At 42.8% G+C, this 57,671-nt stretch carries 55 protein-coding genes and 1 pseudogene (1 of these 56 cut by a window edge); 34 read left to right on the forward strand and 22 right to left on the reverse strand.

Annotated features, from left to right (window positions below):
- The 5 genes in view from J7I90_RS17750 to J7I90_RS17770 are tightly spaced (at most 6 nt apart) and all read right to left on the reverse strand, a layout consistent with a single transcriptional unit that may run on beyond the window.
- Positions 1-257, reverse strand: partial view of a Na+/H+ antiporter subunit E gene (locus tag J7I90_RS17750; RefSeq protein ID WP_214773101.1) — the 5' portion only. 220 nt of this gene lie to the left of the window's left edge; the window shows 257 of its 477 coding nt (coding positions 1-257); the start codon lies at positions 255-257; its stop codon lies off the left edge, out of view.
- A 6-nt stretch (positions 258-263) separates the two neighbouring features.
- Entirely contained in the window at positions 264-1,745 is a 1,482-nt protein-coding gene (locus J7I90_RS17755; RefSeq protein ID WP_214773102.1) for a Na+/H+ antiporter subunit D, read from the reverse strand.
- The gene (locus tag J7I90_RS17760) at positions 1,738-2,079 is read right to left on the reverse strand and encodes a Na(+)/H(+) antiporter subunit C (RefSeq protein WP_054398868.1); all 342 of its coding nucleotides are present in this window, start codon (positions 2,077-2,079) and stop codon (positions 1,738-1,740) included. Before J7I90_RS17760 ends, J7I90_RS17755 begins: the two co-directional genes overlap by 8 nt.
- The gene (locus tag J7I90_RS17765) at positions 2,079-2,501 is read right to left on the reverse strand and encodes a Na(+)/H(+) antiporter subunit B (RefSeq protein WP_034310256.1); all 423 of its coding nucleotides are present in this window, start codon (positions 2,499-2,501) and stop codon (positions 2,079-2,081) included. Before J7I90_RS17765 ends, J7I90_RS17760 begins: the two co-directional genes overlap by 1 nt.
- Positions 2,498-4,903, reverse strand: coding sequence for a Na+/H+ antiporter subunit A (locus J7I90_RS17770; RefSeq protein ID WP_214773103.1), 2,406 nt, complete (start codon positions 4,901-4,903; stop codon positions 2,498-2,500). Before J7I90_RS17770 ends, J7I90_RS17765 begins: the two co-directional genes overlap by 4 nt.
- A 318-nt stretch (positions 4,904-5,221) precedes the next feature.
- Between J7I90_RS17770 and J7I90_RS17775 the strand changes: the two genes are divergently transcribed.
- The gene (locus J7I90_RS17775) at positions 5,222-5,794 is read left to right on the forward strand and encodes a DUF5366 family protein (protein ID WP_251025354.1); all 573 of its coding nucleotides are present in this window, start codon (positions 5,222-5,224) and stop codon (positions 5,792-5,794) included.
- A gap of 621 nt (positions 5,795-6,415) precedes the next feature.
- Here the strand turns inward: J7I90_RS17775 and J7I90_RS17780 are convergent.
- On the reverse strand, positions 6,416-8,275 hold the full coding sequence (locus J7I90_RS17780) for a transglycosylase domain-containing protein (protein ID WP_214773104.1): 1,860 nt from the start codon (positions 8,273-8,275) through the stop codon (positions 6,416-6,418).
- Between the two features lie 269 nt (positions 8,276-8,544).
- Between J7I90_RS17780 and kapD the strand changes: the two genes are divergently transcribed.
- Positions 8,545-9,168, forward strand: a complete 624-nt coding sequence (kapD, locus tag J7I90_RS17785; RefSeq protein ID WP_034310264.1) for a 3'-5' exonuclease KapD — start codon at positions 8,545-8,547, stop codon at positions 9,166-9,168.
- Between the two features lie 37 nt (positions 9,169-9,205).
- Here the strand turns inward: kapD and kapB are convergent, their stop codons facing one another.
- Entirely contained in the window at positions 9,206-9,592 is a 387-nt protein-coding gene (gene kapB / locus J7I90_RS17790; protein WP_214773105.1) for a kinase-associated lipoprotein KapB, read from the reverse strand.
- 178 nt (positions 9,593-9,770) lie between these two features.
- On the opposite strand from kapB, the gene J7I90_RS17795 reads away from it, so the two are divergent.
- The 4 genes from J7I90_RS17795 to J7I90_RS17810 all read left to right on the forward strand — a co-directional run bounded on the left by J7I90_RS17795 (position 9,771) and on the right by J7I90_RS17810 (position 12,017).
- Positions 9,771-10,361, forward strand: a complete 591-nt coding sequence (locus tag J7I90_RS17795) for a peptidylprolyl isomerase (protein ID WP_034310270.1) — start codon at positions 9,771-9,773, stop codon at positions 10,359-10,361.
- Positions 10,362-10,494: 133 nt separating this feature from the next.
- A complete protein-coding gene (locus J7I90_RS17800; RefSeq protein ID WP_034310272.1) occupies positions 10,495-10,719 on the forward strand; it encodes a hypothetical protein in 225 nt (74 codons plus the stop codon).
- A gap of 166 nt (positions 10,720-10,885) precedes the next feature.
- Entirely contained in the window at positions 10,886-11,362 is a 477-nt protein-coding gene (locus J7I90_RS17805) for a GNAT family N-acetyltransferase (RefSeq protein ID WP_214773106.1), read from the forward strand.
- 40 nt (positions 11,363-11,402) lie between these two features.
- Positions 11,403-12,017, forward strand: a complete 615-nt coding sequence (locus tag J7I90_RS17810) for a PH domain-containing protein (RefSeq protein ID WP_214773107.1) — start codon at positions 11,403-11,405, stop codon at positions 12,015-12,017.
- Between the two features lie 40 nt (positions 12,018-12,057).
- Here J7I90_RS17810 and J7I90_RS17815 read toward each other — a convergent pair whose 3' ends face one another.
- Positions 12,058-12,915: a manganese catalase family protein gene (locus J7I90_RS17815; RefSeq protein WP_053536722.1), complete on the reverse strand. Its 858-nt coding sequence runs from the start codon at positions 12,913-12,915 to the stop codon at positions 12,058-12,060.
- Positions 12,916-13,058: 143 nt separating this feature from the next.
- Here J7I90_RS17815 and J7I90_RS17820 point away from each other — a divergent pair, with 143 nt between their 5' ends.
- Entirely contained in the window at positions 13,059-13,814 is a 756-nt protein-coding gene (locus J7I90_RS17820; RefSeq protein WP_214773108.1) for a TraR/DksA C4-type zinc finger protein, read from the forward strand.
- Between the two features lie 39 nt (positions 13,815-13,853).
- Here J7I90_RS17820 and J7I90_RS17825 read toward each other — a convergent pair whose 3' ends face one another.
- The gene (locus tag J7I90_RS17825; protein WP_214773109.1) at positions 13,854-15,029 is read right to left on the reverse strand and encodes a MalY/PatB family protein; all 1,176 of its coding nucleotides are present in this window, start codon (positions 15,027-15,029) and stop codon (positions 13,854-13,856) included.
- Between the two features lie 103 nt (positions 15,030-15,132).
- Here J7I90_RS17825 and J7I90_RS17830 point away from each other — a divergent pair, with 103 nt between their 5' ends.
- Positions 15,133-15,393, forward strand: a complete 261-nt coding sequence (locus tag J7I90_RS17830; RefSeq protein WP_048882924.1) for a DUF1871 family protein — start codon at positions 15,133-15,135, stop codon at positions 15,391-15,393.
- 237 nt (positions 15,394-15,630) lie between these two features.
- On the opposite strand, the gene J7I90_RS17835 is transcribed toward J7I90_RS17830, so the two are convergent.
- Positions 15,631-16,473 (reverse strand): alpha/beta fold hydrolase, encoded by an 843-nt coding sequence (locus tag J7I90_RS17835; protein WP_214773110.1) that lies wholly within the window; start codon positions 16,471-16,473, stop codon positions 15,631-15,633.
- 304 nt (positions 16,474-16,777) lie between these two features.
- Here J7I90_RS17835 and J7I90_RS17840 point away from each other — a divergent pair, with 304 nt between their 5' ends.
- On the forward strand, positions 16,778-17,278 hold the full coding sequence (locus tag J7I90_RS17840; protein WP_101223605.1) for an Lrp/AsnC family transcriptional regulator: 501 nt from the start codon (positions 16,778-16,780) through the stop codon (positions 17,276-17,278).
- Positions 17,275-18,444 (forward strand): aminotransferase, encoded by a 1,170-nt coding sequence (locus tag J7I90_RS17845; protein ID WP_034310296.1) that lies wholly within the window; start codon positions 17,275-17,277, stop codon positions 18,442-18,444. The genes J7I90_RS17840 and J7I90_RS17845 overlap by 4 nt, the downstream gene beginning before the upstream one ends.
- A gap of 159 nt (positions 18,445-18,603) precedes the next feature.
- Here the strand turns inward: J7I90_RS17845 and J7I90_RS17850 are convergent, their stop codons facing one another.
- Positions 18,604-18,951 (reverse strand): helix-turn-helix domain-containing protein, encoded by a 348-nt coding sequence (locus tag J7I90_RS17850; RefSeq protein ID WP_214773111.1) that lies wholly within the window; start codon positions 18,949-18,951, stop codon positions 18,604-18,606.
- Between the two features lie 139 nt (positions 18,952-19,090).
- Positions 19,091-20,434 carry a sodium-dependent transporter gene (locus J7I90_RS17855; RefSeq protein WP_214773112.1) on the reverse strand — a complete coding sequence of 448 codons (1,344 nt, stop codon included), beginning with the start codon at positions 20,432-20,434 and terminating at the stop codon, positions 19,091-19,093.
- Between the two features lie 344 nt (positions 20,435-20,778).
- Here J7I90_RS17855 and yugI point away from each other — a divergent pair, with 344 nt between their 5' ends.
- Positions 20,779-21,183, forward strand: coding sequence for a S1 domain-containing post-transcriptional regulator GSP13 (gene yugI / locus J7I90_RS17860; RefSeq protein ID WP_034310304.1), 405 nt, complete (start codon positions 20,779-20,781; stop codon positions 21,181-21,183).
- 136 nt (positions 21,184-21,319) lie between these two features.
- Here yugI and J7I90_RS17865 read toward each other — a convergent pair whose 3' ends face one another.
- Positions 21,320-21,553, reverse strand: a complete 234-nt coding sequence (locus tag J7I90_RS17865; protein ID WP_034310308.1) for a DUF378 domain-containing protein — start codon at positions 21,551-21,553, stop codon at positions 21,320-21,322.
- Between the two features lie 187 nt (positions 21,554-21,740).
- On the opposite strand from J7I90_RS17865, the gene J7I90_RS17870 reads away from it, so the two are divergent.
- Both J7I90_RS17870 and J7I90_RS17875 read left to right on the forward strand, forming a co-directional pair.
- Positions 21,741-22,904, forward strand: a complete 1,164-nt coding sequence (locus J7I90_RS17870; protein ID WP_214773113.1) for an iron-containing alcohol dehydrogenase — start codon at positions 21,741-21,743, stop codon at positions 22,902-22,904.
- A 147-nt stretch (positions 22,905-23,051) separates the two neighbouring features.
- Positions 23,052-24,398, forward strand: coding sequence for a glucose-6-phosphate isomerase (locus J7I90_RS17875; RefSeq protein WP_214773114.1), 1,347 nt, complete (start codon positions 23,052-23,054; stop codon positions 24,396-24,398).
- A 703-nt stretch (positions 24,399-25,101) separates the two neighbouring features.
- On the opposite strand, the gene J7I90_RS17880 is transcribed toward J7I90_RS17875, so the two are convergent.
- Complete coding sequence (locus J7I90_RS17880) at positions 25,102-26,382, reverse strand: M20 family metallopeptidase (RefSeq protein ID WP_214773115.1); 1,281 nt, start codon at positions 26,380-26,382, stop codon at positions 25,102-25,104.
- Positions 26,383-26,795: 413 nt separating this feature from the next.
- Between J7I90_RS17880 and J7I90_RS17885 the strand changes: the two genes are divergently transcribed.
- Positions 26,796-27,200, forward strand: coding sequence for a YugN-like family protein (locus J7I90_RS17885; protein ID WP_214773116.1), 405 nt, complete (start codon positions 26,796-26,798; stop codon positions 27,198-27,200).
- Here the strand turns inward: J7I90_RS17885 and J7I90_RS17890 are convergent.
- Positions 27,197-28,288 (reverse strand): potassium channel family protein, encoded by a 1,092-nt coding sequence (locus J7I90_RS17890; protein WP_214773117.1) that lies wholly within the window; start codon positions 28,286-28,288, stop codon positions 27,197-27,199. The two genes, J7I90_RS17885 and J7I90_RS17890, sit on opposite strands and share 4 nt — an antisense overlap.
- A 145-nt stretch (positions 28,289-28,433) precedes the next feature.
- Positions 28,434-29,720 (reverse strand): glycoside hydrolase family 18 protein, encoded by a 1,287-nt coding sequence (locus J7I90_RS17895; RefSeq protein WP_214773118.1) that lies wholly within the window; start codon positions 29,718-29,720, stop codon positions 28,434-28,436.
- Positions 29,721-29,885: 165 nt separating this feature from the next.
- On the opposite strand from J7I90_RS17895, the gene J7I90_RS17900 reads away from it, so the two are divergent.
- Positions 29,886-30,095, forward strand: a complete 210-nt coding sequence (locus J7I90_RS17900; RefSeq protein WP_034310322.1) for an alpha/beta-type small acid-soluble spore protein — start codon at positions 29,886-29,888, stop codon at positions 30,093-30,095.
- Positions 30,096-30,155: 60 nt separating this feature from the next.
- Here J7I90_RS17900 and J7I90_RS17905 read toward each other — a convergent pair whose 3' ends face one another.
- Positions 30,156-30,899 carry a glycerophosphodiester phosphodiesterase gene (locus J7I90_RS17905; RefSeq protein WP_214773119.1) on the reverse strand — a complete coding sequence of 248 codons (744 nt, stop codon included), beginning with the start codon at positions 30,897-30,899 and terminating at the stop codon, positions 30,156-30,158.
- Positions 30,900-31,052: 153 nt separating this feature from the next.
- Between J7I90_RS17905 and J7I90_RS17910 the strand changes: the two genes are divergently transcribed.
- From J7I90_RS17910 to J7I90_RS17925, 4 genes are all read left to right on the forward strand, one after another.
- A complete protein-coding gene (locus tag J7I90_RS17910) occupies positions 31,053-31,880 on the forward strand; it encodes an undecaprenyl-diphosphate phosphatase (protein ID WP_285289444.1) in 828 nt (275 codons plus the stop codon).
- 375 nt (positions 31,881-32,255) lie between these two features.
- Complete coding sequence (locus tag J7I90_RS17915) at positions 32,256-33,578, forward strand: APC family permease (RefSeq protein ID WP_214773120.1); 1,323 nt, start codon at positions 32,256-32,258, stop codon at positions 33,576-33,578.
- A gap of 145 nt (positions 33,579-33,723) precedes the next feature.
- The gene (locus J7I90_RS17920; protein ID WP_214773121.1) at positions 33,724-34,917 is read left to right on the forward strand and encodes an MFS transporter; all 1,194 of its coding nucleotides are present in this window, start codon (positions 33,724-33,726) and stop codon (positions 34,915-34,917) included.
- Positions 34,918-35,016: 99 nt separating this feature from the next.
- The gene (locus J7I90_RS17925) at positions 35,017-35,346 is read left to right on the forward strand and encodes a hypothetical protein (RefSeq protein WP_202315647.1); all 330 of its coding nucleotides are present in this window, start codon (positions 35,017-35,019) and stop codon (positions 35,344-35,346) included.
- Between the two features lie 102 nt (positions 35,347-35,448).
- Here J7I90_RS17925 and J7I90_RS17930 read toward each other — a convergent pair whose 3' ends face one another.
- Complete coding sequence (locus tag J7I90_RS17930; protein WP_158226130.1) at positions 35,449-35,592, reverse strand: hypothetical protein; 144 nt, start codon at positions 35,590-35,592, stop codon at positions 35,449-35,451.
- A 145-nt stretch (positions 35,593-35,737) separates the two neighbouring features.
- On the opposite strand from J7I90_RS17930, the gene J7I90_RS17935 reads away from it, so the two are divergent.
- From J7I90_RS17935 to J7I90_RS17945, 3 genes are all read left to right on the forward strand, one after another.
- The gene (locus tag J7I90_RS17935; RefSeq protein ID WP_214773122.1) at positions 35,738-36,601 is read left to right on the forward strand and encodes an STAS domain-containing protein; all 864 of its coding nucleotides are present in this window, start codon (positions 35,738-35,740) and stop codon (positions 36,599-36,601) included.
- Positions 36,602-36,768: 167 nt separating this feature from the next.
- The gene (locus J7I90_RS17940) at positions 36,769-37,206 is read left to right on the forward strand and encodes a hypothetical protein (protein WP_214773123.1); all 438 of its coding nucleotides are present in this window, start codon (positions 36,769-36,771) and stop codon (positions 37,204-37,206) included.
- 274 nt (positions 37,207-37,480) lie between these two features.
- Positions 37,481-39,850: a penicillin acylase family protein gene (locus J7I90_RS17945; RefSeq protein ID WP_214773124.1), complete on the forward strand. Its 2,370-nt coding sequence runs from the start codon at positions 37,481-37,483 to the stop codon at positions 39,848-39,850.
- A gap of 51 nt (positions 39,851-39,901) precedes the next feature.
- Here the strand turns inward: J7I90_RS17945 and J7I90_RS17950 are convergent, their stop codons facing one another.
- Together J7I90_RS17950 and J7I90_RS17955 are read right to left on the reverse strand one after the other, a co-directional pair.
- The gene (locus tag J7I90_RS17950; protein WP_214773125.1) at positions 39,902-40,120 is read right to left on the reverse strand and encodes a hypothetical protein; all 219 of its coding nucleotides are present in this window, start codon (positions 40,118-40,120) and stop codon (positions 39,902-39,904) included.
- Entirely contained in the window at positions 40,113-40,736 is a 624-nt protein-coding gene (locus J7I90_RS17955; protein WP_127777746.1) for a sigma-70 family RNA polymerase sigma factor, read from the reverse strand. The genes J7I90_RS17950 and J7I90_RS17955 overlap by 8 nt, the downstream gene beginning before the upstream one ends.
- A 156-nt stretch (positions 40,737-40,892) precedes the next feature.
- On the opposite strand from J7I90_RS17955, the gene J7I90_RS17960 reads away from it, so the two are divergent.
- The 5 genes from J7I90_RS17960 (at position 40,893) to J7I90_RS17980 (ending at position 45,317) form a co-directional block, all read left to right on the forward strand.
- On the forward strand, positions 40,893-41,057 hold the full coding sequence (locus J7I90_RS17960) for a YvrJ family protein (RefSeq protein WP_081088496.1): 165 nt from the start codon (positions 40,893-40,895) through the stop codon (positions 41,055-41,057).
- Between the two features lie 409 nt (positions 41,058-41,466).
- Complete coding sequence (locus tag J7I90_RS17965) at positions 41,467-42,285, forward strand: GNAT family N-acetyltransferase (RefSeq protein WP_214773126.1); 819 nt, start codon at positions 41,467-41,469, stop codon at positions 42,283-42,285.
- A 39-nt stretch (positions 42,286-42,324) separates the two neighbouring features.
- Entirely contained in the window at positions 42,325-42,783 is a 459-nt protein-coding gene (locus J7I90_RS17970; RefSeq protein ID WP_214773127.1) for a DinB family protein, read from the forward strand.
- A gap of 211 nt (positions 42,784-42,994) precedes the next feature.
- Positions 42,995-44,080 carry a M24 family metallopeptidase gene (locus J7I90_RS17975; protein WP_214773128.1) on the forward strand — a complete coding sequence of 362 codons (1,086 nt, stop codon included), beginning with the start codon at positions 42,995-42,997 and terminating at the stop codon, positions 44,078-44,080.
- A gap of 16 nt (positions 44,081-44,096) precedes the next feature.
- The gene (locus J7I90_RS17980; protein ID WP_214773129.1) at positions 44,097-45,317 is read left to right on the forward strand and encodes an aminotransferase class V-fold PLP-dependent enzyme; all 1,221 of its coding nucleotides are present in this window, start codon (positions 44,097-44,099) and stop codon (positions 45,315-45,317) included.
- Here the strand turns inward: J7I90_RS17980 and J7I90_RS17985 are convergent.
- Positions 45,291-45,440 carry a hypothetical protein gene (locus J7I90_RS17985; protein WP_214773130.1) on the reverse strand — a complete coding sequence of 50 codons (150 nt, stop codon included), beginning with the start codon at positions 45,438-45,440 and terminating at the stop codon, positions 45,291-45,293. The two genes, J7I90_RS17980 and J7I90_RS17985, sit on opposite strands and share 27 nt — an antisense overlap.
- A 331-nt stretch (positions 45,441-45,771) precedes the next feature.
- On the opposite strand from J7I90_RS17985, the gene J7I90_RS17990 reads away from it, so the two are divergent.
- The 6 genes from J7I90_RS17990 to J7I90_RS18015 all read left to right on the forward strand — a co-directional run bounded on the left by J7I90_RS17990 (position 45,772) and on the right by J7I90_RS18015 (position 56,287).
- Positions 45,772-47,817 carry a hydantoinase/oxoprolinase family protein gene (locus tag J7I90_RS17990; protein WP_214773131.1) on the forward strand — a complete coding sequence of 682 codons (2,046 nt, stop codon included), beginning with the start codon at positions 45,772-45,774 and terminating at the stop codon, positions 47,815-47,817.
- 2 nt (positions 47,818-47,819) lie between these two features.
- Positions 47,820-49,544, forward strand: coding sequence for a hydantoinase B/oxoprolinase family protein (locus J7I90_RS17995; protein ID WP_396020445.1), 1,725 nt, complete (start codon positions 47,820-47,822; stop codon positions 49,542-49,544).
- Between the two features lie 16 nt (positions 49,545-49,560).
- On the forward strand, positions 49,561-50,325 hold the full coding sequence (locus tag J7I90_RS18000) for an IclR family transcriptional regulator (protein WP_214773133.1): 765 nt from the start codon (positions 49,561-49,563) through the stop codon (positions 50,323-50,325).
- 12 nt (positions 50,326-50,337) lie between these two features.
- On the forward strand, positions 50,338-51,924 hold the full coding sequence (locus J7I90_RS18005; protein WP_214773134.1) for an OPT/YSL family transporter: 1,587 nt from the start codon (positions 50,338-50,340) through the stop codon (positions 51,922-51,924).
- A gap of 329 nt (positions 51,925-52,253) precedes the next feature.
- On the forward strand, positions 52,254-56,072 hold the full coding sequence (locus J7I90_RS18010; RefSeq protein WP_251025355.1) for a bifunctional 2',3'-cyclic-nucleotide 2'-phosphodiesterase/3'-nucleotidase: 3,819 nt from the start codon (positions 52,254-52,256) through the stop codon (positions 56,070-56,072).
- Between the two features lie 35 nt (positions 56,073-56,107).
- Positions 56,108-56,287, forward strand: coding sequence for a hypothetical protein (locus J7I90_RS18015; RefSeq protein ID WP_214773135.1), 180 nt, complete (start codon positions 56,108-56,110; stop codon positions 56,285-56,287).
- 66 nt (positions 56,288-56,353) lie between these two features.
- On the opposite strand, the pseudogene J7I90_RS18020 reads toward J7I90_RS18015, so the two are convergent.
- A pseudogene (locus J7I90_RS18020) lies at positions 56,354-56,707 on the reverse strand (TspO/MBR family protein).
- A gap of 71 nt (positions 56,708-56,778) precedes the next feature.
- Between J7I90_RS18020 and J7I90_RS18025 the strand changes: the two are divergent.
- Complete coding sequence (locus tag J7I90_RS18025; protein WP_214773136.1) at positions 56,779-57,642, forward strand: DUF4349 domain-containing protein; 864 nt, start codon at positions 56,779-56,781, stop codon at positions 57,640-57,642.
- The last annotated feature ends 29 nt before the right edge of the window (positions 57,643-57,671 follow it).

Below are 57,671 nucleotides of genomic sequence, written 5' to 3' on the forward strand. Positions count from 1 at the left end.
ATATCCAGTCTCGGTTTAAGCACAGCCTTAAGGACGCTTATGTTGGAAAGTATGAGTTCCCTTGCGAATATGAGCAGCAATAGAACGACGGCATTCACCCTTTTCAAGTAAAAACGATCATTGAAAAAATGACGGAAGACGAACATGATGCCGAGCCCCAATAAATATCCGATGATAAAAGTGCTCCCGTTAAACTCATTTTTTAAAAACATCCAGATAAACGCAAGGAACACATTCAGTAAAATTTGGAATGACATCAGGCACTACTCCTTTAAAACCGCTTTGTTATAGATTTCGGGATTCATTAATGAATCTACAGCTTGTGTAATGTATGGGTAAACCGATTCTGTCCCTATTCCGAATAAAACGGAAATGATGACGAGGAGGACTGCCGGAACCAGCATTTTATTAACCTTTCCATTAGTTAAGGCATAATCAGCTTTTGGAGTTCCCCAAAAGCCATTCATGAATATTTTCATGACGGAATAGAGGACCATCAAGCTTGAAATTAAGACAACGGCCATTCCCAAGTATGCCCCTTTTTCTGCAGCTCCCTGAAGAATAAGGAGCTTGCCGGCAAAACCGCTGAACGGCGGGATTCCCGCCAATGATATGGCCGCTATGAAGAAGGTCCATGCAACGGCAGGGTATTGCTTGATCAAGCCGCCCATGTCCCGTAAATCATCCGATCCGCTGATTTTGATCATGATGCCCACCAGAAGGAAGAGTGCAGCCTTGATCAGCATGTCATGAATGATATAAAGAATGGAACCCGATAAGGCCTGTTCATTCATGACGGAGATGCCGAATATGATAACCCCGACGGCGATGATGATATTGTAAATGATGATTTTTTTTACATCCCAATAAGCTATCGCCCCAATGACACCGATGATGATGGTCAAGATTGCAAGTATCGCAAGGAATGTATGTGTGAAATCCTGGTCATGATAAAACATCAGTGTATAGGTCCGGAAAATGGAATAGATCCCGACCTTCGTCAGCAATGCCCCGAATAGAGCCATCACTGGAATGGGCGGAGCATAATAAGAACCAGGCAGCCATTGGAAAAGCGGGAAAATGGCTCCCTTCAAACCGAAGACGATCAGAAAGCCAATCGCTATCACCGAGATGATTCCAGGCTGGTTGACTTCCGTTATCCTTTGGCTGATGTCAGCCATGTTCAATGTGCCTAGAACTGAATAAAGATACGCCACCATGATGACGAAAAAGGAAGAGGATAGCACATTGACGATGATATACTTCAATGATTCCCTCAGCTGGATTTTCGTACCTCCCAGCACAAGCAGCACGTAGGAAGCCATCAGCATGACTTCGAAGAATACGAATAGATTGAAAAGATCCCCCGTTAGGAAGGCACCGTTTACCCCGATCAGCAAAAATTGAAATACAGGATAGTAATAATGTCTTTCACGTTCTTCCCCTATGGAGTAAAACGAATAAAGCAATATGGCCAATCCAATGATATTCGTAGTCAGTACGAGCAGCGAAGAAAGCATATCTGCGACGATCACGATCCCGAATGGCGCCTCCCAGCTGCCGACGCCTAAAGTCATGATCCCTTGAGAATGGACCGTAAACACTAAATAAAGGGAAATTACAATTCCGATAAAAGAGGAAAAAAGCGATATCCCTCTTTGCAGCTTGATTTTCTTGGAAAAGAATATGAGTAGGATGCCTGTGAAAAGCGGCCATAAAACAGGCATGAAAGTAAGATTATTCATTCGTTTCCGTACCTCTCATTTCTTCCATGTCATCTGTACCGAGTTCCTGGTAGGTCCGATAAGCAAGTACCAGCAGAAATGATGTAACCCCGAAACTGATGACGATCGCCGTCAAGATAAGCGCTTGCGGAAGCGGATCGACATATGATGCAGCTTCATCACTTAACAATGGAACGGAACCGCCTTTCAAACCGCCCATCGTCAAAATCAAAAGGTGGGCGCCGTGACTGAGCAGCCCGGTACCGATTATGATTCTTAAAATGCTTTTGGAAAGCATTAAATAGGTCGCACACATAAATAGTATTCCAATGACAATGGCCATTAAAAGTTCCATTATTCACTCTCCCCTATCGTTTGAATAATGGTCATCGTTACACCAACAACCACAAGATAAACACCCAGATCAAATAGTACCGCGGTATGAAGCGAGATGTGTCCAAGAAGCGGAAGATCAACATATTGATAGACATGTGTCATGAGGGGCACCCCGAATACCAGCCCGCCTGCCACGGTCAGGCTTGATATGAACAGGCCTGAACCGATCATTAACTTATAGTCGATCGGCAAAATGCCGGTGACGGTTTTAATGTCGAAAGCGAGCAACAGCAGGACTATGGCGGCTGAAGTCATTAAACCGCCGACAAACCCGCCGCCCGGCGAATAATGCCCGCCTAAAAAGATGGCTACCGCAAACAGCAGGATAACAAAGGCGGCGACTTTCGTAACCGTTTGGAGAATCAGGTCATTTTGCTTCATGATTTATCTTTCCCCCCTGTCAAACGCAATTTGATCATCGCGAATATTCCGAGCGCAGCGATGGAAAGGACAGTGATTTCAAACATCGTATCAAGTCCGCGGAAGTCAACGAGAATGACATTTACGACGTTTTTCCCGCCTGCTTCCTTATAAGCATTTTCAAGATAGTACCTGGATATGGAATCAAATAGTTTATTGCTATGTGCCGATAAGGCGATCAATGTGACGATGACTCCTACACCAATAGATATCATGGCATTATTCAACTTGAACGTCATCCGTTCTTCCTTTCTGCTTGCCATTAACGGAAGGTGGAAGAAACAGAGCAAAAACAGCGATACCGAAATCGTTTCGATGACTAGTTGAGTCAAGGCTAAATCAGGTGCCCGCAGCAAAACGAAAAATAGGGAAATCGTATAACCGACGGCTCCTAAGATGATTATGGAAGTTAAACGGGATCTTGCAAACAGAATGGCGACGGAGCCAATCACAATGATTCCGGATAATACCAATTCATATATGCCGATCGGGGCAAAACTCCCTGCATCCAATTTAAACGCATCCTTCCAATAGAGCGTAAAGCCTAAGGAAAGAATGAAGAAAAGGAAGATTGAAAGCAGATACGTCCGAATCGAACCTGTCATTAATACTTTTATGACGAAGGAAGCTGAACGTTCGAGCCCTCTTACCCCTTTATCATACAAAGCATTCAGGGAGATGCGTTCAGGAATCCACTGAGTGACTTTCTGCCACTTCGGAAGCGTTTTGTATAATAGAATTCCAAATGCTATGATGCCGATGGTCATCCATACTTCTGGTCCGAATCCATGCCAGAAGGCGATATGGACTCGGAAATCCGGTCCCGCCAAGCTTGGCTGTATGCCGGCTACCGCAGGTTTAATGATGGATGAAGACAGCAAGTTTGGAAAAATACCGAAAACGATGACCAACGAAGCAAGGATGATCGGGGATATCAGCATCCCGACCGGTGCCTCGTGGGGTTTCTTTTCCAAAAGTTGTAACTGAAGTTTACCTGTAAAGGGTTTGAGAACGACAATCATGCTATAAATAAAAGTGAATACACTGGCTACCCATGAAACCACAGGGAACAGGAACCCCCATGTCTCCATATTGAAGATATTCAATTCCAATACATTCACCATGCTGGCCAGGAACATTTCCTTGCTTAAAAAACCATTGAAGGGCGGAAGTCCAGCCATTGAAAAAGCACCTATCACAGCGACAGTGAAAGTGATGGGCATCAACTGCATCAATCCGCCAAGCTTTCTGATATCACGCGTACCGGTTTCATGATCAATGATGCCTGCAACCATGAATAGGCTCCCTTTAAAGGTCGCATGATTAATCAAGTGGAATACTGCTGCAACCGTGGCTGCCAAGTATATATTTTCCCCCAACGTTTCATAGTGGAGTGCCGCAGCACCAAGTCCCAAAAGCGACATGATCAATCCGAGCTGACTGATGGTGGAAAAAGCGAGAATCCCCTTCAAATCAGTCTGCTTGATTGCAGAGAATGAGCCCCAGAACAGGGTGATCAAGCCGGCGATCGAAACGAGCCAGAACCATAATCCTGATTCTGCAAAAACAGGGCTTAATCGGGCAACCAAATAAATACCAGCCTTGACCATTGTGGCGGAATGAAGGTAAGCACTGACCGGAGTAGGGGCTTCCATCGCGTCAGGAAGCCAAATATGGAACGGGAACTGTGCGGATTTAGTGAACGCGCCAAGCAGCACAAGCAAAAGGGCAGGAACGAAGAGCGAGTGGTCCATAAGTTCCCCGCTTTGGGCAATCAATTCACGTATGCTGAATGTGTTCCCCATAATGGAAAGGAGAATGAAGCCTCCAAGCATGCTTAAGCCCCCAAGCACAGTGATCAGCAGCGATTTCTGCGCCCCATAACGTGAACGCTCCCTCTCATTCCAATATCCTATCAATAGAAAAGATGATAAACTCGTGAATTCCCAAAACGAATAAAGGACTATTAGATTATCGGAAAGGACGACACCAAGCATCGCCCCCATGAAAAGCAAAAGGAAGACGTAAAATTGGTTCAGCTTTTCTTTTTCCTTCGATAAATAGAAAATTGAATAAAGAACGACGAGTGAACCAATACCAGTAATGAGCAAGGCAAACAAAAGCCCTAGTCCATCCACATAGAAATCAACATCAATTCCCAGAGAAGGAATCCATGTTGCGCTTTCCATGATGATATCCCCTTGTTTGGTCAAGGAAATGAACCTTGAAAAATAGGTGAAAAGGAGAATCGGTAAAATCAATACAAACCATCCTGTATGTATTTGTCGAAATAGTTTGTACAATATCGGTACAATAATTGCTAATAGAAACGGTGATAATACCGCCCAATGAAGTAAAGACATAAACTCCCCCCCTTTTTTTAAAACGAAGTCAGTCGTCTTATTATGCTTTTTTCGGGCAATCCTAGACGTTAGGAAACTTCGTTGAATATGTATTTTTTTATCGAATCCTTGCCTCGCTTAAAAGTATAACGCAATTTATGTGGGTTTGCATGGCTTTAAAAACGGTGAAGGCCAACTTGAATGATGTTTTATATATAGGTAGAAAAGGAGGGGTAACCACCCTGAAAAATTTATTAAAAAAAGTTTTTCAACGGTGAATGAGTGGAGTACCCATTGTGAAATCGTGGATTATCTTGCATAATATAGGATAAAAGGCGCATGGATGGAGAAATCATGAAAAACACCTATTTATTTAGTTATTTACCAATCATATCAACACTATTATTCAGCCTCTCCTTTTCCATTTATGGGGAAATGCAAATGCTCAAGTTATTTGGAAATTTGGGAATCTACCAAGGGATGCTGGAGTTCTTTTCTGAAGCCGGCATCAAGCTGGCGCTGCTGATCGTATTGCTCCTTTTATTCTTCATGGTTTTTGCTGCATTGAAGCTGATTTCCGATACGATAATGGAGCTGTCTTTATTATTCTTTTCCAAGGATTCGGAGGGGAAAGCCTTGAACAGTGTAAGAAAGGGGTCAGTCATTTATGTGATTGGCGGTGCCTGTTCATTGTTCAGTGTTCAATTCATCTTCGGACTTGGGTCGATCTTTATCGCGACGAATGTCGTGGCTTTAATTTATTTTGTCAATAAGTTGAGCCCGAGCCTGAATTTGTCGAGGCTAGTGGGATTGGTTTTCTTTCCAATCTTCGTTTGGACAGCACTGATTTCAATAGTCGCTTTTGCGGGATTGAAGCTCTATAACAGCGTCATTGCAAGTCTTCCCATATAGCAAAAAAGAAGGTGCCATGCGGCACCTTACAGACTGTAGACAATATAATGAGTTGCCTACAGTTTTTTTGTAAAATTAAATGAACGTTGATTTCCACTCCAGGCACTCGCTTTCCGCGGGCGGTCAGGGAGCCTCCTCGGCGCCAGCGCCTGCGGGGTCTCCCTTCGACGCGCGTTCCCGCAGGAGTCTCGTACCTTACGTTCCAATCAACTTTGTTTTAACATTTAGATGGAACTTCTTTTATCGACAACAGGAAGGTGCCATCAGAATGTAGACAAACTTAATAATAATGGAGTTGCCTTACAGTTATTTTGAGGGAGTGTAAAATTAAATGAACGTAGATTTCCACTTCAGGCTCTCCCTTTCCGCCGGCTGTCTGCCAAGCCTCATCAAAGTAAGCGTCTAGCAGGGGCTTGGCTAGCTGGTTATTGGACAGGCGTGTCGAGAATTTTTTCAATCGATTCAGGTTTCATCCCCTGTCAAACAAATCATGGAGTAGGACCATGTCTTGTTTTAAAATCATGGTAATAATTCCATGATTAAATCGTGCAGGGATTGAGACCATTTCGAACCTCATTTTATTGACAAACTAAGAAGGTGCCACATCGGCACCTTCTTTTTTCACTCGGCAGTCTGGCTGATATCTTTCCAAATCAATAGATGGGGTGAATGTGAATAAATGGATTGTAGATTGGATGGCTTATCCCTTCCAATCCAAACCCCTGTTGTATAGTTTGCTGTCAGACCGACGAACCACATGTCTTTGACATCATTGGTCGTACCGGTTTTACCGCCGACATAGTCTGTAGGAAAGTAGGCTTTGCGGGCTGTCCCGGAAAGGGTTGTTTCATGGAGCAGCTGCCGCATCTTGGCTACGGTTCGTTTGTTCCATATCTCTTTAGAGCGGTCTTTCCATTTATAAAGGACTTTACCTTCTTGGTCGGTGACTTTTGTGATGGCACGCGCTGGCTGATAGTTTCCGTCATGGAAGGAAGTATAGGCATTTGTGAGTTCAAGGGGACTCATGCCATATTCGAATCCGCCTATGGCCGAACTCGTATGGTGGTCTTTTTTGCTCACCTTTTTAAAGTCGAAAGCATCCAGGTACTTGAAACTCGTTTCCATCCCCGTCTTTTCAAAGAGTCTTATGGCAGGTGTGTTATAGGACTGAGCGAAGGCAGTTCTTAGTGTGACCATCCCATAGCTGTCGCCGCTATAATTCTTTGGACAATAGCTATTGCTGCAATAGCTTGCTCCGCTTACGAGCTGATTGATGCCAGCATCCGTTTCTTCTAAATAGGGAGCATAATCGAGAAGCGGCTTAATCGCTGACCCTGGCTGCCTATAGCTTTGGTAAGCCCGGTTGAAAGAATTTTTTTTATAATCTTTTCCCCCAATCAAAGAGACAAGCTCGTGCGTATGATGCTGTATAACCACTAAAGCTCCCTCGATATCATTGACACCGATTTTTGATTGTACAGCAGTCTTTGATTGTGTTTGCAGTTTAGTATCGAGTGCGGTATGGATGGTTACACCGGAGTTTAAAAGCTCTTTGACCTTTTTATCCAGCTCGGCTTCCGCGTTCTTACGTATAGCGACATCAGTGCTTTGCAGAGATTTGTCGAGACCCTCGGAGGATGCCACCAGGTTTTTCAATTCCTGATGAACATATGTTACGTAATCGGGATATAGGTCGACCGGGGTGGACAAGTCTAATTTAATCGTACTTTTGATAAGCCTTTCGTACTCGGCCTGTTCTAAAGCACCATTGGCAACCATTTGTTCCAGCATTCTCTCCTGCCGCTTTTTCGTCGCATCGAAATGTTCAAGGGGATTATAGTATTCCGGATTATTAGGGATTGCGGCAAGGAAGGCAAGTTCCGCCTTGGTTAACTCTCCAGTCGGTTTACTGAAATAATATTGGGAAGCAGCTTCGATTCCATAAGCTCCATTACTGAAATAGATGGCATTCAAATACAGCTCCATGATTTCCGGTTTTGATTTTTTTCGTTCTATCTGATAGGCATAAATGAGTTCGCTGAGTTTTCGGTTATATGTCCTATCATGTGATAGATAAACATTCCTGGCAAGTTGCTGGGTAATGGTGCTGCCGCCTTGTTCGATTGTTTTATTTTGTGAATTGATAAGAAGCGCCCTGCTTATGCCGGAAAGGTCGACTCCTGCATGATCATAAAATTTCTGGTCCTCTGTAACGATGAACAGATTTTCCAGGAAAAGGGGGATGTCTTCAAGTTTTAAGTAAGTCCGTTTCTCACCAGTGGATATTTCACTGATGACCTTTCCATTTGCGGCCTTCATGTAACTATTCTGAGCCAGTTCTATCGATTCAACAGGAATCCGCTCTTCGAGTACATGATAGGGAGATTGCGCTAAGGACCACTCCTGATGGGAAAGGAAAATGAAAAGGATCAATACGGGAACTAAGAGGGAAATCGTGATATAGCCAAGATACGTGCGCATAGTTCAACTTCCTAACTAATATATTTTTAGTATGTCCTTGGAATGAAGGCGTGAAAAAATGGTACTTTTGGTTCATTCATCCATCATAATCCAAAAAAGGTAGACAATAAAGAGTTTTGGGTAAATTAGGTATGACAGTAAGCGCGGTATCCGAATGGTGTGTTGCGATCCAAAGAAAAAAATTTCTAAATCTTCTGTTATAATAATCTCGTGAGAAAATCCATGTTTGTTTATATGTTGATGTCAGGAATATGAAGGGGGTCATAAAAATGGAGGAACAACAGCAATATGTATTCATAGATTTTGAATTTACGATGCCGGAAGGAAAAGCCAATCCAACGGGGTTTTATCCGGAAATCATTGAGGTTGGTTTAGTCACGGTCATTAATGAAACCATTGAGGAACAATTCTCATCTTTTGTTAACCCATTGAAATTTCCAGTTTTAACGGGAAGATGCAAGAAGTTCTTGAACATTACCCAGGATCAGGTGGACCGGGGGATATCATTTGAAGAGCTGGTTGCGTTATTGAAGAAAATAGATGAACAGCACCCGACGACGATTGTTACTTGGGGAAATATGGACATGAAGGTGCTTCGCCAGAATTGTCAGAAGGCAGGATTGGATTTCCCTTTTTCAGGGAAGGAAAATGATCTTTGCCTGGAGTATAAACGCTTTTTCGGGGATCAAAATCAAACGGGACTTTGGAAGGCTGTACAGGCCTATGGCAAAGAAGGGACAGGCAAGCATCACAGGGCGCTGGATGATGCGATTACGACATATAATATCTTTAAGTTAGTGGAGAAAGATAAAAGTTATATGAAAAATCATGAACCGACGACAATTGGCGACCGCATTGATTTATCAAAAGTATTGAATCATTTAGCGTTATAAAAGCCAAATCATATACTACTGATTTGGCTTTTAAGCTTTATTTGAAATAATCCGCCGCTAGATCTTCAAGCAACTGTAAGCTTTTATCATTCCACTCTGTTTGGGCTTCGCTTAAAGTGCCTTTCATTTTCGCAACAGCTTCTCTTAAGGATTCCTTATACTCCGGAATCTCCTCATTGAAAGTCCTTACCATATTCTTTGGTACATTGGTTTGCTCCCGGAATGCAAGAGCACGCCGCTGATGGAACATGGACACTTCCGTTTGCTTCGGGTTATGAAGGTCTCCCTGCATGGGGTGCTTCAAAACAGCCAACACTTTAACAAGATATGCAGCAGGTCTGATATCGGTGACTTCCCCGATGTATTTTCCAGTTTTATATATGGCGGTAACCTTATCGCCGATTTTAAAATCCTGTTCTGACATTTCCCTACCACCTTTCTTTTAACTCCCTTCATGATACATAAGAACAACGATTTTTCACAGCGAATTTGTTCAATTTCGTAAAGATGCTTTTTTTATGAAAATCGTGTAAAGTGTACGAATGAAGATGAAAAATGGTGTTTCATGCCATTTTATTTTAAAAAGAAAGAGGTTATGTACAATGACAAACTTTCCGCAATTAACAAGTGAAGTTTTGGAAAATGAAAAAGCGGTCATCATGCAAACGACGATGGGCGATATTAAAATTAAACTATTTCCTGAACTGGCTCCAAAGACAGTGGAGAATTTCTTGACACATGCTGAAAACGGTTATTACGAAGGAATCATCTTCCACCGTGTCATCAAGGATTTCATGCTTCAAGGCGGAGATCCTACAGGGACTGGAATGGGTGGAGAAAGTATTTGGGGAGCTCCATTTGAGGACGAGTTCTCCATGCAATTATTCAATCTGCGCGGAGCTCTTTCCATGGCTAATGCAGGCCCGGGAACTAACGGCAGCCAATTCTTCGTCGTACAAGCCCAGCATGTGGACAGCAGGATGGGTGAGCAAATGAAGCAAGCCGGTTATCCGGAAGAAATCATCAGTGCTTATATGGAACAAGGAGGCACACCATGGCTGGATCATAAACACTCTGTTTTTGGACAAGTGGTCGAAGGCATGGACGTTGTTGATACGATTGCTAACGTAGAGACAGTTGCGGGAGACAAGCCAGCAGTGGACGTTGTCATTAAAGGGATCACCATTTTATGAATAAAAGAGAAGCGAGGGGCTCAGTGCCTCTCGTTTTTTATGTTTTAGTGGATTAGGCCCACTAGTGGATTGTTCTGGAAATTGATATAATGAGAGAATGCAGTTTAATTCCCTATCAGGAAGGATGTAACGGATGGACTTTCTCAATCATGCTTTACTAGGTTTGTTTCTTTACTTTCCGGAAGACAAGACTGAATATATCTCGGCTGGTATAACTTGCTTCATTTTTTTAGTGGCGGCCGTTTTTACGATGAGGGCAATTATAAGATATTCAAAGAAGGAAGAATTGAAAACGAAGCAATTCGAAGATGAGGTCACCAGAAGGAACCAGCGTATAAAGGATGATACCATTTCCTGATCCCGGAAGGTGCCTGCATCGCGAGCCCCGTTTTTGGATATGATTATCTGAATATGAATGGTATTATGTTTTGTTAGAAGGTCGTAAAGAATTAAATGTTCCCTTCTTAGCATAAGCATTTTATACTAGAAGCATAGAGATAGAAATTTTGGGGGCGTAATTGGTTATGCAAATCGTAGCTAAAAGAATGATTGCGGCAGATACGGTCAAGGATTTTTTCATTCAGCACTGGGAGACGACTCAAGTCGTTTTTTCAAGAGGCTTGTTTCATTATGCGGAACTTGAGGGTGTTGGGGTGGTGGACGAGAATGGAAAAATCACGGGGTTGGGAACATACAAATTATCCGACCATGTATGTCAGATCATCTCTTTGAACAGTGAGCATGAGAATCAAGGTGTGGGCTCATCATTGCTTTATGTGATGGAAAATATCGCTAAGGAAAAAAATTGCCATACTATTAAAGCGATTACAACGAACGATAATCTACAGGCATTGAAGTTTTTTCAAAAGCGTGGTTATGTCATTTCGGAAATCGTTAAAAATGCCGTGGAAGAATCACGGAAAATCAAGCCGGAAATACCATTTTACAGTTTTGATGGAATTCCGATCCGAGATGAGATCATACTGGAGAAATGCTTATAATAAGGTGAAATTCACCTGGATATTGATAGGGGGAATAGTTATGTTTAAGAAAATGGCGGCTGATGCCCTTGGTCTTAGTGATATTGGAAGTGTGATTAGTCCTGCAGATTTTGATAAGGTGGATGCAGATGATTATATCATGCATGAAGATGGGGAAAAAATTTATTTCCTGATTAAATCGAAAACCGATGAGTACTGTTTCACGAATCAAGCGTTCATACATTTGGACGGCACAAGTGCGATTAGCAAAAAGCGAACACTTACAAGATATAGCTACAGCCAGTATACGATTTCCAATGCCACGCTTGAAACAGCAGGGACAGTGGATTTGGATGCGGAAATTAAATTTTCGATCGGTGCAAAGACTTTCTCCATTGATGTGCATAAGAAATTCATTGAAGAATTAAAGGATTTGTTCAAATCACTCGTGAAAATATCGGAAATTTGCCATGAGAATGAGTTTGCCCTTCAATATGCCCAGCAAAGCGTAAACCTTGCTTCTTCCACCTTGAACCAGGTTCGAACTGATGGAAGCCAAATGGCTGCAAGTTTCAAGGAAATTAATTCGGCCGCTTTCGAATGGTTGATGGACAGCCGGAAAAAGTACCATGTGAAAGATTTTGGCTTTGTTTTTGAGAAATATATCAATAATTAAAAAAGAAGGCGAACACAGAATGATGTGTCCGCCTTCTTTTTTAATTATTCAAATCACTCAATCCAGGGCTATGTTCATTAGGCATATCCGGCATTTCAGGCACAGGGAATCCTTTTGGCGGCTCGGTAACAGCAAGGTTTCCGCCATTTCGGCTCGGGGTCTCGCCTTGGAAAATCTGACTGATACGTGTTTGGTCCATCCTGAAATTGAATTGGGCATTATGGTAGCCTAAATCCACATATTTGCGGCATTCAGGATATTTGTTCAAGTCATAATTAGGTACAGGGAAGATTTTTCCCCAGTCGACCCCAAGCGTTTCCAGTGCCTTGGCAAATGCATTTTGGTGGGAATTGTCGCGAACCATTAAAAATGCCAGTGTTTCGCGCATTGTTTTATTGGAACTCATTTCATAAATCCTGGACTTTTGCAGGACTCCCGTAGATTCAAGCATGACATTGTTCAAAAGGTTGGCCACAAGATTACCGTGATCATAAACCCATGATCCGTTCCATGGATTGCCGCCAGCATCGACGGGCAGGGATGCTTTCGCACCGACGATGAAATGGTGGGGGTTTGCACCGCCTTTGATGACTTCATCCAATGGGGCGCCATCGATACCGGAATCTCCAGGCATATCCCCGCCAGCACCATTCAGCAGCTGATTGATGGTTGATTGGACAAGTTCGACGTGGCTCAGTTCCTCTAAGAAAACCCCGCGAATTAAATCACGATATTGTTTAGCTTTGCCGCGGAAGTTGGCGCTTTGGAAAGAATATTGCATCATTGTCCGCATTTCCCCGAATTGCCCTCCAAGCGTTTCCTGAAGCACTTTTGCTGCATTTGGATCAGGCTTATCGGGAACGATCATATTGATTAAGTCTTCTTTATAGAAATACAAATGGAAGCACTCCTTAAAATTAATATTTCTAAGTTAGCTTCTGTTATCTGAATTAAATTATTCCTAAGGTAAAAAGTACCTTTATGGAATGACGGGAAGAGAGAAATACTAGAGGGAAGAACGATTTTGAAAGGATGTTGCACATGCTATCCAATCAGCAGCTAAAAGAATTTCAACAGCAATTGCAGCAAACGAAGCAAGAGTTGGAAGAGCGATTAAATGATTCAGGCAACCACGATTTAAGAAGAAGCCTGGAGGATTCGACTGGTGAGTTATCGAGTTACGATAATCATCCCGGAGATGAAGGAACCGAGTTATATGAACGGGAAAAGGATTTGGCCCTTTCCGAGCATGATCGGGATGAAATAAGGGATATTGAACGAGCGCTTTCTGCCATCGAGGCAGGTGAGTATGGAAAATGCGAGGTTTGTTCAAAGGAAATACCTCTTGAACGTTTGAAAGCAATCCCTACTACGACTTATTGTGTCGAACATACCCCCTCACAGGAAACTTCGGACAATAGGCCGGTGGAAGAGGAAGTGCTGGGACCCCCATTCGGGAGGTTTGATTATGATGACCGGCATGAATCGGTCGCGTACGATGCGGAAGATTCTTGGCAGGATGTTGCCAGTTATGGAACATCTGAAACGCCTTCCGATTTCGTAAATCCGCCAAACGATTACGAAGATATGTATGTCGAGTCCGAAGAAAATGTCGGCTATGTGGAAAATTATGAAAATTTCGTTGGTGTGGATATATACGGTAAAGAGGTAAAGGTTTATCCGAACTCCCAATATGAAGAATTGAAGGAAGAACTTTTTGAAGAAAATATTCAAACCCCGTTTGGGGATTTGCCCCGATATGAGCATGATCCTTATGTGGATGAAGAAAAAGATTGAAAAAGAAGAACCAGGATTCTAAGCCTGGTTCTTTTTTATTTAAGAAAAAGCCAATTTCAACCGGTTTAGCCCATCCATCAGGACGCTGCGTGAACAACCGAGATTCATGCGGACGAAACCTTCTCCGCCAGGTCCGTATTTAGAACCAGGCTCCAATGCCAGCTTCCCTTGATGGATCAGTCGATCCTTTATTTCCTTGTCGTTCAATCCAAGGTCACGGCAGTCAATCCATAAAAGGTAAGAGGCTTCCGGATGCATGACATGCAGTGAAGGAATTTCGGCTGCAATGAATTCCTCTGCCACTTTTATATTCTCCTCAATGTAGCCAATCATGTCTTCAAGCCATTCCAAGCCCTCCCGATACGCGGCTTCCATTGCTGTTAAGGCAAAGATGTTAAGGCCATGGAAGGCCAGTTTCGTTTGCGCCATTTGCAATTGCTTCTGCAATCTTTCATTACTGGTGATCAGGAATGAAGCCTGAAGTCCGGCAATATTGAAAGTTTTGCTTGGCGCCATCAAAGTAACGGTCCTATCCGCTAATTTTTCTGAAAGCGAGCCGATCGGATAATGCTTGGATGTTGTATGGAATAAGTCGGCATGTATCTCATCACTGACGATGACTACATCATATTTTTCACATAGCTCCCCGATCCGCAGGAGTTCGTCCTTTGTCCAAACGCGTCCGCCAGGGTTATGCGGACTGCAAAAAAGGAATAGTTTCACTCCGCTTTTCAGCTTGTCCTCAAAATCGCTGAAATCAATCTCGAAGCGGTCCTTTTCTATGATAAGGCGACTATTGACCACTTCCCGGTCATTATTTTTGATCATATCAAAAAATGGGGTATAGACGGGAGATTGTAACAGTATTTTATCACCCGGGTTCGTGAATGCCTGGATCGTTGTACCGATTGCGGAAACGACACCGGAGCTGAATGAAATCCACTTCTTATCGATTTGCCAGGAGTGCCGGTCTTTAAGCCAGCTTTGAATTTCAGTGAAAACTGTTTCAGAAGGGACGGTATAGCCGAAAATTGGATGATTCAAGCGTTCCATCAATGCCTTTTGAATGCCCTCAGGAGATGGGAAGTCCATATCGGCAACCCACATTGGCAGAACATCCTCGCGCCCATATAAGGATGTGAGGAAGTTTTTATCCCATTTTGCAGACCCTGAATTTTCCCTGTTGATTTGTTCTTCAAAAATTGATTTGTTCAAAATATACACCACCGAATAAAAATTTGTCGTTTTCGCGAAAAGCCTGTTGTTATGATACTATGATATCATGTTCTTTGAAAATATTGAGCAGGTGATAAATTAGATGGATACACAGCAAATGAATTTAGCATTGGTTGCCGTTTTACAAGAATGGGACCCTTTCAAGATAGGTTGGGATCTATATGAGCCGGAAATTGCAGATACGGTCGTAGCAATCCGGGATATAGATGACCCGAAGGAGCTGGCGGAAAAAATAAAATCCATTTACGAGTTCGCATTCGATGAGTCCATTCAGATGGAAAAGTGCCTGGACGTTGCACGAAAGCTGCTCATCATAAAAAATGATGCCAGCTGTTCGATATAAAGGTGAAAAAGGTGTACCCGGAAATCAGGGGCACCTTTTTTACGTTGTTTTCTTTGCTCTAATACTCAAAGTTTGTTCAGTTAACTGATGGTTTGCGCAGAATACTCGTGAGTTTTGGCGATTTATTGGTGAATTGTGCTTTTACTCGTGAGTTTGTGCAGTATACTCGTGAGTTTCAGTGATTTACCCGTGAGTTTCGCCCATTTACTCATGAATTTCACCCATTTACTCGTGAGTTTACGTTGGGGTGGCTACTCCGATAAACCCCTTAATTAGTTGATACACTTCTTCAGGTTTCTCCTCTGGAAGAAGGTGCCCGGAATCCTCAATGACAACAAGCTCTGAATTAGGCAGGTCTTCATGGAGCCTTTCGCCGATATTCAATGGCACCACTCGATCATGTCTTCCCCAAATAAGCAGGCATGGTGTATGAATATCACTAAGGTCCTCCTTCAGCAAATCGATTTCCTTATCTCGAAGCATCCTTCCCAATGCCCGGAAAATATCATGCTTCTTTATGAATGGCCCTAGATATCCCTGCCGCATTTCATCGTCAATCATCGCCGGGTCATGGACGACATTTTTCAAGTTCTTTTCGATACCCGATTTTTGCAGATACCGTTTTATCCCGTATGAAAAGAAAGGCAGGTAACTGACCATCTTCATTTTTTCCGAATAGCCGGGCTGATAGCCTGAGCCGGCAAGTAGAATGGCATGGTCGACAAGAGCAGGATATGACTTGATGAGCTGCAGGGATATCTGCCCGCCCATGGAATGGCCGATGATATTGAATTTCCTGATGCCTTTTCCCTCCAGGAACATAACGACGGATTTAGCGATGTTTCGGAATGAATATGTATATCGATAATCTTTTCCGCTTTGCCCGAATGGCGGGAGGTCTATGGAGATCACATTATATTCCTTGATTAAATGGGGGACTAATTTACGGAAACTGAAGCTCGATGACAAAAATCCGTGAAGCAGGACAAGGGTGGGGAGAGAATCATCGATTCGGTCATATTCAAAATAGATTTCGATATTCCCTACCCGTTCGAGACCTTTGATTGTATGCCTTTCCATATAAGCTCCTCCTCCGTTTTGTTCCATAATAAAAAACCCATGTTACCCTGAATATTCCAAAAAAGGTCCTATAATACTGTTGCATAACAGTAATTGTAATAATAACGATGAAAAAACACAATTACTATAACAGGTATTCAACCAATTTTGATATAATAGTGTAAGTTTATCCTGACAGCATAGGACTTATTAAATTATATTGTCATATAGGTTTTTTAAAAAGTCTAATAAGGTAATTCGTGAGACTATCTGCCAGCCAAACCATCACAGCTAAATTAGTGAATTCCAAAAGGGGGGTTTTCCAATGCACTTGAATGAAGAGGAATTGGAAGTCTTGAGAATCATTGAAAATAACAGCCGGATTGATCTGAAGGATTTGGCTAAAATGACCGATCAGTCAGAATCGGACATTGAAATAACATTGAAGAAATTGGAAGATATGCGGGTCATTGTACGTTACTTAACAGTCATTAACTGGGCTAAAGTGGATGAATACCATGGTGTCACAGCGATGATCGATGTAAAGGTCACTCCAAAACGCGGCGTCGGTTTCGATGATGTTGCAAAAAGGATTTACAAATTCAAGGAAGTCGAGTCCGTATATTTAATGTCTGGGGCTTATGATCTTTCAGTCATTGTCGAAGGGCGTTCGATGAACGAAGTGGCAAGCTTCGTTTCGGAAAAACTTTCGACACTGGATTCCGTCATTTCTACGACGACTCACTTCATAATGAAAAAATACAAGCATGATGGCACCATTTTCGATCAAACTGAAGAAGATAAGCGGATAGTGGTGTCACCATGATTAAAACGAGTTATGTTTCAAAAACGATTGCAGAGCTTAAGCCATCAGGCATCCGCCGCTTTTTCGACTTGGCAGCCAATTTGGAAGGGGTCGTCTCGCTTGGTGTAGGTGAACCGGATTTCGTTACATCTTGGGCGGTAAGGGAAGCGGCGATCAACTCCCTGGAGGAAGGATATACCTCATATACGGCCAATGCCGGATTATTTGAATTAAGGTCGGAAATCAGCCGGTATATGGAGAAACAGTTCCATGTTTCGTATAGACCGGATGATCAAATCATTGTCACGGTCGGAGCAAGCCAGGCCCTCGATATTGCCCTGAGGACCATCTTGAATCCAGGTGAAGAAGTCATTGTCGTCGAACCTTGTTTCGTGGCCTATGCACCGCTTGTGACAATGGCAGGGGGAATACCGGTCACGGTCCAAACATCCAAGGAAGAAGACTTTAAGTTGACCCCCCAACAACTCGAAGCGGCGATCACGCCTAAAACGAAGGCCGTTTTAATCTGTTCACCGAATAACCCGACGGGAACCCAGCTTGGGCAGGAAGAATTAGTGATGCTTGCTGACATCGTTAAAAAGCATGACTTGCTGGTGATTTCCGATGAAATCTATGCCGAACTTGCTTATGATGAGGAATTCACTTCTTTTGCTGCCGTTGACGGCATGCTTGAGCGGACGATTGTCATCAATGGGTTTTCGAAAGGATTTGCGATGACTGGGTGGCGTCTTGGATTCGTTTGTGCACCTAAGGAAATTTCCGAAGCGATGCTTAAGCTTCACCAATATGCGATGATGTGCGCGCCGACCGTTGCGCAGCATGCTGCATTGGAAGCTTTAAAGAACGGTATGCAGGATGTGGAAGAAATGCGTCGGAGTTATCGGAGAAGACGAAATTATATCGTGAAATCATTTAACGATATGGGGCTGGATTGCCATAATCCCGGCGGCGCTTTTTATGCTTTTCCATCAATCGAAAGAACGGGGATGACTTCGATGGAATTTGCTGAAAAACTTCTGACGGAAGAACTTGTTGCCGTTGTACCGGGAGATGTGTTCGGGGAAAGCGGTGAAGGTCATATTCGCTGTTCTTATGCATCCTCCATGGAACAGCTTCAGGAGGCCCTCAGAAGAATGGAACGTTTCATGAAGAATCATTGCCAATAAAAGCAAAAAAATAGGGATCCGGCCATTAGCAGCCGGATCCCTTTCCATAGGGGGAATTAGAAAAAAGAGTTAATCTAATGGATTAACATAGAAAGTGTTAATCATAGTATATCCAGTACCCAGAAAAAAAATACATATACTACGACCCATTTTTTTGAATTAAGCTTGTGTATTATATAAAGTATGCATAACTTTCAGAATTTGTTCTTCGCTAAAGTCCTTGGCTGTTCTTAGAATGAGCTCAGCTTTTTTGGTTCCGATTTCTTCAATCAATTTTTTTATGTCCTCGTCGATACCAGCGGCGTTACCGCTCTCCTTCAGGAATTCTGAAGCCGGAATGTCAAGAACAGTGGAAAGCCGTAAAATGGTTTGTGTATCAGGAACCGATTCACCCGATTCATACTTTTCGATTTTCTTCGTGCCGATTCGTAATTTCAAAGCCAGTTCCTGTTGAGTTAGGTTGTGATCTTCTCGGTATTGACGGATATTCTTCGCAATATTTGACATGGTCAGACACTCCTTTTTCAGGAAATATATTTTTATTATGTAATTATTTTACCATATTATTACTTAAGTGAAGGAACGGAATATGTAAGTTTTGTGAAAAAAATGCCGCATCGGGATTAACGAAACGGCACGTTGAATGTTAAATGAGATTAGTTGACTTAAGGAATACGAGTATGATCATGATCGGCACGATGTAGCGAATCAGGAAGTACCAAAGTTTAAAAAGTGATCGGCCGGGATCAGCGCCAGTTTCGAACTCTTTTTGTACCTCGATCCTTTTCATTTGATAGCCGATGAAAAGGGATATGAACAAGGCGCCGACTGGCAGCGCGATATTGCTTGTCAGATAATCAGCGAAATCGAATATGGATAAATTGAAAACCTTCACATCCGAAAGCACCCCGAAAGATAATGCGCTTGGAATCCCAATCAGGAAAACGGTGATACCAGCTATCCAAGAAGCCTTCTTCCGTTTTGCGGAATCCCCCTTGATCATGGCTGCAACGACGATTTCGAGAATGGAGAATGCCGTCGTAAGGGTGGCAAATAATAATAATATGAAGAAAATGGACATGAAGATCCCGCCAAGCGCCATTTCATTGAAGACGGCAGGCAACACGACAAATACCAGTCCAGGCCCGCTTGAAGGGCTGAAACCCAGTGCGAAAACAGCCGGGAAAATGACCAAACCTGCCAGCAAGGAAATGAAGATATTCAGTCCGACTACCGAAAAGGCCGATTTTGTAATATCTTCTTTTTTACTTAAATAGGATGCATAGGTTACCATCACGGAAACACCGACACTTAGTGCAAAGAAGGATTGGCCGAGTGCCAAAAGGATCGTTTCCCCCGTTAATGCGGAAAAGTCGGGTTTCAAGAAGAATTTAACACCTTCCATCGCTCCATCCAGCGTCAAGGATCGGATAAGAAGGATGATGAAAAGAATGAACAATGAAGGCATCATATATTTATTAGCCTTCTCAATTCCCTTGGAAACGCCGCCTTGCACGACCCAAATGGTAAAGACCATGAATAATAACTGAGCGATGACCGTTTCATAAGGATTGCTGATTATCGTATTGAAGAAGTTCCCATATTCCTCTTGCGTCAAGTTTGAGAGGGAACCTGTAAAGCTCCTTGCTAAATAGGAGATGATCCAGCCTCCAACAACACTGAAGAAGGAAAGAAGGATGATTGAAGCGACGACACCGCCATATCCAATCAATGCCCAAGGCTTTCCAGGGGCGATATGTTTATATGCGCTAATGGCATCTTTCTGTGCATTGCGGCCAATCGTGAATTCCGCTATTAATATCGGTGCCCCGATAAGCAGGGTGAATATAATGAAGAGCAGGAAAAAGACCCCACCGCCATTTTCCCCAGTCATATACGGGAGCTTCCAGATGGCGCCCAATCCAATAGCGGATCCCGCGGCTGCCAGGATGAACCCAAGTTTTGAAGTCCATTGATCTTGTTTTGACATGATGGAAAAACTCCTTTAGATGTAAAGAATATCTAGCTGTATATTATTTTTTTTAAAACATTTTCTCATCTTACTATGATTATGGGCAATTGGATAGGTTTAATATTACAATCTTTAGAAAAATGAGTAAATATCTTAAGGGAAATAGAGGTTATTTGCAAATTTTTAGGTTAAGTTATATACAAAGATCTTATAATATTTATTATTTCCAAAAAACAAACATTTTTAATGAGTAAAATCCCGAAAAGTATGGTATACTTAACTTTGATTATTTTCCAATTATGTGATATAATTTTTTATTGCGTGAAAAGACGAAAAAATATATATAAAATAGGAGTGTTACCATGTCTGAAAAATTCGAAATTGGTGCGGTAGTTGCTGGTAAAGTTACTGGTATTCAACCATACGGTGCATTTGTTGCTCTAGATGAATCAACTCAAGGTTTAGTTCACATTTCTGAAATCACTCACGGCTTCGTTAAAGATATCAACGAACATTTAAAAGTGGGCGATGAAGTGAAAGTTAAAGTTCTTTCCATCGATTCAGCTGCTGGAAAAATCGGCTTATCGATCCGCGCTACAGAAGAAGCTCCTGAGCGTACTGAAGCTCCGAAAAAAGCTCCGAAAAAACGCCAAGCATCTGTTAAAGCGACATCTCACATCGAATCTACTGAAGGTTTCAACACATTGAAAGACAAACTTCAAGAGTGGATTGAACAATCTCAACGCGAAGACTTAATCAAAAAATAATTTTTTAGAACCGGCAGATCCTCGATCAGCCGGTTTTTTTTGTCTTGGGGCATATGAATGAAATAAAGCCGGGTCATGTGTTTATCCATGGTCCGGCTTTATTTTATAGAACATAACATTGTCCAGGGTCAAGATCTCAACGAGTCGGTTTGGTTTCAGGTTCCCTGGAAATTTCAGGACTTGGTTTAAAGAGAAGACCAAGATTAATGAGACCGGCAATTCCAACCAATCCATAAACGATACGGGCCATTCCAGCATCTTGCCCTCCGAAAATCGAAGCGACCAAGTCAAATTGGAAAAACCCTATTAACCCCCAGTTGATGGCTCCGATTATTGTAAGAACAAGTGCAATTCTTTGTATTCCACTCATTGTACAGCCTCCTTTTTTTTTGAAAAAATCAGTTCTTTATTTATCATGCATTTTCAGCATGTAAATATACATCCACTCAAAAGTTCCGGGCGGATATTTTGTATTTAAATGGAACATTGGTCATAATGAATAAAGAAAAACTAGCACTTGGCCCTGGAGTCAATGTGGCATTAAAGGAGAGATACCATTGGAGAATTTCACATATAAAAATCCTACAAAAGTAATTTTCGGGAAAGGTCAGCTTGAAAGCTTAAAAACTGAAATTCCCGCCTATGGCGATAAAGTTTTACTTGTATATGGTGGAGGAAGCATAAAGAAAAATGGCTTATATGAAAAAGTGATCAATGTCTTGAAAGAGGTCGATGCAGAGGTGCACGAACTTTCCGGAGTTGAACCGAATCCACGAATCTCAACAGTCCGGAAGGGTGTTGACCTTTGTAAAGAACATGGGATCGACTTTGTTCTTGCGGTTGGGGGGGGAAGCGTTATAGACGCTACGAAGGCCGTCGTTGCAGGTGCTAAATATGAGGGGGATCCATGGGATCTTGTCATTAAGAAGGCACCAGTCGAAGAGGCCCTTCCATTCGGAACGGTGCTGACTTTAGCGGCAACAGGCTCTGAGGCGAATTCCGGATCTGTCATAACAAACTGGGAAACGAAAGAGAAATATGGATGGGGAAGTCCTTTGGTATTTCCGCAATTCTCCATTTTGGACCCTGAAAATACTTTTTCAGTACCAAAAGACCAGACGGTATACGGAATGGTTGATATGATGTCCCATGTATTCGAAACGTACTTCCACCCGGAAACGCATGCACCGCTGCAAGACCGTTTTTGTGAATCGCTGTTATCGACGGTGATTGAGACGGCACCTAAACTATTGGAAGACCTGGAGGATTATGAGCATCGGGCCACTATCCTGTATGCCGGAAACCTAGCTTTGAATGGGTCGCTTGGGGTTGGTTACAGCGGTGATTGGGCAACGCATAACATTGAACATGCCGTTTCAGCTGTTTATGATATCCCGCATGCAGGAGGATTGGCCATCTTATTCCCGAATTGGATGAAGCATGTGCTCCATGAAAATGTCGCACGCTTTAAACAAGTTGCAGTCCGTGTATTCCATGTGGATCCGGAAGGTAAAACGGATGAGGAAGCGGCCCTTGAAGGCATTGAAAGACTAAGGTCATTTTGGAGCAGCTTAGGGGCGCCGACCAATCTTTCGGATTATGGCATCGATGACTCACAATTGGAAGTCATGGCTGATAAAGCGATGAGCAGAGGGGAATTTGGACGATTCAAAGTCCTCAACCGAGAAGATGTCCTTGCCATTTTACGGGCTTCCTTATAAACAAGTGATATGATCCAATCTCCCTCCGTGCCAGGTGGGAGATTGCTTTATATGCATAATTCGTTATTTACTTGATCGATTTCTTGATTATGAGAATTACATCAGATAAAGTGAAAGGGAAACTAAAGAATTCAAGGAGGAATTTGAATGGCCCATATTCGTTTCGATTATTCAAAAGCACTGCCGTTTTTCGGGGAGCATGAAATTACCTATCTACAGGATGCTGTAAAAGTGGCACACCATTCCCTGCATGAGCAGACAGGGGCAGGCAATGAATATCTTGGCTGGCTTGATTTACCCGCCAATTATGATAAAGAAGAGTTCTCAAGAATCAAAAAAGCGGCCGCGAAAATAAAAGAAGATTCAGAAGTGCTGCTGGTTATCGGAATCGGTGGATCATATCTGGGAGCACGGGCAGCAGTTGAGATGCTTCAACATAGTTTTTATAACATTCTACCTTCGGATAAAAGGAAAGCACCGCAAATTTTATTTGTCGGTAATAATATAAGCTCTACATATATGCAGGACGTGATGGACCTATTGGAAAATAGGGATTTCTCGATCAACGTCATCTCTAAATCCGGTACGACCACGGAGCCTGCACTGGCCTTCAGGATTTTCAGGAAACTGCTTGAACAAAAATACGGCGTTGAAGAAGCTAAAAGCCGCATTTATGCTACGACTGATAAAGAGAAGGGCGCATTAAAAACGGTAGCAACGGAGGAAGGTTTCCAAACTTTCGTCATTCCTGATGATGTTGGCGGACGTTACTCGGTCTTAACGGCTGTAGGGCTGCTTCCGATTGCTGTCAGCGGGGCGGATATCGATCAAATCATGGAGGGAGCCGAGCGTGCCAGGGCCGACTTCAGTTCTTCCGAGCTAGGGGAGAATCAGGCATACCAATATGCGGCGGTTCGTAATATCCTTTACAATAAAGGGAAAACGATTGAAATGCTGATAAACTATGAGCCTGGACTTCAATACTTCTCTGAGTGGTGGAAACAGTTATTTGGAGAAAGTGAAGGAAAGGATCAAAAAGGGATTTTCCCTTCATCGGCTAACTTCTCGACTGACCTGCATTCATTAGGCCAGTATGTCCAGGAAGGACGGCGTGATCTTTTTGAAACGGTCATCAAAGTGGAAAAGGCCCGTCATGAAATCTTGATTGAAGAAGCGGCCAATGACTTGGACGGCCTGAATTACCTAGCAGGTGAATCGGTGCAATTCGTGAATAATAAAGCATTTGAAGGTACGCTGTTAGCCCATACGGACGGTGGCGTTCCCAACCTGATCGTAACGGTTCCTCAGCTCGATGCTTATACTTTCGGCTACCTTGTATATTTCTTCGAGAAAGCTTGTGCAATGAGCGGTTACTTACTGGGTGTAAATCCATTTGATCAGCCTGGAGTGGAAGCCTATAAGGTGAACATGTTTGCTCTTTTAGGCAAGCCGGGTTATGAAAAGAAAAAAGCGGAGCTTGAACAGCGCTTATAATAAAAAAGGCATCAAGCCGGAATAACCTCCGGCTTGATGCCTTTTTTGGTTGAAAGCCAAAGGGTAAGAATAAACATATTCGATACTGGTATCGAAAATGAAAGTGGGGGAATTAGTATCGAGGAGCTAGAGAAACTGAGAACGGTTCCCTGGTCCGCAAGAAGCCTGCCTGCCGGATGGAAAGAAGAAGATGTAAGATGCTAAAACAAGAGAAAATCAAAACTGGAGGAAATCATATTGGGAGAACTTAAATGTTTTTATATCGTTTGGTGCTAGGGTTTTATCCTTTATCTCTCCTTGCTGTTTGCCCTTCCTTGTAACCCTTGGTTTGTCTACAGGTCAGATGTTAATAATACAGAAAGTGAACCTGACTAAAAAAGAAGGCAAAGAATTATTTGAAAAAATCCTAGTTCATTCAGTGAAAAAAGGAATTCCCACTTTTCCCAAAAAGAAAAAAAGCCTGAAGCGGTTTTTCTGCTCCAGGCTTTTTTTTTTAGCTTTTGGTCTTCATGTAAATTTGAAACAAAGTTTGATCAAAACACGCAATAAATATATTTAGTTTAGCATTGAACTAAAGAATTAATACCAAAGAGTATATAACTATTCCCACCAATGACCACCACCATATACACCGTGAAATAGAACATTAGCAGTAGCGCGTGCAGCATACCCTGCACCTGCATAAAGTTTAGTGAAAATAGATTTAAAATGACCTAAGATACTTGATTGCAGTCTCAGCATATATCTCGGCAGATTCTACTAAGTTCTCCACTGAAACCCGTTCATCGTACCCATGGATAGTGTGTTCCAGCCCAGGACCGTAAAGGACGGTTTCAATGCCATGGCGCCGGAAGTGACTGGCATCACTTGAACCAAGCAAAAGTACGCTGAAGACGGGTTCCTCCATTCCAAGGACACGTTGAATTCCCAGTTCTATGGCCCTTACAATAGGACGATTCTCTAAGGTCCAGTTCGGGTTAGTACAGGGTACCATTGGCTCTGCAACCGCACCTGGCGCTACAGCACTAACAAGATTCCTTGCGACATCAAGTACAAACTCGGACTTCATACCGAATGGAACCCGGGTATCCACTTTAATGATACACTTGTCTGCGACGACATTCACATTTGTTCCGCCCTGGATTACACCTGGATTGTAAGAGGGACGATAAAGTAACTGTGACAATAAGGGATTTCCTGGATACTGGGATAGGAGCCACTCAGTATTGTACAAAAGTTGACAAGGCTCTGGCGGAGGCGTCGCCTTGAGCTCCCATAGCTTGGTTAGTGCTTCGACCGCGGCTGCCCCTCTTCGTATGGCGGAGATTCCATAAAGCGGTTGTAGGCTGCCATGATCCGTCTGACCTGGTATGATCACCTGCATCCATGCCTTGCCCTTTTCACCGGCATTCGGATGGTAGCGGTCCGTTGGTTCACCAATCAGACAAGCATCACCCTTAATCAATCCTTGATCCAGGAGCGAGGCCACCTCAATGCCGCCAGTCTCTTCATCCGGAGAGGCAATAACTCCTAGGCTACCTTTCAAATTAAGAGTGGGGGCGAACTCCTGAAGTAGTCCAGCCACAAAAATCAGTGATGCCAAGCCTCCTTTCATATCGGAGGCTCCCCTACCCAAAAGCATACCTGCTCTGACTTCTCCTGAGAAAGGATCGAAGGTCCAATGTGAACAATCGCCTGCAGGTACGACATCTGTATGTCCACAAAATAGGAGCCGTGGACCAGGTACCCTGGTTAAGGGAGCATCACAGACCACGGTAACCAGCGCATTTTCGCTACGGCGGTGCTCGGTAATCAAGAACCCTTTTGCTGCTAGGTATCGGCTAATATGGCGTCCCATTTCTGCTGACCTTTTCTTAAACTCGGGCGATGGATTTTCAGATGGAATTCGAATAAATGAAGCAGCAAGTTCGACTAATTCCTGTTGCCTTGACCTTATCAGTTGCCGGATTATTCTGGTACTCATATAAATACATCCCCTCCATGTCCAGTATTAGCCGCAGTATTTCTATAATATTCTATGTGCTGTTCCTAGTTCATATTTCTGAGGTTAAAAGTGGGGGATTTAAAGTCTCGTTCAATGCTATAGTTAAACTTAATGAGCCAAAGAGCCAAAGTTATATATGGGTATCGTCAGGAAAATGTGCTTAACGTTGTAAATCCGCATTTTCCTGACGCTGCCAGCAGAAAATCCAGTAATTACGAATGAAGGAGGAGGAGGGAGCGACGAAGCTGAAATAAAGCGTAAGGAAAGCTTGGAAATCAGTGAGGAAGCCAATCTTCCTTTATGCCGATCAAGGGGACAATAGAGTCATTCCAGGTTTTTTTTTAGGCACTTTGGTTAAGCTAATAGAAAATTAGCGAAAGAGGTTTTATACAATGATTAAGATTTCTTCTCAGTTGGAAGGGAAAACATTCGGTTTGTTCGATCTGGAGACAAAGTTAAAACCGGAAGGATATGCGATAGGCGGAGGATGGGATTATGATCACGGGTCTTTTGATTATAAGATTGATGACAGTGATGGCTACCAATTCCTGCGGGTCCCTTTCAAGGCTGTGGATGGTTCACTCGATCAGGACGGGGTGATGGTCGAACTCTTACAACCGTTTTTGTTATCTCATAAGTACGAGGACGGGATGGACGATGAAGGAAATATCGGAAACCTTTCCGCTTCCTTCAATCAGTTTGCCGAGCCTGAAAATCCGGATGCAGAATTTCCGGAAAACTATATCTCATTAGGAAAAACGCTTGTCCGTAATCTGGAAAAGCTTTTATTGCATTAATCATCAATGATGATTAGGGTGTCATCACGATGGATGATTACATCTCCGGGGGGCTTGATTAAGGTCTTGCCTCCTGAAATGATGCCGACCAATAAAATGTCTTGATCGAATAGCTTAACGTTCAGCTGTTTGAACGTCAATTCCGCCCAGTCATCCTGGATGGGCAGCTGTTTGAGGCTCAATCCATCCCGCTCATTTTGTTCGCTGGCTTCCGTTATGATCCCCTTCGATAAGCAATCCTGCATATATTCACTCGCGAATTTATTCGTTTCGACTATACCGTCCGCCCCAGCCCGTAAAGCATTTTCCTTTTGTTCATGCGTCAATATTTCCACAAGACAATACACATGCGGATTCAGCCCTTTGACGGCCAGTAACGTTAAAATCGAGAACATATCCGTTTGCAGCTCGTCCTGCTTAAGGTCAGCCGTAATAAGGACGCGTATGGCTTGTTTAATATTGGCTTTCTGCAAAACGGAATCCAATGTAGCTTTTCCTTGGATAAAGTGGATATTCGTTCGTGGAAGCGGGTGCTTTTGCAGAGTATCATCGATAAGGACAATGGATTGATGGTGCTTACGATCATGAATGTTTTGGATGATTCTCTTGGATCGGCCATTCCAGCCCACAATGATAATATGTCCGCCGCCGCCGAAGACTTTCTTACCAGTTAGAAATTGCTGTTCATTGGATATGGAGATTTTAGCGATGTACGCAAAATAAGAAGTAATCAGGCCGGCCCCTGACAAAATGAGGACCATCCCAATGATTTTGCCAAGATTGGTCACGGGAGTGAAATCTCCATAGCCGACCGTTGACATCGTCACGATTGCCCACCAGATGCCATCAAGTAAGGTGGGGAATCTCTTCGGCTCCACAATGTGGATCAAGACCCCGAATGAAAGTAAAAATAATGCGATGATGGAAAGCAATCTGATGAAACGCGGAAATCTGGGAACGGTACTGATGTATGGACCGATTCGAATCATTTTTTTCACACCCTTTAAGCTGTTTCTAATAGTATGGTCAAAAAAGGCATGGCTCATAAGGGTCCCGACAGACAAACTTTGAATGATGGATATCGGCATATTGCCTGATCGAATCCGGTAAATGATAAAAGCCCTCCGGAAGATGTCGGAAGGCTTTTAGTGCTGAGTCACGTATCCTGAATGGACTTCATGCTCGATGGTTGATTATATGCCCATTTCAGCTTCGGTATTCCTATATCTCTTGTTAAACCCTTCTCCGTACGTTGAAGTTATCACTGATGAGCAGCCAGTTTTGGGGGAAGGCTAAGCCGAGTTTCCAATAACTCATTCCCCTTAAGTTCAATTCTTTGAGTAAATCGAATTTTGCCTGAATCGATCTGGCATCTTCAAACCACACCTCATGCTGCCTATCCTCAATATCGGTATAATTGAAGTGAGGGGCCTGTGCGGTTTCATCATACTCGATGGAAACATCATTGTCCGCCGCAATTTGGATGGCCTGCTGCGGACTTACGGCCTTGGCAGTGGATCCCTGTACAAAAGGCAGGGTCCAATCATAGCCATATAGATTTTGCCCCATCAGGATCTTGTTGGAAGGAATATCGGTGACGGCATATTCGAGGACTTCCCGAACAGGTCCGATAGGTGAGACTGCCATTGGCGGTCCGCCGCTATATCCCCATTCATATGTCATGATGATGACGAAGTCGACGATTTCACCATGTGCTTTATAGTCATGCGCCTCATACCATCGGCCTTTTTGCTCAGCACTTGTTTTAGGGGCCAGTGCCGTGGAAATGAACCATCCTTCCTTCTTGAAGCGATCCCTGGCTTTTCGGAGAAATTGATTATAGGCTTCTCTGTCGGCAGGCCGTAAATACTCAAAGTCAAAGTGGATATCCCGGAAACCATATTTCTTTGCCGTTGTAACGATATTGTTCAAGAACTTATTCTGAACGGAAGTATTCGTTAAGATGATTCGCCCGAGCTCATCGCTGAATTGGTCATTCTCCTGATTCGTGATCACCATCATCAGGACATTTTTATTTTCCCTGGCGATGGCAGGGAAGTCATCGAGTAATGGCTCTTTTAAGGAGCCGTCTCGCAGCGCCTGGAAGCTGAAAGGGGCTAAGTAGGTTAAATAGGGCGCAGCTTCCCTGGAGGCCGTCACAAGGGCCGGTGCAACCGTCGTACCCCTCGGCTCGACATAGCCGTTGAATTCGGCGGTCCTTTTCCTCCGTGCCGGAATATAAAGCCGGTATCCAACGGATAGGCTTTGATTTTCGGAAATGCCATTTATATTTGCCAATTCTTGAACAGGGACATTAACCCTTTGGGAAATGGAATAAAGACTATCACCCGGTTGAACGAAATAATAACTGCCGACGATTGGAATGACAAGGGCCTGCCCCGAAACAAGATTATTTGGGTTAGGGATCTTATTTGATTCAACGAGCCTGTCAACGGTTACGCTGTACGTCTGGGCGATGCCATATAACGTCTGGCCTGGCCTAACCACATGTATTTGCAATTCTTTTCCCTCCTACTGAAAGTTTCCTAACAGTTTATGAGCATAAAAAGAAATTCATGATAAAGAGCTTAGGATTGAGAGAAATGCAAACAAAAAAATTCAATAAATTGGCAATAATAATTTAAGCTTAAAATGCTAATTAATATTAGTAGGAGGTGAAAACACATGGCAAACAACAATAACAGCAATCAACTTTTAGTATCTGGTGCAGAACAAGCTCTACAACAAATGAAGAATGAAATCGCTAGTGAATTTGGTGTAAACCTAGGTGCTGACACTACTTCTCGCGCTAACGGATCTGTTGGTGGGGAAATCACAAAACGTTTAGTTCAAATGGCTGAACAACAACTAGGCGGTTCAAACTTTTCTCGTTAATTAATTGAATAAATATGGCTTAGAAAGAGAAGGGGCATCGCTCCTTCTCTTTCGCATGGTTCAGCCATGTGACTGCCAAGCTTTTAAAATCTTGATTGCCCTTTCAGGGAAATCGGTCATGATGACGTCGACTCCCAACCCTGCCAGCCTGACGATGTCGGCTTCATCATTGGCGACCCAAGGCCGGATTTTATATCCAAGTTTTTTCGCTTTTTCTTTAACCGCTGGAGTCAGGCTGTTTTTATCTGGATGAAAACCCGATTCTTTCTTATCACGTAAGATTTCTTCGAAGTTTTCAGGAAGTCCCTCGAACAATAATGCCCGTTCAAGATCTGGGGCAAGCAACTTCACTTTTTCAATGGATTGATGGTTGAAGGAAGAGAGGATCACCCGTTTTTCCATTCCATATTGACGAATTGAATCAATGATCTTCTGTTCGATTCCTTCATAAGCGAGTTTATCCGTCTTGATTTCGACATTCATCAACAAAGCATTTCCCTTAGCCCAGTCGAAAACGTCCATTAAAAAAGGAATCCGCTCCCCAACGAATTCATTGGAAAATTTGCTCCCGGCATCAGCCGTTTTCAGTTTTTGTGCCGAATGATCTTTTACATAACCAGTAAGGGTGGTCGTTCGATCAAGTGTTTCTTCATGGATGATGACCAATTCCCCGTCAGAACTGAGGTGGACATCGAACTCGATCCCCTCGGCCCCGATTTCTGCCGCCTTTTGAAATGCTGCCATGGTATTTTCAGGATGCGTCCCCTTGGACCCCCTATGGGCGAAAATCAGTATGTTTTGCAAAATCATCACTTCCCCTTTAAACTTTATCTTGAACCCTATCATACATGTACGCTTGAATTGTTTCAGCAATGTTTAATAGACAATATTTTAAACAACGAGTAAAATACATATGGTATTTCCATAAATAGGTGTTCGAAATATGAGGTGAATAAAATGAATATGTGGGAAATTTTTGTTGCAGTTATTCTTGGACTTGTAGAAGGATTAACTGAATTTGCTCCTGTATCATCAACAGGGCATATGATTATCGTCGATGATTTATGGCTGAATTCGAAAGAACTTTTCGGGAGTGAAGTGGCCAATGCCTTTAAGGTGGTCATCCAGCTTGGTTCGATACTCGCCGTTGTCGTGCTCTTCTGGGGGCGATTCATGGACTTGCTTGGTTTAAGGAAGCTGAAAGGCACATCCGCTGCGAACGGCCCAAAGCTTAACCTATTGCAGGTTATCGTCGGATTGTTGCCGGCGGGCGTATTAGGCCTATTATTCGAAGATTATATTGATGATCATTTATTTACGATGAAGACGGTTATCGTCGGATTATTCTTAGGCGCATTTTTGATGATTGCTGCGGATAAATTCCGTCCAAAGCTGACTGCAGAGACGGTTGACCAAATCACTTATAAACAAGCCTTTGGTGTAGGGTTAATTCAATGTTTGTCACTATGGCCGGGATTCTCACGTTCAGGCTCGACCATTTCTGGTGGAGTGCTATTAGGGATGAGCTACCGGGCGGCTTCCGATTTCACGTTCATCATGGCAGTGCCGATCATGGCTGGTGCCAGTTTGTTGAAAATCGTGAAATATTGGGAACACTTCACACCTGAAGTTCTGCCATTCTTTATTGCAGGTTTCATAAGCGCATTTATCTTTGCCTTATTCTGTATCCGCTTTTTCTTGATTTTAATCAATAAAGTTAAATTGACTCCTTTTGCCATTTACCGGATCGTCTTGGCGGTTGTGCTTCTATTCATTATTTGGTAATACGAAATGAAGCTTGGAATTGGAGTGGAACCACCCCGTTGATTCGGGGTGGTCTTTTTGTGTGTCCGAAAATAAGCAGGATTCCCATAAAATTAATAACGAATGATAGTTGAGTTTAGGAGTTTTTAATTCGTTATTTTTTATTAAAAATCCAATAAATCTTTTTATAATAAAATAATATTCGGATTTTAGTGCAGTTCCAGTCATAATTAGTAAAAAAAATATAAAAAAAATAAAGCTGCCTGAGCGTAATGATATCAACGTGTTCGGGTATTATTTTAAATATTCAAATGATTACATAAACTATTTCCAAATAATTTATATGTTATAATTTTAGTATAAATAAAGTACATGTGTACACCTGGGGAGGACAACATGGGAAATGACCAATTGAAGAAAACGATTGGCTTTTGGGTTGGAACATCTATTGTAGTTGGTACAGTTATCGGTTCTGGTATTTTCATGAGACCTGGTGACGTGCTTGAATTGAGCGGTAATTCAACCATGGCCTTGTTAGCTTGGCTGATAGGCGGTCTGATTACCCTTGCAAGCGGGTTGACGATTGCGGAAGTGAGTACACGGATTCCTAAAACGGGCGGCTTATATGTCTATATGGAAGAAGTGTACGGTAAAGCATGGGGATTCCTATGCGGCTGGGTTCAGACATTGGTATACGGACCTGCAGTCATGGGTGCCCTCAGTTTATACTTCGGGTTATTAGTTGCAGGAATATTTAAGATCGCTTCAAGCTACTCTTTGGCGATAGGGATTCTTACGATTGTATTCATAGCAGGCATGAACTTGCTGGGGACAAAATACGGCGGTATCATCCAAACCTTATCGACTATTGCTAAATTGATCCCGATCATTTTCATAGCGGTATTCGGTATCGCACAAGGTGATATGCCTGTATTCAATATCGAAAGCGAAAGTTCAATGAAAATCAGTATGGCCGGTGCGATTTTGGCAACGCTCTGGGCGTATGATGGCTGGATGAATGTCGGCTTCATGGCAGGGGAAATGAAAAATCCGCAGAAAACGTTGCCGCGGGCAATCATAACGGGATTGGTCGTGGTCATGGTCGCTTACTTGGGTGTGAATCTTGCCATGCTTCATGTATTGGGGGCGGAGGGAGTCATAGCCCATGGTACGAATGCAGCGAATGTTGCAGCAACGCTTCTTTTCGGAGAAGTGGGCGGGAAATTGATATCGATCGGAATTGCGATTTCAATCTTCGGTTGCTTGAACGGAAAGCTTTTGACCTTTCCGCGCATTACCTTGGCGATGGCGACTGATAAAATGATGCCAGGCCATAAACAAATCGGCAAAATATCGCCCAAGTTCAAAACGCCTATAAATGCCACGGTATTGCAAGTGATCATTGCAATCATCATGATGGTTGCAACAGACCCTGACAAACTTACCAATATGGCTGTATTCTCTGTCTTCTGTTTTTATGGATTAGCCTTCTTTGCGGTCTTCATCTTACGCAGAAAAGATCCGGAGGCAAAAACGTATAAAGTGCCGTTTTACCCACTCATCCCCATCGTGGCGATTGCTGGTGCAATATACATTGTTTTAAGCACGTTAATCCAAACACCTTTAAATGCCCTGTACTCAGTGATCATCCTCATTATCGGTATGCCAGTGTACTGGCTCCTGAAGAAAAGCGAGCGGGATGGCAAACGTTCAAATTAATGAAAAACCCTTCACTGCATGCAGTGAAGGTTTTTTTAGTTGCTGGAATGAAATTTTCCCGTTGGACAAAAGTGGTGAAATAGACAACTCGGGAAGTTCGTATTAACATAGGGGGAAAGTTAAATAGTGAAGGGTCTGAACAAAAGTGAATTATATCGAGCCTGCTGGTAAATCATTCAGGAAGACGATTTTGGCTTTATTTCTTGGTAGCTTTGTAACGTTTGCGGATCTGTATAGTACCCAACCGGTCATTCCGGTTTTCGCAAAGCAATTTGGGGTCTCTCCTGCAATGGCAAGCCTTACATTATCTTTCGCGACTGGAACGCTTGCACTCTGTTTATTGCTTGTTTCTTTTTTCTCAGAAAATATCGATAGGAAAAAAATAATGGGGACGGCGCTCACTCTGTCTGCATTGTTATCCATATGTGTCAGCTTCATCCAGGATGATCTATACATCCTGATCGCAATTCGGGCGATTCAAGGAGCGGTGCTTGCAGGTTTCCCGGCCATTGCGATGGCCTATATCAATGAAGAGTTTCATCCGAAAAACCTTGGCTATGTGATGGGGATCTATGTGAGCGGCTCGAGTATCGGCGGATTGGCGGGCAGGCTGATTGTAGGGGTGCTGACCGACCATTTCTCATGGAACATAGCGATTGGAAGCCTTGGAGCTTTAAGTTTGATCATCAGTCTGGCTTTTTGGTGGATGCTACCGCCTTCGCAGCATGCTGTCCGCGAACGGGTCTCATTATCGAGAATCAAAACCTCCCTTATCAATAACTTAAGGAATAACAGACTAGTACTCTTATTCGGCATGGCCTTCCTATTAATGGGCTCGTTCGTTACCGTTTATAACTTTGTGGGTATACCTTTAATGGGACCGCCATATCATTTATCACAGACATTGATTGGCTTCATATTCATAATCTATCTTGTGGGGACGTTCAGTTCAACATGGATGGGGAAGCTTGCCGATCAATTTAGTCGGAGGGTCGTGCTTCTTATCGGAATCGCAATCATGCTGATGGGCGCCCTGTTAACCTTATTGGCCCCGCTTCTGCTGAAAATAATGGGGCTTGCCCTATTTACATTTGGCTTTTTTGGAGCTCATTCCATTGCGAGCAGCTGGGTCGGCAGTTTGGCAGATAAGAGTGAAAAGGCACAAGCATCCGCATTATATCTCCTGTTTTACTATGCAGGATCAAGTCTAGTGGGGGCATCTGGCGGTTTATTCCTGATGAAGTTCGGCTGGGGAGGGGTCATCTCGGCTGTATCCATTCTGATCCTCCTTGCTGCCGCTTGTGCGATGATGGTTGAAAAAGTGAAAATCGTTAAATAAAATGATCTTTTCTATCATGTTTTTCCGGAATCCTGAATATAATCTAGTGAAAATGGATATTGAATAATAGATTGATAAGAGAAGAGGGTAATAGATAGAGTGAAACGAAAAGCAGTAATTCTCATTGGGTTAATAGCCGTTTTAATTATATTATTCGTTGTATACTTAACAAGTCCGGGCAGATTGCAAAAGGTGCAGATTGTTGAAAAATACTATCCGCATTTCTCCGATGGCAAGGCAGTCGGTTTTAAGACGAACGATGTCATTGATGTGACGGAAACCGAAGAGGGATCCAATTGCGCAATGAAATTCGACAATGGGAAAACGTTTGAAATTGATTGTGACCGTTATTTAACATACAAAATTGATGAAACAGTTTATATTACTACTGAAGGGAACCATGTGAAGGAGATCCGGAGAAAAAGGTAGTGGCTTATCGATTTTTAATGGAGCTGGGCTTGCCTAATGAACAGCTCAGCTCTTTTATTTGATCCCATTCAAAAAGCCCAGGCCAATTTGGACTGGGCTTTTTCATTTTTTATCTTTGCCTTTACTTTTATCCTTTTTATTACGCCGAAGTACATCCAAGATTCTGCGGCTGTTATTTTTACTGTTTATGAGCTCGACTAAATCGCTCATGTTTTCAGATTCGAAGTCTTGTTGATCTTTTTTCATGTTCATCCCTCCAAGTCATAAATCATAATACCCTTATCAAGAAAAAGGTAAACGTCTATTAGCATATTGGTAATAGAATGATTTTATATCCTAAACCCTCGTTTATTTGCTAGAATATGATAAAAGCCTTGTATGGGAGGTCCATATGGAAGAATTAAGAATGATCGGCGAAAAAATTGAAAAATTTAAATATATCTTAGTGGAGCATATCGAGTTGTTTGAAGAAGAGGAACCGCTCTATGATTTAGAAACCAGTAAAGAGGTACGGTCAAAACTTATTCAAATTCATGCAGATGCCTTGATTCATGGAAAGGCACAAGCGATGGAAAGCATGAAAATAACGGGTATGGAAATAGGTAAGCGCATCGTGGATATGGGCATTCCTTTAGATAAGAATATTGAGGAAGCTCAAGCGATGCGTAACCTTTTCTGGAGTTTCATTGAAGAAGAGGTGAGCAACCGGTATTACTCCATTGAAATTCTGTTAAAGGCAAGCTCGATAATTGATGCAATCCTGGACCAGTTCATACACTGTGTGAGTATCAGTTACGTGAATCATTATAAAGAAATGGCGAAAATGGCAAACGATTCTTTGCAGAAGATAAAGGAAAACCAAGAAGTCATGGAAGAATTGTCCACCCCGATTGTTCAGACCGTATTAAAGGATGTGCTGCTCTTACCGTTGATCGGACGCATTGACGATTGGAGAATGGAGTCGATGCTATCGACGGTGCTGCAAAAATGTGCAGATCTGCATGCGGAAGTATTGATCATGGATTTCTCGGGAATTATCTTTACGAAGGAAAGTGATATGCTTCCCCTGCTGGATCAATTAGTGGGGGCATTGGCCTTGATGGGAACGGAAACGATGTTTGTCGGTTTTACCCCTGATGTCGTGAAAGGGATCGTCAAACATGATTTTGCAAATCAGGTAAAAGCCTTTCTATCGTTCAGGAAGGCCATGGAATATCTGTTTAATCAAAGGGGGCTGGCTCTTCAGCCAGTATGATTTTTAGGGTATCTTTTTTTCTATGTCAGGCTAACATTCCTGCTGCTCCCATATTTAATCGCCCATCGATATTTCTCCATGTTATAGTGAAGTGACGTGGACGGACATGTTGTTTTTGATTTTAATTAAATAGGACATGTAAAGCGTGTAAGGAAGGTGGTTGAATAGTGTTTTTCAAGAAAAATGAAGGACCTGAACATTACGAAAAATGGTATTGTGTAGGAATCATGACGGATAATGGGCTGGAAGATGAAGAGTATGATGTTTTGTCCAAACGCATCCTCGACTCGGTCCAAAATGTCTCGGTCATATCGGACTTGGTAAGGGTGGAATGGGATCGTGACAAATTGCGAGCCTTGAATGAACGTTTTGGGGACCCCTCACTTTCCGACCCATGGTTTATCATTAATGAATTCATACCAGAGGATATAAAAAAGGAAAGAAAACTTCTGGAGAAAACTCATAAATGGAAGAGGATATTTGGTCTCCTTTCCCCGATTGAATATATGGAGGCCGAGACGAAGGCGGCCCATGACTTTGATAAAGCTCTTTTTTATACAGACGATGCAGATAAAGTGATTGAATACATTATTGCAAATAGCTAGCATTCCCTGCCACATCGATACATTGTATCGGTGTTTTTGCATTTGATTTACTGTTTATCGGAACAATTTCACGGTGAAAATTCGACCTTGAGCGAGTTGATTCGACCTTGAGTGTAATAATTCGCCGTTGCTCGGAATAATCCGTACTTGCACCTTTCTTTTTTCTTGAAATAAAAAGAGAGAATGTGGGGAGGGTGGTAGGAAAGATGGAGTTAAACGCGGAATATCTTAAATAGAAAGAAAGAGAGTTTTAAGGGGGGAGGAAGATGAATCGATGGAAGTTGCCGTACCTCAGCAAAAGCCAAAACGGAAGTGGAGAAAGCGGGCGCTATGGAGTTTTGGAATCCTGATCATACTTTTGCTGTCAGTCTTGATTGCCGTAAATATATTTCTTTCAAGATCCTTGCCGGAAACAAAGGGGGAAATATCGCTTCCAGGTCTTTTGAAACCGGTTACGGTGGTGAGGGATTCGAGTGGGGTCCCGCATATTAACGCAGCGAGTGAACATGATTTGTATTTAGCCCAAGGATATATCCAGGCACAGGACCGTTTATTTCAAATGGATTTAAGCAGGCGTCAGGCGTCAGGTAGATTGAGTGAAGTGATTGGTGAGAAAACCGTCAAAAATGATAAGTATTTCCGCACACTTGGTTTGAGGCGGGCGGCCGAAGCCTCTTATGCTGCATATTCAAGTGACGGAAAAGAAGCCTTGGATATGTTTGCCGAGGGTGTAAATCTTTATATCGATGAATTGAAGGAGAATGGGAAATGGCCGGCGGAGTTCACTCTGCTTGGATACGAACCGGAGCCTTGGACACCCGTCGATTCGCTGACCATCGGTAAATATATGGCCTTTGATTTAGGCGGGAACTGGGAAGATCAGGCGTTTAGGCAGTATTTGCTGCAAACGTTCCCCAAGGAAAAGGCATATGATTTATTTCCTGGTTATCCAAAGGACGCTCCATATATCATCAGCAAGGAAGAACTGGATATTGAAAAAAGTTTTGCAGGGGCCGTTATTCCTTATGAATTCAACGGCAGCAATAACTGGGTCGTTTCAGGCAAGAAAACGCAATCCGGTCAGCCGTTATTGGCGGATGATCCCCATCTGGGATTGGCTACACCGTCGGTTTGGTATCAAATGCATTTGGAGGCCCCGTCAGTCAATGTGAGCGGTGTTATTTTTGCCGGGATTCCGGGAATCATACTAGGCCATAACGAAAAGGTCGCTTGGGGTGTGACCAATACCGGTCCGGATGTTCAGGATCTGTATATTGAGAGGAGAAACCCGGAAAACGAGAAAGAATTCTCCTACAAAGGTAAATGGGAAAAAGCTGAAATCTTGGACGAACCCATCAAGGTGAAGGATGGGAAAACACTGGACTATCAAGTGACGGTTACCCGCCATGGACCCGTTGTCTCCGAGTTTGCCGGGAAAAGCGGAAAAGATACCGTGCTTGCCTTAAGGTGGACGGCACTTGATCCATCTGCCGAGCTTGAAGCGGTACTGAATATGAATAAGGCGGGAAGCTGGAAAGAATTCGATAAGGCCCTCTTGAAATTCGAAACGGCGGCACAGAATTTCGTCTTTGCCTCAGCCGATGGGACCATTGCCTACAAGGCGAATGGGAAAATCCCAATCCGGAAAAAAGGCGATAGTATGCTGCCTGTACCTGGCTGGACGGATGAATTTGAGTGGAAAGGCTATATTCCCTTCGATGAACTTCCAAAAACGGTGAATCCAAAGGAGGGATTCATTTCGACTGCGAATAATAAAGTCATCTCGGATGATTACCCTTACCATATCAGCAATAACTGGGCACAGCCATACCGCCAGATGAGGATACAGGAATTTTTAAAGGCGAATAAAAAGCTTACGGCCGAGGATATGCAAAGCCTGCAGATGGATAAAGTGAATTTGCAAGCTAAGGAGTTTGTTCCTCGATTCGTGGAGGTATTGAAAGGTCCATCTGGGAAACAGGAAGCCCAGGCACTGACGATTCTGAAGAAATGGAATCATATCGATTCCACTGATGAAGCGGCTCCGATGATTTTTAATGTCTGGATGCGAAATATAGGGGATGTTCTGCTTAAAGAAGAAATACCGGAAGAAACCCTTAACCTTTTTAATGGAAGGCGTTCGGCCGTTGATGAACTACTAAGGCGGGCACTGGACGGTAAGCCGGGCCCTTGGATTGAAGAGGCAGGCGGACTTGAGCAGGTGCTTGCCAAGTCGTTACAGGTGACGTTAACGGAACTGGCAGAATCACAAGGTGACGATATAGCTGATTGGGAATGGGGAGACTATCACCAGGTCAGGTTTAACCACCCGCTATCAAGTTTCGCCCCGTTACATTATTTATTTAACGGCGGCGGCGGCATTCCGGTAGGAGGCAGCAGTGTCACCGTACAGGCGGCGGCTTTTTTAGATGATGGAACCGTTAATCACGGCGGCTCCTGGAGATTCGTCATCGATCTAGCCGACATGAATCAAGGATATCACCTTGTTGGCCCGGGTCAATCAGGTAACGTTAAAAGTGAGTGGTATCACGACCAGCTTGATGATTGGGCAGAGGGTACTTATCACAAAACCACGATGGACGATCCAAAAGGGGATAAGCTGACATTGAAACCATCAAACTGAGATTCAAAAAAAGTACCAAGTCCAGCATCTTTCTCTGGACTTGGTACTTTTTCATTGTTTTTGCTTAGTCAGGAATTCTGCAAGGAACTCCTCAAAATTAGGGGCTTCGATTGCTGCGATTTTTTCATATGATTCAATGATCTTAAGTTTAATTTCTTGCTCCAGATCATTCCGGTCTTGATAGTTCGTGTTTTTTAATGATTTTTTTATTTTAGGATTCAAAGAGTCGATTAGATCCACCAATTCTTCTTTTGACAGTTTTTTATCCACAATGGCTTTTCTCCTTTCTAACATATACCTCATCCATATAGTGCTTTCGAAGTTTTTTAAGAGCTTGTTTACGGATACTTGAGATATTCTGTGGCGACTCCTGGAAATAGGCAGCGATTTCCTTGTTGGATAGGCCGTAGGAAAAGATCATGGTCAGCACCAGGTTTTGTTTGGCTGTTAACTTCTTCAAGGCTTTTATCATCTCTTCATCACTTATGTGTGAAGCGAGTTCATTCGATTCCCCCATCTTTTCAAGTTGAACATCCAAGGTGCCGATTCGATCGATCAATCCGCCAGTATCCCTTGGTGTCGCATCAAGTACCATTCGATAGCGTTCCCGCTGCTTCCGTGCCCTTTTATCAAAATCAACAGAGAAAAAGTAAATTAAGGAGCACATGTATTTGTATACTTTAGCCCGGTAATAGAAAATTTTGAAAGTCTCGTTGAGATGATCAATGTTGTGGGAAGAAGGGGAATCAAGAGTTTCAGTGAAAATCTTTAAATGCTCTGGGTTCTGTAAGAATAATTGAATGATCGGTTGTGCAAAGAAAGATGAGTACTGTTGCTGCAGAAACTCCAATGAATGAGAAAAAAAATGAGAAGTTAATTGGTTCATTGTTATCCCTCCTTTTATTAATAAAGTGGTAGACAAGGGGAATAAATCAATTATATACGAACATTCGTTCTTTTTTCCATAAATCAATAGTGCTAGATTGATTTTTTTTGACAAATTTCACTTTAGATATCAGATACAAGAAAAGGGGTGAAGAGGATGATGATTGAGGATGCTACTATGTGGGTTTCATTAGTTAGCGAATTTGGCTATCCATTCGTCGTTTCTATGTTTTTGCTCTTCCGCTTCGGTAAACAATTAAAAGAACTGACAACGGACGTAGAGAACTTAAAAAAGTCCGCTCATAAAACAAAAAAACGATAACCTCAGGACGTAAGTGCCGGATGGTAAACACCGAGTTTCGGATTCTATACTAAAAAGGGTCCGGAATTCGGGTATAAAGAAATGGGTACTAACTGATTAAGCTTTTGTTAAATCCCTCCCTTAACCTAAAATAAAATAATAATAAACCATTATTTGGAATATAGCACAAAATAGGTAAAAAATAATCGTCATTTGGAATCATTTTACTGCTATAATTCATCCGTCAATGGAATTAGATAGGAAATCCTCCCCTCGTAGGATTTTAGTTTTATGGATTAAAGTGAAAATACTTTTAAAAAAACAACATTCATCAATAAACTTCTGAATAGTGTGCGGCACCCAAGTAAATGGGTGCTGCTTTTCTTATTTTTTGGTAATAAACTGATAATATGGAAAAGGGGTGGCAAATTTGAAAAATGAACAGCTGGAAGATATTCGGATCCTGCAGCAAGAATGTGAACGGGAAGGTTTTACGTTAAAACTGAATTGGGAAACGCTTCGCAATCGAAATGGTGTTCATAAGAATGATTTTCTCCACTATGATGGATTGAAGCTTGTTGGCTTTCTTGGTCTTTACGATTTTGGAAACAAAGCGGAGATGTGCGGGATGGTGCACCCCGACTACCGGAGGCAAGGCATTTTTACTAAGCTGCTGGAAGAGGCGATAAAGAGTGCTGTGGAGCGCAACTATAAGGTGATTCTCTTGAACTCACCTGCTCAATCCCATTCAGGGACAGAGTTTTTGAAACAGCTCCCATGTGAGTTTGTTTTCTCAGAGTTTCAAATGAAGTGGTCCGAAACGGAGCTTGATGATTATGATGATGCAGTCGTTCGCCCTTCACGGAGAGATGATGAGGAAACGGAAATTCAGCTGGATATTCAATGTTTCCGATTTACGAAACGAGAGGCGAAGGATTATTATCAGCGCATCCTACATGAGGATACTCTGAAAACCATGATGATTGAAAAGGGCGGCCGCGCAGTCGGCAAGATCCGTGTTGATCACTCAGGACGGGAAGCTTGGATTTATGGATTTTCCATTTTGCCAAAATACCAGGGAAAAGGACTTGGAAGAAAGGCGTTGAAAAAGGTCGTAGCCGAACAATGCCAGCTGGGATATGATATTTTTCTCGAGGTCGAGGCGACTAATGAGCATGCGTTAAGACTCTATGAATCTTGTGGCTTCAAAACGATTCAAAGACAGGATTATTATCAATACAAAGGCTGAAGGGATATGACGACAAAGAGTGTTAGGGGGATGGGATGGATGTTGACATTATTCAATTATAACTGGCAGGTGAGAAGGGAATGGTTCAAGTGGTGCCGATCCTTACCGAATGAGGAGCTGGAACGGCAGCGTACGGGAGGGATGGGCAATATATTGCGGACACTTGCCCATATTATCGATGTCGAATCCAGCTGGATCAGGGCCATGCAAGGGAGGCCTGATGTCGCGATCGATTTGGACACTTATGATACGATCGGAAAAGTGGAAGATTTATCTAACCAATATCACTCAGAGGTCATGGACTATTTGAACTCGCATGCAATTGAAGAAGAGTGTGGAATGGTTCAGCCATCCTGGATGGAGGGGACATATGAAAAAGGCAGGATACTGCGCCATCTCATAGCTCACGAAATTCACCATATAGGCCAGCTGTCCATCTGGTCGAGGGAGATGGGCATCGAACCGGTATCCGCCAGTTTAATAGATCGGGATATATAGGTTTTAACTTTTAAAACTGGTAAAGCAACTTACTTTGCCAGTTTTTTATTTTGCAAGGAATTCGGCAGATTTTTTTAAAAAAAGAGGATTTTGTAGGAAGGAGAAGCAGGGGTGAAATTTAGCCGATCGACAAAATAAAATTTGACTAAGAGTTGACATGCTATAGAATGAAAACATTGAAAAATCAAAAAATATAGGGGGCATTATTCTAATGTTTGAACAACGGAGGAGAAAACTTACTCGATTATTAAAGGAAAATAATATAGATGCGGCTGTTCTTGTACCAGGATCGAATATGTATTATTTTACCGGACTGAAGCTTAAACAAAGTGAACGGCTGACACTTGCTGTAATTACGAAGGAATCAAAGATGTTTTTTGTTTCACCACAGGTGGAGTTGAGTAAAGTCAAGGAAATAACGGCTGGAAATGTGTTTTGGTATACGGATGAACAGGGGCCAAGCGAGGCTTTAGCTGATTTGAAAAATGCAGCGGGTGCCCTTACGAAAATCGGGGTCGAATACAACCTGATGAGAATCATGGAGCTAAAAGGAGCAGAGACCTTATCAGCGGCAGCTGAAGATATAAGTGAAGTAATTGATACTATGAGAGTTTTTAAAGATAAACAAGAAATTGAACTGATGCAACAGGCTGTTAAAATACTTGAAGAAAGTTTCGAAGCTGCAATCCCATATATTAAGCCTGGCGTGACAGAAGTGGAAGTTGCAGCTCAGCTGGAGTATGAAATGAGAAAAAGAGGCTCTGAAGGAACACCGTTTGGCACAGTCGTGGCCTCTGGATATAGAGGAGCCAGTCCGCATGGACGTGCCGGTGGCAAGAAAATTGAATCAGGGGAACTTGTTGTGATTGATTTCGGTTCCATGATAAACGGGTATGTAGGGGATATTTGTCGTACGGTGGCGGTAGGTGACGTTTCCCGTGAATTAAAGGAAATCTATGAAACTGTCAAAGAAGCACAGCAAGCGGCCATTGACATTATTAAACCGGGTGTGACGGCACATGAAGTGGATGAAGTTGCACGCGCCGTTATACAAAGCAAAGGTTATGGAGAATATTTTACCCATCGTACTGGACATGGATTGGGACTGAATTCCCATGAGGAGCCATATATCATGAAGAATAGTGATCTAAGGTTGCAGCCCGGAATGGCTTTTACGGTTGAACCAGGGATTTATGTGCCTGGTAAAGGTGGAGTGCGGATAGAGGATAATATTATCATGACGGAAGATGGCTTTATCAATTTGATGTCGCTTCAAAAAGATCTTATCACTGTATAGAGAGGGGATGTTGAGTATGGATATCGAACAAATTCAAAAGGATAATCCTTTTCATGGGAATTATATATATATTAATACAGCTGCAGCATCTGCCCCGCCTCGTCAAGTAGTTAATGCGATCATGGATTATTTGCAAAAGACAGCTAGTTTAGGTCCATACTTGCCTGCATTTAGAAAGGACGTTTATCAAAAGATAGATGAAACAAGAGTGAAGGCAGGGAGTTTTATTGGAGCTAAGGCAACGGAAATAGCTTTTGTGAAAAATGGGACGGAAGGGATTAATTTTATTGCTAATGGACTTCCGTGGGAAGAAGGCGATGAAATAATACTCGCTGACATTGAATTTCATAGTAACTATACGCCTTGGCTGAAATTAAGGGATACAAGAAAGGTCAGCTTAAGGATTATCAAGACGGATGAATCAGGTGTTATTGATGTGAAATTAATAGCAAAGCAAATTACAAAACGGACCAAGCTTATAACCGTTTCCCATTTGCCTAATGCTTCCGGAGCTCTACAGGAAGTAGAACAAATATGTAAACTCGCTAAAGAAAATGATGTGCTAACCCTTATCAATGCATCTCAAACTCTAGGATTGGTTCCTATTGATGTCAAAGAGCTTGATTGTGACTTTCTGACAGCCTGTGGACGGAAATGGCTGCGGGGTCCCGAAGGATCAGGGATATTGTATATTAGAGAATCAATGGTGGATTCCATTGAACCTACTTTAGTGGGCTGGGGAGGAACCAGTTGGGATTTTGAAACCAATGATTATCACTATTCATCAACTGCCAAAAGAGTGGAGGCAGGATGCCCGATCGTTCCTTCCATACTCGGGCTGGGTGCAGCTATTGATTATGCTCAAAATGTAGGTCAGGAAAATATATTTAAAAAAGTGGCAGCATTGACAGAGTATGCAGTTAATCAATTATCCACTATCGAGGGAATCTCCATCTACGGACCTCAGGATATCAAAAATCGGCTGGGTATCATTCCATTTAATGTAAAGGGGCTTCATCCGGATAGAATAACAGCGTATTTAGAAGAGAAAAAGGTCATTATTGAATCGGGCACCTTCATGGCGAATACACTGCTTCAACAATATGGTATTGATAAAATGGCAAGGCTGTCCCCTCACTATTTTAACACGGAAGAGGAAATAGATCTGACCGTTTCGCACATTAAATCTTTGCAAAAGGAAGAAGGGAAGTTAGACTCCCGTACTGATTGTAAATAAAATGAAAAACCATCTTCGGCTGCCATGTCCCCAAATTCTTTGGTGTCTGGCAGCCGGATTTGTCTTGAATCCGTTCTCCCGTTTTTCAGCAAAACTCCCCGCGTGCCAGACCTCATTTCCCATATTATCAGCTCCATCATCCGTTATTTGTTACTAATTGGTAGGCTAGCACCCTTATCCCCCTGTTTTGCCAATTTTCCTCAACCTAACTTAATCTCCGGGCCCTAGGCCGCTCTTATCTGAATAAAGTCCTTTTTTAGGTCAGCAGTTTTTCCACGGACAGGGGCAGGGAGGTCGAAAGATTGGTAGGCATTTTTCAAAGGTACACGCGAATTTCTAATAGCCTTCACGCAATGAATTAAAAATAGTTTGACAATTCTAATTTGTTAAATTAATATATTTCTAGCTAAGAACCAGTGGTTCTAATATAGAACCAAAGAAGGGGGAAGATTACATGAGGATTGCAACAGACATCGGTGGAACTTTCACTGATTTAGTATATGTGGATGACAATGGGAAATTTGGTTATGCCAAATCACACACAACTCCGCCCCAGTTTGAGAATGGAGTAATTGACGTAATTAAACAAAGTGGGGTCAGCGTAGATGGTATCGACATGTTCATTCATGGATCTACCGTCGTGATCAATGCATTGACCGAAAGAAAAGGTGTAAAAGTAGGATTACTTACGACAAAAGGAACTAAAGATGTCTTGGAAATTGCTCGGGGAAACCGTCCCGATTTATATAATTTTAAATATAAAAAACCAGAAGCTTTTGTGGAAAGGCATTTGCGTCTAGAAGTGACAGAACGGTTGGATTACAAAGGAAAGGTCGTTACTTCGTTAGTGCAAGAAGATATTGAAAAGGCGATCGAGTATTTTAAAGAAGAACAGGTTGAAGCAATTGCCATATGCTTTTTGCATTCTTACCTTAATCCTGAGCATGAATTGAAAGCGCTTAAAATCGTGGAGGATCTGTGGCCTGAAGTATCTGTCAGCGTTTCTAGCGATATCACTAAAGAGTGGCGTGAGTATGAAAGGACAAATACTACGGTGCTGAATGCATACGTTAAACCGACTGCCAATTCATACATTGACAATCTTTCTAATAAGTTAAGTGAGTTTGACATCCAAGAGAACCGGTACATCATGCAATCCAATGGCGGGGTCACGACATTCGAAAATGCAAAAAACATCCCAATCAACATGGTTGAGTCAGGGCCGGTTGCTGGAATTTTCGGAGCCGCCATTTTAGGGAAAATGATCGGTGAAGAGAATATCATCGCGTTTGATATAGGCGGAACAACTGCAAAGTGTTCATTGATCAGTGACGGTGAAGTGAAAGTGTCCACAAACTATTATATTGAAAAGTCGGAAAAAACAGCTGGATATCCGATTAAAGTGCCAGTCGTCGATATTGTCGAAATTGGAAATGGCGGCGGTTCCATCGCATGGATTGATGAAATTGGCTCTTTGAAAGTGGGGCCTCAATCGGCAGGCTCATTACCAGGCCCTGTGGCATACGGACAAGGCGGGACACTGCCGACTACGACTGATGCAAATTTGTTTGTTGGGAGACTTTCAGGGAAAAACTTCGATTACGAAGTGGACATGGAAAGAGTAAAAGCGGCAATTGATGAAAATGTTGCTAAGCCATTTCAAACATCCACTGAAGAAGGGGCCCTCGGGATCATCGACATTGCGAATTCCAATATGCTTAACGCGTTAAAGCTTATATCAGTGAGAAAAGGATATGATCCACAAGATTTTACATTGTTGGCATTTGGCGGCGGAGGCCCAATGCATGCGGCTGAACTTGCAAGGGACCTTGGAGTGAAAAAAGTGGTCATCCCATTGGCTTCATCCGTTTTCTCGGCTTGGGGCATGTTGATGACAGATTTACGGCATGATTATATCCATACTTATATAAAATTGCTGAATACATTGGATTTAATGGAAATGAATCTGAAATGGGAAGACATGGAGTTAAATTCCAAAAGACAATTTGCTAAAGAGAATGTGGATGACGGGAAGATTGTATTCAGCCGATTCGCAGATTTACGGTATATCGGTCAAGAGCATACCGTGAAAGTTCCCGTTCCGAATGGAGAATGGAATGATCAGGTCATAGCGGACATCATCAGCCAATTCCATCAAATGCATGAACAAGTATATTCGTTCAACTTACCGGAAAGTGCAATTGAAATTGTTAATTTGCACCTTACAAGTTTCGGAATAGTGGACAAACCGGTCATTTCTGAAATGGAAGAAAGTGAATCAGCCGTAGAGGATGCAAAAATTGAAGAACGAAATGTGTTTTTCAATCAAACCGGATGGTGCCGGACCCCTGTATACCAACGGGCAAAATTGGCCAGAGGACACGAACTGATCGGTCCGGCAATTGTCGAGGAACAATCCGCTTCCACTGTCATTATGGAAGGGCAAAAATTATCTGTTGATGCTTATGGAAATTTAATCATTGAAACTGGGGTGAAATAATGATGAGAACTACCAACCCGTTTGCTTTAGAAGTAATCAAAGATTCGCTGCTGTCCATCGGTGAAGAGATGTTCATCGCTTTAGCAAGAACTTCGATGAGTCCGATGTTTTACGAAGTATTGGATTATGCGTGTGGCCTGACTGATGCAAAAGGAAACTTAATCAGCCAAGGAAATGGTGTCACCAGTTTTATCGGTATGCTAAGTCCGATGGTTCAGCACATACTTGATAAATATGATGGTGGAAATAAATTATCTGAAGGTGACATCATCATCATAAACGATCCATATGTAGGCGGGGGATCGCATTTGTCGGATGTGGGTCTTGTGATGCCGATTTATTTTGAAGGAGAGCTTATTGCGTTCTCTGCCAATAAAGGGCATTGGACAGAGGTGGGAGGAAAAGATCCCGGTTCCTTTACCAATAATTCAACCGAGATTTATCAAGAGGGATTGCAGATGCCTGGAATCAAACTCTTTGAAGCAGGAAAAGTGAATGAAGGCATTGTAGAAATGATTGCTACAAATGTAAGGTTGCCTCAACTATCACTTGGGGATATGTGGGCGCAAGTAGCTGCGCTTAGAACTGGTGAAAAGAGAATGAAAGAACTTTGCACGAAATATGGAAAAAGTACCGTGTCCTCCACGATGGATAACCTGATTGAACAGGCTGAAAAATATTCATTGAAGGAGCTGGGGGAACTGCCGAAAGGAACTTTTGAAGCCCAGGATTTCATCGAGGGTGATTCTTCAAAAGGAGGGCCATATCCTATAAAAGTGAAAGTTACAATTACGGACGACGAATTCATCTGTGATTTCAGGGGCTCCCATCAACAAGTGATGAACCCAGTAAATTGCTCTTATTATGGCTTGTTATCCAGTGTCAGGGTCATGTTCTTGGCAATCATCAGACCGAAGTTCAATGTGAATGAAGGTCTATTCAAACCACTGAGAATCATCACTGATGACCATTCAATTGTTTCAGCAACAAGGCCATCGCCCGTATCGATGAACTTCGAAGCGCGGATCGGCGGTGCGGAACTCATCTGGAAAGCTTTAGCCCCATTGCTTCCCGACCGCTTAACTTCCGGCCACCTTTTATCTGTCTGCTCCGTTTTATTGTCGGGAAAACATCCTGAGACGAAAGAGCCGTTCCTTATTGTTGAACCGACTTTAGGCGGCTGGGGAGCAGGTGAAGGCCAAGATGGTCAAAGAGGACAATTTTGCATGGGTAACGGTGAAACATACAATATGCCGATTGAAATCGCGGAAGCCAGGTATGGAGTGAGAGTTGAGAACTATGGACTTAGATGTGATGGAGAAGGAGTGGGGCAGCATATCGGTGGTTCAGGTGTAATACGTTCGTATAAAACTTTAAGTGATGGCCAAGAACTGACGGTTAGTTTTGGAAGACATCAATTTCAGCCTTGGGGAATGAATAAAGGAGAAAATGGGTCATCCAGCTATATAAAAGTCCATAAAGAAAATGGTGAGGTCATCGGGCCCTTTGGTGTCACGTCAAGATTGAAATTGGATAAAGGAGATACAATCCATCTGGTCACTGCCACTGGCGGAGGATATGGAGATCCTGCTGAAAGGGATGTACAGGCTGTGTTAAGAGATGTCAAAAACGGTTACATCACCGCTGAACAAGCAAAAGATAAATTCGGGGTCATAGTAAATGATAAATGCAATAGCATAATCGGCTATACAGAATTACGCCAGTAGCCAGGGGGATGGGGACATGACTTTAAAAACATTGGAAAATGCACTTGATGTGCTTTCTTATTTCACTGCGGAAACTCCGGAATGGGGATTAAGGGATTTAGCCCGTAAAATGGAGATGAACCATACCGTCTTACACAGGATACTGAAGACATATGAAGAAAAAGGGTACCTCATTCAAAACGATAGTACAAAAAACTATGAGTTGGGTTTGAAGTTTTTAGAGTTTTCCAGTGTGATTAAACAAAAAATGAAACTCTCGGAATTTATCCAGCCAGTCATGAAGGAATTGGCGGACGCTGTGAATGAAACGGTCTTTCTGACGCTAAAAGATGGGGATGACGGGGTTACTGTTGAAATTGCGGAATATGAGCAGCAAATCAAATTTAATGTAATGGTGGGCACACGCACCCCCCTCTATGTCGGGGCTTCTTGTAAAACAATAATGGCCTTTCTGCCAGAGGAAGAACAATTGAAGATAATGAAGAAAGATATGAAAGTCTTTACCGAAAAAACGATGACCGACAAACAGGAATTGTTGGAAGATTTAAACGTCATCAAGGAAAAAGGCTGGAGTTTTACGAAAGGGGAGTTCTCGGATGCTGTCTTTGGGATAGGCACCCCGCTATTCAATGGCTCAGGCAAAGTAATTGGATCACTGACGATAGCCGGGCCTTCCTACAGGATGCCGGAAGAGAGGTTTGCCGAGACTCTGGAAATCCTAAGAAAGAAAACGGATATCATCCAGCAATACTTCAATAAGTTCGGAAATTTATACAATTAGGGGAGATTTCAAATGGTGAATAAAAATCAAACAGAGAAAAACCATCCGACGATATTTAATCCTGCGATCTTTTTTGTAATTGTATTAATGGCTGTCATTGGAGCTATGATAGGTGTCCAACTAATTACTTCTTTAGGCATTTCCGCAAATACTTCAATCGTTGGTGCTGTATTCGCGATGATTCTGGCTCGGATTCCCCTGAAATTTTTATTGAAGTTCAAGTCGATCCATAGCCAGAATCTGGTGCAGACTTCTATCTCATCTGCCACTTTTGGAGCTGCCAGCAGTTTGATGTTACCGATTGGGATTCCTTATGTGCTTGGGATGCATCATTTAATTATGCCATTGTTTATCGGTGTGACCCTTGCCATGATTGTTGATGCCCTTCTGCTTTATAAAATGTTCGACACGAAAGTATTCCCCGCAAAACAAGCCTGGCCACCGGGGATTGCAACCGCTGAAGCGATTAAAGCTGGAGATGAAGGCGGTAACCGGGCAAAGTATTTACTTACGGGAATTGGAATCGGAATAATTGGGGCAATTTTGAAAATTCCCATGTCTGCGTTCGGTGTTGCATTCATAGGGAATATTTGGGCGCTTACGATGTTCGGCATAGGGCTATTATTGAGAGGGTACTCGGTTCCCCTGTTCGGAATAGATATCAATGAATTGTATATCCCTCATGGATTTATGATCGGGGCGGGAATTGTTGCACTCATTCAGGTGATCGTTTTGATTTTCAATAAAAAGAAAGAAGTGGCTGTGCAAGATGAGGAATTCTCTAAACCTACCAAAGAGTTGGGACAAGCGTTTGGATATGGATTCATTGCTTATACAGCCATATCGATCCTGCTGGCAGTTTTGGGCGGAATATACACGCAAATGTCAGTTGGCATGTTGATCGGCTTCGTCCTTTTTACAATGGTAGCGGCATTTGCCCATGAATTGATCGTTGGTATTGCAGCCATGCACGCAGGTTGGTTCCCTGCATTTGCTGTAGCGCTCATTACATTGATTATTGGGATATTAATCGGATTTCCGGCAGAAGCATTGGCATTATTGGTCGGATTCAGTGCATGTACTGGTGTTGCATTTGCTGATTTGGGATATGATTTGAAGACGGGTTATATCCTTCGGGGAAATGGCGAAGATATGGAGTTTGAAAGAAAAGGGCGCCGGAATCAGTTATATGCCGGTTTAGTTGGTTTTTTCGTAGCGGCAATTGTCGTAGTGGTGTCATTTGAATCTTATTTCTCCCAAGGGCTGATTCCACCGGTTGACCTTGTGTATGCAACTACCATTGAATCTGGAATTTCGAATGGTATTGCCAGAGAATTAATGATTTGGGCTATCCCCGGTGCCATTCTTCAATTGATCGGTGGTTCAAAAAGGCAAATGGGAATTTTATTTGCTACTGGTCTACTTTTATTGACCCCAATTGCAGGATGGGCCGTTTTGACAGGCATTGTCTTAAGAATCATCATTATGAAAAGAAGTAACGGTAAATATGAACAACAAATGACGATAATGGCCGCAGGTATCATCGCCGGTGATGCTATATACAGTTTCTGCAACTCCATCTTTAAAGCTGGAAAATGATCAGTTAACTCTATCTATCTAGTGCTGTTATAAAACATATGGAAAGCCGTATGCCTGAAAGGGCAGGTACTGCTTCATAAAGTAGGGAAGCCGCGAGAGTGGTTTCCCTACTTTTATTATGTCCTCCAAAAAAAAGGGGACATTCTCCAGGATTCGATGATGATTTATATACATGATAGAAGGTATATAGATCTAGGTGATCGGGATGGGAATGGATAAAAAGTACCATTTATTCAAATTTCGTAATATTAAGGTAAATTTTGGCGATAATTCGACAAATTCATGATATATTATTCTAGCATTTTACAAAACTAGAAGGGTTGTGAAGTATGTCGTACAAGATGCATGTTAAGAAGATGCTCGCCCCGATTCTTGCTGTGAGTTTGATTACAGCGCCATTTACAGTACCGGGGGAGGCATTGGCCAAAGAGTCTAATATGAAACCGGCCACGACTGAACCATTTATCATTTCAGCTCCTACTGTTCATTACTCAAAAGGCACCAAAGCGACTGTAACGGTCACACCGAAAAAGGGGAACAAAGGAAATGAAACCGTTGTCTTTCAATTAATGAATGGGACGAAGGTCATTTCACAATCAGCCGTTGAGGCGGATATTAAATCGGCCCAAAAGTTCTCGGCGTACTTCAACTCGTACAAATCGGGTTATTGGGTTAACGTATCGGTTGTCTCCAATTATAACGGCCATACGAGTGACTTCGGCAAAAGCCTGGCAGCCTCCGTTTCGGATGCGCCATTTGAACTAAGGGTCATGGAAACGACTGATGTACACACCAATCTGGTGAGCTATGATTATTATAAGGATGCCGTATCGGACTCCGTCGGCTTTTCCCGCACGGCATCTTTAATCAAACAGGCACGAAAAGAAGTGAAGAATAGCGTTTTAGTGGATAACGGCGACCTTATTCAAGGAACCCCCCTAGGTACGTACAAAGCGAAAATAGCGCCACTGAAAAAGGGTGAAGTCCATCCCGTTTATAAAGCGATGAACTTGCTTGACTATGATGTGGCCACATTCGGCAATCATGAATTCAATTATGGTTTATCTTATTTGGACGAGGCCATCAACGATGCGAACTTCCCTTACGTCAATGCCAATGTTTATAAAAAGGATAAAGACAATAATCCAAAGAATGATAAAAATAAATATGCTCCTTATAAAATCGTCACGAAGAAAGTGAAGGACATCAATGGAAAAGAAAAATCAGTAAAAATAGGATACATTGGATTTGCCCCTCCGCAAATCATGGATTGGGATAAAGCGAATCTAGACGGTAAGGTCATGACAAAGGAAATCGTCACGACTGCAAAAAAATATGTACCTGAAATGAAGAAAAAAGGCGCGGATGTCATCGTGGCCCTCACACATTCCGGGTTTAATGGCGATACCAAGAATACCGAGGATGTCATCTATTCATTAAGCAAGGTATCCGGCATCGATGCCATCACGTTCTCCCACACGCATAAAGTCTTCCCGGCACAAGATGAGGCTTCTTTAGACAGCTTATTCAAAGATAGCCAAGGAAAAGTCCTTGAAGGCGTGGATAATAAAAAGGGTACCATCAATGGTGTACCAGCCGTTCAAGCAGGATATGGCGGCAGTAATCTCGGGATCATCGATCTTGATATCCAAAATATCAAGGGTAAATGGAAAGTCGTCAATTCCGATTCATCAACACGGGCAATCAACGACAAGATAACAGGAAAAAAAGCGTCTGAAGATGCAGCTGTCGTCAAGGCCGTGAAGAAGGACCACGAAGGAACGATCAAGTATGTCAACACGCCAATCGGAACGACTACAGCTCCAATTCATAGTTATTTCGCCCTTGTTCAAGACGACCCTTCCGTACAGGTCGTGACGAGTGCACAGAAATGGTATGTAGAAAAATACATTCAAAGCAACCGCCATGAATACAAAGACTTGCCCATCCTCTCTGTAGGAGCCCCATTCAAAGCGGGTCGCAATGGCGTCGAGGAATTCACGGAAATCAAGGAAGGCGGACTGACCATTCGCAGCGCCGGTGATTTATATTTATACGATAATACCTTGAAGGCAATCAAGATTAAAGGGTTCGTGGTTAAAGAGTGGCTTGAGATGTCTGCCGGGAAGTTTAATACGATCGATCCTGCCAAGTCTGAGGAACAGGAGCTGCTTAATGGAAAGTTTGCCGTCTATAATTTTGATGTGATTGACGGTATCACTTACCAAATCGATGTCACCAAGGCTCCGCGCTATGATGAAAAAGGGGTGAAAGTGTCGGATTCAAGCAGAATTGCAGATTTGAAATATAATGGAGAACCAGTGGACCCGAATCAAGATTTCATCGTCGTGACGAATAATTACCGTGCTTCGGGCGGAGGGAACTTCCCGGGAGTCAAGGGCAGCGAATATGTGGTTGACTCTGCGGATGAAAATCGCCAGATCTTGATGGATTACATCACACAAGAGGGTGAGATCAACCCAACCGCTGATAATAATTGGTCGATAGCCCCGATTTCAGGCAAGGTGAACGTTACTTTCACCTCATCGCCAAAAGGTGCGGAATATTTAAAGGAAGACAGCCCGATTTCCTATACAGGCAAAAAGGATGATAAAGGCTTTGGCATTTACAAATACAATTTGGGCAAAGAAAACGTTAAGGTGCAACTGCTCGGGATCAATGATCTTCACGGCCAGCTTGATACCACCTCCGATTTTGGCGGCATCAAACAAGGGCGTGCCGATTATTTAGCCGCACACTTGAAGCAGCGTAAAGATGAAAACCCTGAAAATACACTTTTACTTTCGGCAGGGGATGCTGTTGGGGCAAGTGCACCCGTTTCTTCTTTGATCCAGGATAAGCCGACGCTTCAGTTTTTGAATAATATGAAATTCGATGTCGGAACTGTCGGGAACCATGAGTTCGACAAAGGGATAGAAACCTTGATGGCTCAGATCAATGGGGGAAAGTCGCCAACATCCGAAGTGGTATTCGATAAATTGAACTTTCCATATGTAGTGGCCAATGTCGTATATAAAGACACGAAAAAACCGATTTTGGACCCTTACGTCATAAAAAAGGTCGGCGGTGTTGATATTGGGTTCATAGGTGTAGTCACGAATGCCACACCTCAAAAAGTAAGTCCGGATGGCATTAAGAATGTGGAATTCATAGAACAGGCACCTGCCGTAAATAAGGCGGTTAGTGAGTTGAAAAGTAAAGGCGTCAAATCGATCGTGATCATCTCACATGACCCAGGCACTGAAAAGGAAGGGGTCATCACAGGCGAAGTGGCTGATCTTGCTAATGCCGTGGATGATGAAGTGGATGTGATCTTAGCCGGAGATAATCATGCAAAGGTCAATAACTATGTCGATAATAAATTGATCGTACAAGCTTACTCTTATGGAACCGCTTTTGAAGATGTGGATTTGGAAATCGATCCAAGCACAAAGGATATTGTCAAAAAGTCAGCTGAGATTGTTACGGTTACACAAGATGGCATCACACCGGATGCCGGGACGACGAAATTCATCAACGACTACCTGGACATGTTCCCCGAGCTGAAAGCTCCGCTTGGGACAACGGATGAGAAAATTTTAAGAACCAATGCCTATACGCAGGAAACGGGCCTTGGGAATTTAATTGCCGATTCAATGAAGGCCGATTTGAACTCCGATTTTGCCTTCATGAATCCAGGCGGAATCCGTGCAGATATTCCAAAGGGGGAAGTCACTTTTTCCGATTTAGCGAAAATCCAGCCGTTCGGAAACGTATTGGTTAAGCTGGAACTGACTGGAGCGGAAGTGAAAACGCTGCTACAACAGCAATGGATCGTGGAAGGATCTCCGAAAACTTTGCAAATTTCTGGACTGAGCTATACAGCCGACTTCAGTAAACCTGTCACGGAACGTGTCACCTTATTGAAGAAAGCGGACGGAACACCGATCAAGGATACCGAAACATACACGGTGGCCGTCAATGATTTCATGGCAAGCGGCGGTGATAACTATACCGTCCTGAAAGGAAAAGAGCGTGTGTTTGGACATGCAGACCTGGAAGCATTCGTTAACTATGTGAAAGAGACCTTTAAAGGCGGAAAGATCACGGCAGAAATTGAAGGCAGAATTACGAATATCAATAATTAGTTGAGGTTTACTCGTGAGGATTAGCGGGTTTAATCGTGAAAATTGAGCATTTATTCGTGAGATTAGCGGGTTTAATCGTGAAAATTAAGCATTTACTCGTGAGATTAGCGGGTTTAATCGTGAAAATTAAGCATTTACTCGTGAGTTTAGCAGATTTACTCGTGAAAAATGCACATTTACTCGTGAGTTTTCGACTTTTACTCGTGAAATTCTAAAAGGGAGCGCTCCTTAATTAAGGGGCGCTCTTTTTTCTGATTAATTGTTTCTGAAAATGGAAAAGTTCAATCTAAATAGCAAGGTGCTATATAGGGAATCATTGCTAAACCTGATGTACGGTCTATTTTATAAAACTCGAATGCCGTCAATGTAATCAAGGTCAGCAGTGCAGCCATTTCAATAAAGGCTGTTCTGCGCAAGCCCCATTTGAAGAATAAAAAAGACCATTAGAAATTCAACCCTAGTTGAGTATCATAGAGGAGTTCAGCGGACTTCGATTCTTTTTCTTTGGATGCAATGCGATATTTCGCTATTCCCATAATCGTATAAAGGCTGATCCAAGCAACAATGCAATCCTGTTCTTTCTTCATTATTTGTATGTTCTTATACCTGTACCTTCGCACCTGAAAATAAAACATCCCCTTTAATCAAGAAGTGTAACTTTCTTCCAAACTTTACGTCGGTACTATTAAGAAAAGGGGGGATACCGATGAACCGTAAAACAATGATGCTCATGTTCAGTTTGTTCCTTTTACTTGCTGGATGCAGCAGTAACGAAAAAGATGATTCAGCATCGGAATCACAGGATGAAAAGGCGGAAAGTAAAATGGACGCTTCCATTTCCGGGAATAAGGTGCAGGAAGAAGCAGCGGAAAAGGAAGGGATGACGGATGAAAGAAAGGTCATACATCAGGCCCAGCTTGAGTTGAAAGTGAAGAACCTTGAAAAGGCACAAATGAAGATTGAGAATAAGGCGGCTGAATATGGCGGATATGTTGTTGAGTCCAATGTATACAGGGAAGATGAAGAACTGGTGGAAGGAACGATCACTGTTCGGGTCCCTGAAGCCCATTTTCAGGATTTTCTAACCGATAGCGAGGGTGAGGCTTCAGAAGTGGTCGGAAGGAATGTGACAGGTCAGGATGTAACGGAGCAATATGTGGATTTAAAAGCAAGGTTGAAGTCAAAGAGGGCAGTGGAGGAAAGGTTACTTGCATTCATGAAGGATGCTGAGAAGACGGAAGATTTGCTGAAAATATCATCCGACCTTGCCGTGGTGCAAGAAGAAATAGAGCAGCTGACCGGGCAAATGAAGTATCTTGAGAACCAGACCTCATATTCGACGGTCACCATCACGTTATCACAGGACAGGATAGTTGTGCCGGGCATTGATAATAAGGAATTGAATACATGGGAGAGGACGAAGAAACAACTTGCAACGAGTGCGAATCTATTACTTAAAGCGGGTTCAGGAATCATTGTTTTTATAATCGGAAACTTGCCGCTCCTCATTATTTTAGGCGGAACTGGTGCGGTGGTCCATTGGGTGATCAAAAGAAGGGGCAAAAGGTGAAGGAATGAAATAGAGGGTGCCAATTAGAT

This window comes from Bacillus sp. ISL-57, from assembly GCF_018613135.1.
GTDB lineage: Bacteria > Bacillota > Bacilli > Bacillales > DSM-1321 > Peribacillus > Peribacillus frigoritolerans.

Bases quoted from the DNA above. Each gene is read 5' to 3' on its own strand.
- J7I90_RS17765 (WP_034310256.1), bottom strand. From the start codon at position 2,501: ATGAAGCAAAATGACCTGATTCTCCAAACGGTTACGAAAGTCGCCGCC.
- J7I90_RS18025 (WP_214773136.1), top strand. From the start codon at position 56,779: ATGAACCGTAAAACAATGATGCTCATGTTCAGTTTGTTCCTTTTACTT.
- J7I90_RS17985 (WP_214773130.1), bottom strand. From the start codon at position 45,440: ATGGGAAATGAGGTCTGGCACGCGGGGAGTTTTGCTGAAAAACGGGAG.
- J7I90_RS18000 (WP_214773133.1), top strand. From the start codon at position 49,561: ATGACTTTAAAAACATTGGAAAATGCACTTGATGTGCTTTCTTATTTC.
- J7I90_RS17915 (WP_214773120.1), top strand. From the start codon at position 32,256: ATGGGAAATGACCAATTGAAGAAAACGATTGGCTTTTGGGTTGGAACA.
- J7I90_RS17935 (WP_214773122.1), top strand. From the start codon at position 35,738: ATGGAAGAATTAAGAATGATCGGCGAAAAAATTGAAAAATTTAAATAT.
- J7I90_RS17975 (WP_214773128.1), top strand. From the start codon at position 42,995: ATGTTTGAACAACGGAGGAGAAAACTTACTCGATTATTAAAGGAAAAT.
- J7I90_RS17845 (WP_034310296.1), top strand. From the start codon at position 17,275: ATGATTAAAACGAGTTATGTTTCAAAAACGATTGCAGAGCTTAAGCCA.
- yugI (WP_034310304.1), top strand. From the start codon at position 20,779: ATGTCTGAAAAATTCGAAATTGGTGCGGTAGTTGCTGGTAAAGTTACT.
- J7I90_RS18005 (WP_214773134.1), top strand. From the start codon at position 50,338: ATGGTGAATAAAAATCAAACAGAGAAAAACCATCCGACGATATTTAAT.
- kapB (WP_214773105.1), bottom strand. From the start codon at position 9,592: ATGTCAGAACAGGATTTTAAAATCGGCGATAAGGTTACCGCCATATAT.
- J7I90_RS17775 (WP_251025354.1), top strand. From the start codon at position 5,222: ATGGATGGAGAAATCATGAAAAACACCTATTTATTTAGTTATTTACCA.
- J7I90_RS17835 (WP_214773110.1), bottom strand. From the start codon at position 16,473: ATGGAAAGGCATACAATCAAAGGTCTCGAACGGGTAGGGAATATCGAA.
- J7I90_RS17910 (WP_285289444.1), top strand. From the start codon at position 31,053: ATGAATATGTGGGAAATTTTTGTTGCAGTTATTCTTGGACTTGTAGAA.
- J7I90_RS17820 (WP_214773108.1), top strand. From the start codon at position 13,059: ATGCTATCCAATCAGCAGCTAAAAGAATTTCAACAGCAATTGCAGCAA.
- J7I90_RS17960 (WP_081088496.1), top strand. From the start codon at position 40,893: ATGATGATTGAGGATGCTACTATGTGGGTTTCATTAGTTAGCGAATTT.
- J7I90_RS17900 (WP_034310322.1), top strand. From the start codon at position 29,886: ATGGCAAACAACAATAACAGCAATCAACTTTTAGTATCTGGTGCAGAA.
- J7I90_RS17760 (WP_054398868.1), bottom strand. From the start codon at position 2,079: ATGGAACTTTTAATGGCCATTGTCATTGGAATACTATTTATGTGTGCG.
- J7I90_RS17800 (WP_034310272.1), top strand. From the start codon at position 10,495: ATGGACTTTCTCAATCATGCTTTACTAGGTTTGTTTCTTTACTTTCCG.
- J7I90_RS17850 (WP_214773111.1), bottom strand. From the start codon at position 18,951: ATGTCAAATATTGCGAAGAATATCCGTCAATACCGAGAAGATCACAAC.
- J7I90_RS17885 (WP_214773116.1), top strand. From the start codon at position 26,796: ATGATTAAGATTTCTTCTCAGTTGGAAGGGAAAACATTCGGTTTGTTC.
- J7I90_RS17955 (WP_127777746.1), bottom strand. From the start codon at position 40,736: ATGAACCAATTAACTTCTCATTTTTTTTCTCATTCATTGGAGTTTCTG.
- J7I90_RS17945 (WP_214773124.1), top strand. From the start codon at position 37,481: ATGGAAGTTGCCGTACCTCAGCAAAAGCCAAAACGGAAGTGGAGAAAG.
- J7I90_RS17770 (WP_214773103.1), bottom strand. From the start codon at position 4,903: ATGTCTTTACTTCATTGGGCGGTATTATCACCGTTTCTATTAGCAATT.
- J7I90_RS17780 (WP_214773104.1), bottom strand. From the start codon at position 8,275: ATGCGCACGTATCTTGGCTATATCACGATTTCCCTCTTAGTTCCCGTA.
- J7I90_RS17995 (WP_396020445.1), top strand. From the start codon at position 47,820: ATGAGAACTACCAACCCGTTTGCTTTAGAAGTAATCAAAGATTCGCTG.
- J7I90_RS17805 (WP_214773106.1), top strand. From the start codon at position 10,886: ATGCAAATCGTAGCTAAAAGAATGATTGCGGCAGATACGGTCAAGGAT.
- J7I90_RS17855 (WP_214773112.1), bottom strand. From the start codon at position 20,434: ATGTCAAAACAAGATCAATGGACTTCAAAACTTGGGTTCATCCTGGCA.
- J7I90_RS17880 (WP_214773115.1), bottom strand. From the start codon at position 26,382: ATGAGTACCAGAATAATCCGGCAACTGATAAGGTCAAGGCAACAGGAA.
- J7I90_RS17865 (WP_034310308.1), bottom strand. From the start codon at position 21,553: ATGAGTGGAATACAAAGAATTGCACTTGTTCTTACAATAATCGGAGCC.
- J7I90_RS17970 (WP_214773127.1), top strand. From the start codon at position 42,325: ATGTTGACATTATTCAATTATAACTGGCAGGTGAGAAGGGAATGGTTC.
- J7I90_RS17755 (WP_214773102.1), bottom strand. From the start codon at position 1,745: ATGAATAATCTTACTTTCATGCCTGTTTTATGGCCGCTTTTCACAGGC.
- J7I90_RS17875 (WP_214773114.1), top strand. From the start codon at position 23,052: ATGGCCCATATTCGTTTCGATTATTCAAAAGCACTGCCGTTTTTCGGG.
- J7I90_RS17890 (WP_214773117.1), bottom strand. From the start codon at position 28,288: ATGCCGATATCCATCATTCAAAGTTTGTCTGTCGGGACCCTTATGAGC.
- J7I90_RS17990 (WP_214773131.1), top strand. From the start codon at position 45,772: ATGAGGATTGCAACAGACATCGGTGGAACTTTCACTGATTTAGTATAT.
- J7I90_RS17980 (WP_214773129.1), top strand. From the start codon at position 44,097: ATGGATATCGAACAAATTCAAAAGGATAATCCTTTTCATGGGAATTAT.
- J7I90_RS17830 (WP_048882924.1), top strand. From the start codon at position 15,133: ATGGATACACAGCAAATGAATTTAGCATTGGTTGCCGTTTTACAAGAA.
- kapD (WP_034310264.1), top strand. From the start codon at position 8,545: ATGGAGGAACAACAGCAATATGTATTCATAGATTTTGAATTTACGATG.
- J7I90_RS17840 (WP_101223605.1), top strand. From the start codon at position 16,778: ATGCACTTGAATGAAGAGGAATTGGAAGTCTTGAGAATCATTGAAAAT.
- J7I90_RS17930 (WP_158226130.1), bottom strand. From the start codon at position 35,592: ATGAAAAAAGATCAACAAGACTTCGAATCTGAAAACATGAGCGATTTA.
- J7I90_RS17795 (WP_034310270.1), top strand. From the start codon at position 9,771: ATGACAAACTTTCCGCAATTAACAAGTGAAGTTTTGGAAAATGAAAAA.
- J7I90_RS18010 (WP_251025355.1), top strand. From the start codon at position 52,254: ATGTCGTACAAGATGCATGTTAAGAAGATGCTCGCCCCGATTCTTGCT.
- J7I90_RS17810 (WP_214773107.1), top strand. From the start codon at position 11,403: ATGTTTAAGAAAATGGCGGCTGATGCCCTTGGTCTTAGTGATATTGGA.